Here is a 54752-nt window from a genome sequence, read left to right as displayed (position 1 = left end):
CACCGCGGCGGCGCTCTGGTGGCGACGGCGCTGTCTGCCGTCTTCCAGGACCTGCTGTCCAGAGATCACCCCCTGCCCCCGGCCACCGCCGGTGCCCCGGATTTCGCGGGAAAGGGCACTGCCCTCCCGGATGCGGGCTCACCTGAGTTCCTGTTGGCCGCCACGCGTTCCCTTGTTGCCGAAAGCGGATACGAGGGGGCAACCCTGGCCAGGATCTGCGAGCGCTCGCAGACGCAGCGCAGTTCCATTTACTGGCGTTACCAGAACAAGGAGACCTTGATCCGCGAGGCTGTCTCCGAACCCTTCCTCAGTCTCATGAACGCGCCGGCAGCCGCTCCCCGGTCCGGGCCCGCCTGGTCCTCCGCCCTGGCCGCGTCCCTGGTGAGCAGCGTGGAAGGTGCCATGAGGTGTCCGGACACGGTCAAGGCGGGACTGCTCCTGAAACTTCAGCGCAGAGACCCGCCCTCATTGGGCGGTGAGGCCATCCAGCTGGGCATGGCCCGTGAGTTTGCTGCCCTGGACGCCTGGATTGCTGCGGCCGTCGGGTCCTCTGAAGCAGCAGCCAGCGCTGCCGGGATCGGCTGGGCAGCCAACATCCTCCGGGAAGGGTTGATGCTCGGCGTCGCCTTTGGCCAGAACTATGACACGGCCCTGCTCTTTGCACTTGTCAGCGCAATGATCGAAGGCGTGGCCGGCGAAGCAGACGGGTAATCAGGCTGACGCCGTCCTGAAGACCTCCACCGGGCCGGTCTCCAAGTCCACCTCGAAGGTGTTCATGACCCGTCCCACCATCATGTAGAAACCGATCATGAGGACAAGCTCCACCACTTCGGAGTGGTTGTAAACCGCACCAATCCGGGCGAACAGTTCATCCGGCGCGGTGGTGGTCTCCACCACTGAATCCGTGAACTCAATCAGGTCACGCTCAAAATCCGTCAGGTGCTCCGCGCTTCCGGCGGCCGGATAATCGGCCACGGCGGTGATCTTCTCTTCGGTGAACCCGTGCCGCAGCGCCACAGCATGATGCTCATGTGCCTGATAAGTTGCCTGCGAGAGTTGTGCGACCCGAAGGATGACCACTTCCCGCTGAACCGGCGGCAGCGAGCTTGCCCGGCTCAGCTTGTGGCCCAGTGCCAGAACTTCCGGCGCAGCATTATCCGACTGCGCAACAAGCCGGAAAATGTTGATACTGCGTTTGCCTTCCAAAGCTTGGAGCGTCCGCTCCGGTGCAGTGGCAAGGTCAACATAGGGGATGCGTGCCATGAAGGCTCCTTCTTCCGGGAGGTATAGCAGGAAGCGCTACCCGGCGAGTCTATGGCGGATCCCGCGGGGTCGCCGGGTCCTCTTCCGCTGTGCGGAATACCGGGGGACGGCCACCGGTAACTATCCCGGCATTCGGAACGCCCGTTCCCGGCGCGCCCGGTCCCGGACCATACTTTGGGGCGAGGAGACATGCGCCGTGACGGTCATGCCGGACCAACAAGGAGACCAGGAAATGAGCACCACCTATTCGCCGCAGCCAACCGCCGCCGGCATCATTGAGCGGGGCGATCCCGCGGAGGACCCCCGTGCCTTCCGGCGGGCCCTTGGACAGTTTGCAACTGGCGTCACCATCATCACCACATCGGACGGAACCAGCCACGTGGGCATGGCGGTCAACTCATTTGCCGCCGTCTCCCTGGATCCCCCGCTCATCTCGTGGTCCATCCGCAATGAATCCCGCAACCGCGACACCTTTGCCCGCAACGGACACTTTGGGGTCAGCGTTCTGGCCGAGGACCAGGTGGCTGTCTCCGGCCTCTTCGCCCGCCCGCAGGAAGATCAGTTTGACCACGTTTCCTGGACTGCCGGCCTACACGGCGACCCTCTCCTGGACCAGGCCATTGCGCACTTCGAATGCACTCTGGAAGCAACCCACGACGGCGGGGATCACCAGATCATCATTGGCCGGGTCAGCAGCTGCACACGGTTGGACGGTGCACCCCTGCTCTTCGCACAGGGGCAGTACGGCATCGCCGAGGCACATCCCCAGGTGGAGCTGACCTCAGCGGCACCCTCCGTCAAACCTGCCGAGGCCGGCGGGGACCAGCCTCTGTTCATGTCCCTGCTGAAGGCAACGGAACAGCACATGTCCAGCCTTTTTGACGAGTACCGGAGCCGCCTGGATATCAACGTTGTGGGAAGCCGGGTGATAAACCTGCTGGATAGCGCCCCGGCAACAGCTGCCGAGATCTCCGAACGGGCACTGCTGGGCGAAGCCACTGTGGAGGACACCCTGAGTGAGTTCCGCGCCAGGGGGTGGGTTGCCGCTTCCTCGAACAAGGTGTTTGAGCTGACGGACGCCGGCCGCGCAGTGCGCCGTGACCTCCTGAGCAGCGCCCGGGAATTCACCTCCGCCCAGCTGAACGGCATCGACCCCTCGGACCTGGAAGCTGCACGCCGGGTCCTGCTCCGTCTCCTGGCACCGTAACCGCTTCACCGGAATGCAAAACAGGGACCGGATAACAGCGTCCCCCGATTACCCCTGACCTGCGTCACCCCCGCCCTAATGCGACGACGCGAACCACATCGAAGAAACAAGAGGAGGGAACATGTCGACTTTGTCCGACTCCCTGAACCCAGCCACCATCACCGATTCAAACCCCCGCAACCTTGATTGGTCCGCTTACCGGGAACGCGCTCTGTCCGCCGGCCAGGATTATCTCGCGGCCGTTGACGGGATCCTCGAGGGCGTCCGGTCCCGCCGGGAGCAGTCCGAGGCCGAGGGGCGGGTTCCCGACGCCACTGTCAGGGACATGATTGGGACCGGACTGTTCCGGGCCTTCACTCCCCTGCGCTACGGCGGACTTGAGATGGACCCGGCATCCTTCTTCGAAGGCATCATGAAAATCGCCGAAGCCGACGCCTCCGCCGCCTGGATCGCAGGCCAGCTCAACGTGCACTCTTTCGAGATCGCCCTCATGTCCGAGCGGATGCAGGATGAGTTCTGGGCCACCGGCCCGGACACCCGGGCCTCGAGCTCCTACGCTCCGATCGGCAAGGTAACGGAGACCGGTGACGGCTATGTCCTAAACGGCACCTGGACTTTCTCCAGCGGCGTTGACCATGCCCAGTGGGTGATTCTGGGCGGAGGCGACAAAGCCTTCGTTGTGCCGATTGCCGACGTGGTGGTGGACCATGACAGCTGGGATGTTCAGGGCCTCAAGGGCACCGGCAGCAAATCAGTCTCCCTCACCGACGTCTTGGTGCCGGATTACCGGGTGCACAAATTCATCGACACCTACAATGACGAGAACCCGGGCTGGGCGGTAAACAACGTTCCCCTGTACTGGATGTCCTTCTCCGCCGTCTTCAACGCCACACCCACAAACACCGTCCTTGGCGCAGGACTTGGAGGCATCAACACGTTCATTGAGCAGTCCCGCCTGCGCCTCACCCGTCAGGGCACCGGATCCCCCATCGCCCAGAACCCGTTCCTGCACCTTAAGGTGGCCGAATCGCTGACCAAGATCGGCACGGCACGGGAGCGCCACCTGCAGAACTGGCGGACGCTCTTTGACATTGCCTGCCGCGGAGAGGAAGCAACTCCGCTGGAGCGCATGCGGATCCGTTATGAATCAGCGCAGGCCAATGCCACGTGCTTCGAATCCTTTGCCGACATCTGGCCCATTGCCGGAGCTGCCGCATCCGCCTCCAGCAATCCGCTGCAGCAGACCTTCCGCGACCTGATGGCCGCACGAAACCACGGTTCGGCAGGCCGGGAACTGGCGGCGGGCCAGTACATCAAGACCCTGTTCGGGCTGCCCCCTGCACCGTTCACCGACTTCGGAACCCTGGCCTACTACAAGTAACCGGCAGCACGGGAAAGGGGCGGGATGAAGACATCCCGCCCCTTTTTGTACGCCCTCGCCGGTTCTGTACCTGCACGGGCACATGCGCTTAAATCCCGAAGGGCCGGCCGGACACTGCGGTGTCCGGCCGGCCCTTATGCCGTCAGCGGGCGTCGCTGAGTTCACGGCCCTTTACATGCCTGCCCAAAAACTGGAGCACCGCTTCATGGAACTGCTCCGGCTGCTCAAACTGCGGCCAGTGGTCACACCCGTGCATTTCGCAGAGTTCGGCTCCCGGCACCAGGCGCGTGATCTCATACGCGTTGTCCAGGAACATGTTCGGCGCATCAACGGACGCCACCACCAGCATGGGCTGGCGGATCTCGGACCACTCCGCACGGGTCAGTTTGTTGTTCCCGCGGGTGAAAGCAAGGAGATGACCCATGGCGGCCTTCATGGAATCCTGCCGGTAAATCCCCAGGCGCACGGCCACGAGGTCATCGATAAGATCCTCCCGGTGCAGCATGAGACGGCCCATGGCCGCACTCACCGTCTCCCACGTCGGGTCCGCTGCGGCGGCACCGCGGCGCCGCCGTACGTCAGCCGCGAAGCTCTCCTCGGCAGCGGCGTCGACGACGATGCCGGCCGGTGCGAGGGCAACGAGGGACACAATCCGCTCCGGCAGGTCCCTGGCCAGCCGGGCGGCCACCCAGGATCCCAGGGACACGCCGATGAGAGAGGCTTCCCTGATGCCCAGGGCGTCCATGAAATCGCGCACATGCGCTGCATAGTCGGAAATCTGATAATCGAAGTCTGGCTTGTCCGTGTATCCGCAGCCCAGCAGATCCAGTCCCAGGACGTGGTAATCCCGGGACAGCGCCTCATAATTGGCGCAGAAGTTCTCCAGGCTGCCGGCCGTGCCGTGCAGCAAAATAAGGGCGGGGTTGGAGGGATCGCCCGCTTCCAGATACCTGGTGCGCACCCCGCGCGCCTCCACGGTGCGGAGGGCGTGCGGGGTGCGGTTCAGGTAGGTCCAGACGCTGCGGAACTCCCCGGCGTCGGCGGTCACGAGGCGAGTGCGACTCGGGCAGCCTTGAGTTTTGCTGCCTGCTCAGCCATCCACTCCGACCGCGGCCGGGCCTGCGGGTCCTGGCTGACGAGTGCCTCGGTCTGGCGCAGAATCTCTTCTTCGCTGTCCTCCAGGTTCAGCGGTTCCCCCAGCGGCTGCTGCGTGTACCAGTCGGAGTGGGTGTAGACCTCGATCATGTTGCCGTCCGGATCATCGATGTAGATGCTCCAGGCGTTGCCGTGGTTTTTGACAACCTGAACCGGAATGCCGGTGGTGACGACGTGGCGCCAGAAGGCCCGCAGTTCGCTGAGGTTGGGCACAAGGAAGGAAATCTGTGCCGTGGTGGGCGGGGTTTCCGGTGCGCGGCCTTCGATCAGTGCCAGCTGGTGGTGTTCGCTCGGGTCACCGGTGAGGAAGGCGCCGCGGCGCTTGGTGGCTGCCTTGCCGGACTTTCCGAGCCCGGAGTCACTGATGATCATGCCGAATTCCCGGCAGTAGAACTCAACCATCGCGTCGAGGTCTTTGCAGAAGATGCCGAGGTGGGCCAGGCGAGGGTTGAACTCAGTCTTGACCTGCGCTTCGGTGCTGGTGGTCAGGGTCATGTCGATTCCATCCTTTGGTTGTGCGGAAATGGTGCTGTGCGGCCCCTGCATGGCGGGGTGCGGTGGTGCATTACAGCGACAGCTGCTTTGCAAGTTCTGCGACGTCCGGGACGTCTTCGAGTTTGTGGATCAGTTCCAGGGCGCGCTCGGCCTGGTCCTGCGGGAGTGTGCCGTTGAAACGGACGTTGCGCCGGTACTTGGCGACGACGTCGTCATACCCCACCGGGTCATCGAGCCAGCCAACGGGATTCTCGCGGAAGAACTCAACTTCGCGGCCATCCTTGAGGAGGATGGTGAGCCGGATGGCGTGCGTCTTGCCGCTGGGCAGATTGGGCCGAAGCACCACCCGGGACGCCAGATCCAGGATCCGCGGATCACGGATCGCCGGTTCGCTGTAATGCTCCAGTTCCGGACGCCCCCGGTACAGCGCATTGGCCACACCGTAGGGAATGCTGAACAGAAACTTCGGCTGCAGGTCATCCGGGCCGGGAACCTGGTTGAGGAAATGGTCAATGCGCTGGGGCAGAACGTCCAGATACACCTGCGCAACGTCGTCGCCGGCAAACCCGTGTTCCGCCCTGACCTCCAGGGCACAGTCGATGGGGTTGTGGTTTCCGTAGCAGGACGGATGCATTTTGTGCTGCCCTCGGACGTAGAAAATGTCACCCAGGTCAGCGGTCATTGCCTCGGGGTGCGGATCATCCGTGTACAGGCTGAAGTATCCCAGCCGGCTTTCCAGGGCGTCGCGGACGCCGTCAAAACCTGCCACCGAGAGCTGGCAGCTGAGAATGCCGTTGAAGGCCGCCATGGCGCCGGGGAGCTTGAAGGACGGAACACCGTCCCAAATGCCCTGGTAGGAACCGGCCATCAGGTTGAGCAGGATTCCAAAGGCGTTGCGCAGCTGGTCGCTGGTCAGCCCCATGAGCCGGCCGGCCACCGCCGTTGCGCCAAACGCGTTCGAGGTGCCGCAGACTTCGAAGTCGGCGTCGAAGTTGAAGGTATTCGCCACCGAGACGCGGGCCGCCACGTCCCCGCCGAGGATTACTGCGGCAAGCAGCTCCCGGCCGTTGGAGTGCATAAACTCCCCCACATTCAGGGCAGTGGGTTCGGTCGTGCTGGCCACGTGGCCCACCATTTTGCCGGCGTTCACCCCTTCGGGTTCCGGTCCGCAGACCTCAAAGTCGAAGGTCCTGCTCCGCAGCGAGTTGATCATGGCGGCGTAGGGAAGTGCCAGTTTCTCGCCGCTGGCTACCACCGATGCCTGCGGCGCCCCGCCCAGGGCGCGGACGACCTGGAGCACTGCATCGTTGCCGGCTCCTCCCGCCCCCGAAACGGAGCAGCCCAGGGTGTCGATAAGCCGCATTTTCGCCGCCTCGATCACGTCTTCGCCGAAGGCTTCAAAGGGGGTGTCCAGGATGTGGTCGACCAGCCGGTCGATAATGCGGGGAGTCATGCCGGTCCCGCCTTTCATTGGGGGTCTGGGTTCTGGTGCGACGATATTCTCCAAGAGGTGCACCGGTAAGCCTGAATTCCGGTATCCGGAAATGCGGCGCCGGAGGGGCTTCGCGGGTTTTCGCCGCTCGGATGCCTGTGCTGCTAGTAGCTGGCCCGGACCGCAGAAACGCCGTCCGCGGGTCCGGCTCTGAACGCGGCGGCCAGCGCCTCCGCGCCGCGCGCCAGCACGGAAACGTCGGCGCCGACATTCACGAAATCCGCGCCGGCGTCGATATAGGTCTGGGCCTGCGCGGGGACAAACGCGTTGACGCCTGCAATCTTGCCGGCGTCCTTTACCGCCCGGATAACGCGCACCACGGCTGACACCACGTCGGGGTGCTGCTGCTGCCCGAGCAGTCCCATGGTTGCGGCGAGGTCGGACGGCCCGATGAACACGCCGTCGACCCCGTCCACGCGGGCAATGTCCGCCGCGTTTCCTACGGCCTCCACCGACTCAATCTGCACCAGCACGGTGAGCTGTTCCTCCGCGCGCTGCAGATAGTCCGGCACCCGGTTCCAACGGGCGGAGCGGGCCAGCGCCGCGCCGACGCCGCGATGGCCGCGCGGGGCGTAGCGGACAGAGGAAACCGCGTCCGCCGCCTGTCCGGCGGTGTTGATCATGGGAACAATCAGCGACTGGGCCCCGAGGTCAAGGACCTGCTTGATGATGACCGGGTCATTGACCGGGACCCGCACCACGGCGGCTGTGGGATAGCCCGCGATGGCCCGGAGCTGGGCAAGGATGGATTCAAGCCCCATCGGGCCGTGTTCGGCGTCGATGAGCAGGTAGTCCAGTCCGGATCCTGCGCAGATTTCGGCAACTCCGGCGTCACCGCTGCAGAGGAACATCCCGGTGATGACCCGGTCGTTTCCCTCGAACAGGGCTTTAAAGGAGGCGTCGGGAGCTACTCGAAGCGGCACGTGATGGTTCCCAGCTTTCCGTAGTCGGCGAAGACCGTGTCACCGCGGTGCACGGGCATCGGTCGGGTGAAGGAGCCGGCAAGGATGATCTCCCCGGCTTTCAACCCGTCACCGTGGGGGGCGATTTTGTTGGCCAGCCAATACACGCCGGCGGCCGGGTGGCCCAGGACGCCGGCCGCGACGCCGGTTTCCTCAATGCCTTGATTCCGGTAGAGGACAGCGGAAACCCAGCGCAGGTCGATGTCCCGCGGGCGGACAGGGTTGCCACCCAGGACCATGGCTCCCATCGCGGCATTGTCGGAGATGGTGTCCACGATGGTGCGGCCGGCCATCTCGATGCGCGAGTCCAGGATCTCCAGTGCTGGGACCACATATTCCGTGGCGTTCAGCACGTCAAAGATGGTGGCGCCGGGGCCGGCGATGTCCCGGTTGAGGACAAAGGCCAGCTCCACTTCAACCCGCGGGAAGCTGTACTGGTCCCATTGCACGGCACAGCCGTTCTCCAGGACCATGTCGGCGAAAATGACACCGTAGTCCGGCTCGGTGATGCCCGTTGCCAGCTGCATGGCACGCGAGGTCAGGCCAATTTTCCGGCCTGCCAGCCGGCGGCCTTCGGCCTCGCAGCGCTGACGCCAGAGTGTCTGGACCCGGTAGGCGTCCTCCACCGTCATGTCCGGGTAGCGGGCGGTGAGGCGGGGCACCGGGATCCGGGTCCGGCCCGCCTCGACGAGCTCGTCCGCGATCAGGGCGATGGTTTGTTCATCGAGCATGGCTGCTCCCCCAGCGCCTCGTCGCCGCCGGGCGGGCAATTGGCGTGCTCATACCTGGCCCGGGGCGGGCTGGGTGCGGATTTCCTGGTAGACCTTGGCACGCAGCTCGGCGAACTGGGCGGTGGACTTGGTGCTGATCTGGTCCCGGTCATCCCCGAGATGCGTTTCAATCAGGTCAACAACCTTGGTGGGCCGGCCGCCGAGGACCAGGACACGATCGGACAGGTAGACGGCCTCATCAATGTCATGGGTCACGAGCACGATGGTGATGCCCAGATGCTGCTTGAGCTTCAGGGTCAGGTCCTCCAAATCGGAGCGCGTCTGCGCGTCCACCGAGGCAAACGGCTCGTCCATCAGGACAATGGCCGGCTCGAAGGCGAGCGCCCGGGCAATGGCAACGCGCTGCTGCATGCCACCGGAGAGCTGCCAGGGGTACTTGCCCAGATGTCCGGCCAGGCCCACCTCCTCCAGCGCCGCCGTCGCCTTCTTCTTGATATCCGCCTTGGCCATCTTGGTGGAGCGCAGCGGGAGGGCAACGTTGTCCAGGACGGACAACCAGGGCATCAGCGACCGGGAATAATCCTGAAAGACGATGGCCATCTCGGCGGGTGGTTCATTCACTTCGACGCCGCGCAGCGACACCGATCCGGAGGTCGGAGCGATCAGCCCGGACAGGCACTGCAGCAGGGTTGTCTTTCCCGCTCCTGAAGGGCCCACAATGCACAGGAATTCACCGGTGCGCACGTCCACACTGATGTCTCCAAGGACCTGGTTCGGCCCATAACTCTTCCCGAGGTTGCGCACGGAGAGCAACGTTTCGCCGGCGGACTGCGGCGCAGGGAACTTCTGGGTGGCGGCTGGCTGGTTCATAGTCATTTCCTAAGCGTTCTTGATGTGGTGCCAACGGAGGATGCGGTTCTCGGCCAGGCGGAAGGCAAGGTTCAGGAGATAACCGAGCAGGCCAAGCATGATGATGCCCGTCCACATGCTCAGGATGTCGAAGTTCCGCTGCGCGTTGAGGACGAAGTAGCCCACACCGCCGGGTGAACCGATCATTTCGGTCACGACCATCACCACGGCGGCGATGGCGAGTGACAGCCGTGCGCCGGCAAAAATCTGCGGGGAGGCGTTCGGGACATAAATGAACCGGATGCGCTGCCACAGTGTCAGGCGGTAGCTCTTGGCCACCTGCAGCAGGACGGGCTCCACCGAGCGGACACCGTCAATGGTGTTGAGCAGGATCGGCCAGGTGCAGGCAAGCGCGATCATGAAGAGCTTCATTTCCTGGCCCACGCCAAGGAAGAGGGTGGCGATCGGCAGCAGGGCAACTCCGGGCGTTGAGCGCAGGAGTTCAAGAAGAGGACGCAGGGCCTCTTCCGTGCGGCGCAGCAGCCCCAGCAAAATGCCGCCGCCCACGCCTACGAGGACGGCCAGGAGGAAGCCCAGCAGGATCCGCTGCAGGCTGGGAACGAGGTCGCTGACAATACCGTTGAAGAACCAGATCTGGACGAACTCTTCCATGATCCGGGACAGCGGCGGGAAATAGAAGGACGTGCTTCGGGCGGACAGAACCAGCCACAGGACAACGAGCACGATCGGGAGCCAAAGCTCCCAGGCTACTTTTTTCAGGGTGTTCATCAGGCACGCTCCCCTCGGGTAATCGGATGCCACCACAGGAGGCGGCGTTGGACGAAGAGGATCAGCATGTTGACGCCCAGGCCGATGATTCCGGCGGTTAGGGCGTAGGCAATCACCTCGGGGCGCTGGAAAGCCTGTTCGGAGATCGACAGCTGCTTTCCGAGCCCGGCAGCGCCGCCGATGTACTCGGCACTGACGGTCATGAGCAGCGCAATGGTGGCAGCCAACCGCATCCCCGTGGTCACCAGCAGGGTGACGCTGGGCGCCCAAAGAAAACGGATCCGGTCGCGGCGGGACACCCGGAAGACTTTGGTGACCCACTTCAGGACGGGCTCCACCTGCTTGACCGCGTACATGGACTGGATCATGAGCGGCCACACCGCGGACAGGACAATCAGTGTGATCTCCATCCGAATGCTGGGGCCAAAGAGCAGCAGTACCAGCGGAAGCAGCGCGATCGTTGGGATGGTCCGGAAGAAGTCGATCACCCAACGTGTGCTGCGGGTGGCATTGATGGAGATGCCGATCAGCAGTCCCAGCGGTATGCCAATGACGGTGCAGATGGCCAGGCCGAGTGCCCATACTTTGAGGGTGGTCAGGACGGCAGTCCAGTAGGCGCCAGTCCCCCACAGACCGGCCAGCGCGGCTGCTACCTGCAACGGACCGGGCAGGCTGCCGTCCGAGGTGGCGGCCGCCAGCTGCCAGATCAGGAGAACGGCCAGGACTGCAACCAGCTGCCACCGAAAAGTGCGGAGCCCGCCGCGCAGCCCCGAGGCCGGGGGCGTGCTCGGCCGGGAACTGATCCGGCGCGATTTGGCCCCGGAGGCGGAACCGGCGTCAGAGGCCTGCGTCTGCGGGGGCGCGGCGCTGCGTGGGGTACTCAGCGTCACTGGATGTCCGCCAACAGGGTGGCCGGGTCCGGGAGGCTGCTAAGGATGCCGTACTTCACGGCCATCTCGGCCACTGAGCCGAGCCGCTCCGGATCAATGGCCTGGGTTCCGAAGTCAAGGACGAAGGCGTTGGCGAGTTGCTCGGTCTTGTAGCCCAACTGTTCCACGGCTATCTTCTTGCCCAGCTCCTTGTCCTTATTGACTTCGTCCTGGGCCGTGTAGACCGCGGAAACAAACTTCTTCAGGGTGTCCGGATTCTGCGCGATGAACTCAGTGGTGGCGATGTACACCGAACTGGGATCACCCTTGCCACCGGGAACGTCCGTGCTGTTGATGAGCCTGGCCTTCCCCTCGGCCACGGTCGCTGAGGCCATCGGCTCAGAAGCGGTGGTGGCATCCACGTCGCCCTTGAGGAGCAGGTCAACGGCCTGCGGGCCCGGGATTTCAATGAACTTCACCTGGGAGGAATCGCCGCCGGATTCATCCACAGCCACCCGAATATTCATCCAGATCTGGTTGTTGATGGCCGGCACGCCCAAGTTCTTTCCCTCGAGGTCTGCGGCGGTCTTGATGTCGCTGTCCGGAGTGACTAGCACGCTGCCGGTGGACGGCTCGCCGGGAGCTCCTTCGGTGGACTGAACACCGGCTGCGGCAAGGATCTTGACCGGTATTCCCTTTTCAATCGCCTGCATCGCCGTTGTGGTGTCGACCTGGGCGATCTGCAGGTCCCCGCTCAGCAACTGGGGCACGGCGTCGTTGCCGGACTTAACGCCAGTGGCTGTAACGGAGAGCCCAACATCTTCGAACTTCCCGCTGGCAATGGCATTGCGAACGCCCACTCCTGCAATGCTTGTTGTGCTGCCGACATTCAGTGATTCAACCTGAGCGGATTCAGACGCCGCAGATTCAGCGCAGGCGCTGACAGAAAGAGCCAGTGCGATGACGGCTACGGCAGAGTAACCGCGCCGACGCTGGCGCGTGGAAAGAGCTCGCATGTGTTGTACCAATCTTCCTTCGAAGGGGATGGGCCGTGGGGGGATCGACGGTCAACGCCCGCTCCGATCGAGGTCGAAACAAGGCATTTCTGTAGTGCTTGGTTCAGAAACTGTAATCAGCATCACACAGTGAAGCAACGCAGCTTCCCGGATAGTGAAAAGCGGCGTCAAAAACCCGGGCCCGGCGCGACTTATTGGAGGCGGACCACCGGACCGGCGGAAATGCCGGGGAACAAACTGATGTACCGCATAGCGGAATTCACACGTGCCGGACCGCGGCGCACGGTGTGAAATGGTGCCTATGAACGGATCCCCCGCATGAAGCGGCCCCTCGAAGGCATCCTCGTTGCCGATTTCTCCCGCGTCCTGGCCGGTCCGCTGGCAACAATGATGCTTGCGGACCTGGGCGCCAGAGTGATCAAGGTGGAGCGTCCCGGCACCGGAGACGACACCCGTCATTGGGGTCCGCCCTATTCATCCACCGGCACCACCTATTTCGATTCCGTGAACCGGAACAAGGAATCCATCTGCCTGGATCTGGCCGAACCTGCGGATTTGGCGCTGGGGGTGGAACTGGCGCTTCAGGCCGATGTCCTGGTGGAAAACTTCAAACCCGGCGGCATGAACAAGATCGGGCTCGGTTACGGAGACCTTGCAGACCGCAACCCCGGACTTGTTTATGCCTCCATCTCCGGTTTCGGCGACCGGGGCGGCGCGGACCTGCCCGGCTATGACTTCATTGTCCAGGCGCTCGGCGGCCTCATGAGCATCACTGGGGAGGCGGAAGGGAGCCCGGCCAAGGCCGGGGTTGCCCTTGTTGACGTGCTCACCGCCAAGGATACGGTGATCGGGATCCTCGCCGCTCTGGCAGCCCGTCAGTCCGGCGGCCGGGGGGCACACCTCAAAATGAACCTGCTCTCAAGCCTGCAGGGGGCCCTGGCCAACCAGGCTCAGGCGTTTTTGGGCGCCGGTGAAATTCCGGGCCGGATGGGCAATGAGCACCCGTCGATTGTGCCGTATCAGCTTCTTGAAGCGGCGGACGGCCCGGTGGCGGTCGCCTGCGGCAACGATTCCCAGTTCGACAGACTGTGCCGCGAACTCGATGTCCCTGGTCTGGCCTCCGACCCGCGCTTCGTCACCAACAAGGATCGGGTGGCCCACCGGCGGGACCTCATTCCGCTGCTTGAGCGCGCTCTTTCCCGGGCGCCGGCGGAGGAATGGCAGGCACGCCTTTCCGCTGCGGGCGTGCCTGCCGGGAAGGTTGCCACCATCGATCAGGGCCTGGCCTACGCCGAATCGCTCGGGCTGGAACCCACCATCGATGTCCGTGACGCTTCCGGAAGCATTCTGGGCCGCCAGATCCGGCACCCGATCACGTGGGATCCCCCCTTCGCCCCCCGCACAGACGCGCCGCCCCGGCTGGGCCAGGACACCGGGGACGTCGTTTCCTGGCTGGCGTCCAAGGCCCCGAAGGCAGACGACGGCGCCCCGGCGGCCGGTTCCTAATACCAGACAGTTTTTCGCACCAGATGTTTTTCGAACCAGAATGCAGGAGCACCCCCATGACCGTTACAGACCCGTCCCTGACCACCGACCCGGCTGATCTGATTGACTTCGATTCCCTGCTAAGCCCCGACGAGCTCCAGCTGCGGGCGACCGTCCGCGACTTCGTCAACTCGGAGATCAAACCGAACATTGCCGGGTGGTACGAGGAGGCCCGGTTCCCCTTGGAGATTGTCCCGGAGATGGCAAAGCTCGGGCTGCTGGGCATGCATCTGACAGGCTACGGCTGCGCCGGCCGCTCCGCCGTGGATTACGGCCTCGCAGGCGCCGAGCTCGAAGCCGGGGACTCAGGATTGCGGACGTTCGTCTCGGTGCAGGGTTCCCTGGCCATGTCCGCCATCCACAAGCACGGATCCGAAGACCAGAAACAGGAGTGGCTGCCGAAGATGGCCGCCGGCGAGGCCATTGGCTGCTTCGGCCTCACGGAGCCCAGCGCCGGATCAGATCCCGCAGGCATGTCCACCTTTGCACGAAGGGACGGAAGTGACTGGGTGCTCAACGGCACCAAACGATGGATCGGGTTGGCAAATGTTGCCGCTGTGGCAGTGATCTGGGCGCAGACGGACGAAGGGGTGCGCGGCTTTGTGGTTCCCACCGGAACGCCGGGTTTCGAGGCAACACCCATCGAACCCAAGCTCTCCATGCGGGCGTCCATCCAGTGCGAAATCGAGCTGACGGATGTCCGGTTGCCGGCTGAGGCTGTGCTCCCCGGCGTAGTGGGGCTCAAAGGTCCGTTCTCCTGCCTGAACGAAGCACGCTACGGCATTATCTGGGGAGCCATGGGCGCGGCACGGGATGCGTTCGAGGCGGCGCTGGCGTATTCGCAGCAGCGGCTGCAGTTCGGCAAGCCGCTCGCCGGCTATCAGATGACCCAGCAGAAGCTGGTGGACATGGCTCTGGAAATCAACAAGGGCTTCCTGCTCGCTTTGCACCTGGGCCGGCAAAAGGATGCCGGGCTGCTGGCTCCGCACCAGATCAGTGTGGGCAAGCTGAACAACTGCCGGGAGGCCATCGACATTTGCCGCCAGGCACGGACCATCCTGGGCGGCAACGGCATCACGTTGGAATACTCGCCGATGCGCCACGCCAACAACTTGGAATCCGTGCGCACCTATGAGGGCACCGATGAAGTTCACACCTTGATCCTGGGCAACAAGCTCACCGGCATTCCGGCCTTCCGCTGAGGCTGGAAAGGACACCGACCATGGACATGACACAAGCGCCCGCTGCTGCACCTGCCCGCACCGTTGCTCTTCGCCAGTTTATTGGCGGGCACTGGGAAGAGGGCACAGGCCCCCTGCTGTCCTCCACCAATCCGGTCCGCGACGGCGAAGTGGTGGCGGCCGGTGCCCAGGCCACCGCCGACGACGTCGACCGCGCGATGGCGGCAGCACGCGGTGCTGCCCGCGCCTGGGCGCAGACGCCCATGCATGAGCGCGGAGCCGTGCTGCTGCGCGCCGCGGCCTGCATCGATGCCAATGCCAGGGACTGGGGTCTCGAGCTGGCCCGCGAGGAAGGAAAGACCCTCGCTGAAGGCATTGGCGAAGTGTCGCGCGCAGCCCAGATCCTGCGATATTTCGGCAATGAAGGGGACCGGCCCGCCGGGGAAGTCTTTTCCTCGCCCCGCCGTGGAGAGCGGATCCTGGTCACCCGAAAACCGCTCGGGGTCATTGGCGTTGTCACACCCTTCAACTTTCCCATCGCCATTCCGGCCTGGAAGATCGCGCCGGCCCTCGTTTTCGGCAACACCGTGGTGTGGAAGCCCGCGTCCACCGTGCCGCTGCTGGCCACGCGTTTGGCCGAGGCGCTGCAGGGCGCAGGCCTGCCGGACGGAGTACTGAATTTGCTGATCGGTCCCGGCGCCCTGGGCAGCTGCCTCGTGGAGCACCCGGACCTGGACGGGCTGACCTTCACCGGGTCCACCGGCGTCGGACGTGAGCTGTCCAGCAAAGCCGCAGCCCGCGGAGTTCCGGTCCAGGCCGAGATGGGCGGCAAGAACGCAGCGATCGTACTGGCCGACGCCGATCTTGACCTGGCCGTGGAGCAGGTGCTCTTTGGCGCGTTCCGCTCCACCGGACAGAAGTGCACTGCAACGTCCCGGCTGATTCTGGCTGAACCGATTGCCGACGAGTTTCTCAGACGGCTCCTCGCCCGGCTCAAGGACTGGCGGGTGGGAGACCCCGCCGACCCGGCCGTCCAAATGGGTCCGCTGGTTTCCGGCTCTGCCGCGGAGGGCATCCGCACCGGCATCCGCGCAGCGCTAAGCCAGGGCGCCCAACTCGTGTACGGCGGTGCGGAGGCCGGTCGGGATGACGGCGCGGCGATGCCTGCCGGGGACAGCTTCCTGGCCCCGACTGTGCTGGAAGTGCCCGAAGGACCGGCTTCCGCGGCCAACACCGCGTGGCGGGACGAGTTCTTCGGCCCGGTGCTCACGGTCCGCCGGGCAGCTGACGCCCAAGAGGCCTTCCGCCTTGCCAATGAGAGCGATTTCGGCCTGTCTTGTGCTTTGTTCACCCAGGACATCACCCGGGTCCTCTCCGCCGTGGATGATTTGGATGTCGGCATCCTGCACGTGAATTCCGAGTCGGCCGGCGCCGATCCCCATGTGCCCTTTGGCGGCGCCAAGAAGTCCGGCTTCGGCCCCAAGGAGCAGGGCGGCGCCGCCAAAGAGTTTTTCACCCACACCACCACCGTTTATCTGACGGGCGGAATCCCCGGATGAAACAGCAAATACCCGGATCAATCCGGAACATTCTCGTGATCGGCGCCGGGACCATGGGACGCCAGATCGCCATGAGCGCCGCGCTTGCCGGATATACGGCAACGCTGCATGACATCAGCCCTGCCATGCTTGAAGCAGCCGAGGCGGACCTCAGCGGCTGGGCGGCCGGACGGGTGGCCAAGGGCAAGCTCGACCGCGAGGACGCCGGGAAGGCACTTGGCCGGCTGTCCTTCAGCACCGATCTGGAGACCTGCGCTGCCGGGGCGGATTTTGTGATTGAAGCGGCAACCGAACGATTGGACCTCAAGCTCGGAATCTTCGAACGCCTTGGCCGTGCTGCACCGGCGCATGCGGTGCTGGCCACCAATTCCTCAACGCTGGGCTCCTCGAAGGTTGCCGAGGTCTCGCGCCGGCCGGAGCAGGTGTGCAACATGCATTTCTTCAACCCCGCGCTCGTCATGAAATGCGTGGAAATTGTCCGGCACGCGAAAACGTCCGATGCCACCGTCGAGACGACGCTGGAAGTGGCCCGCCGGCTCGGAAAAGAACCGGTGCTCATCCACCGCGAAATTCCCGGGTTTATCGCCAATCGCCTGATGGTGGCGCTGCAGCGTGAGGCGCTGGCCCTCGCAGAGGCCGGGATCGCCAGCATCGAGGACATCGACACCACAGCCCGCTCAGCCCTCGGGCATCCCATGGGCCCCTTCCAGCTGATGGACATGGTGGGTCTGGACGTCATCGACTTCATGGCCCGGGCCGTTTACGCCGAGACCGGGGACCCGGCGGACGCACCCAACGCAGCGGTGGCCGGACTTGTGGCAGAACGGAAGCTCGGCCGCAAGTCCGGCGCCGGGTTCTACGAGTACTGAACCCCGGCCGCCGCCGTCGTTCTGAAGCTGCGGCGCCTAGCGCGCACTCTTCCGCCGGCTGAACCCGAACGCCACCGCCAGCAGCAGCACCAGGCCCTTGATGATCTGCTGCCACGCGGCGTCCACGGACAGGATGGACAGGCCCTGGTTCAGCACGCCCATGACCAGGCCGCCGATCACCGCGCCGATCACGGTGCCCACGCCGCCCTGCACAGAGGCACCGCCGATGAACACGGCGGCAATGGCGTCCAGCTCGTAGCCGCCGCCGGCCGAGGCCACCGCTCCCCCGGCCCGCGCGGTGCTCACCACGCCGGCCAGCCCGGCCAGGAAACCCATGTTCACGAAGATGAAGAAGTTCACCCACTGTGTCTTCACGCCGGACATCATGGCCGCATTCAGGTTCCCGCCCATGGCGTAGATGTGCCGGCCAAACACGGTGCGGGTCAGCAGGAAGGAGTACGCCAGCACCAGCACGGCCAGGATGATCAGGATGATCGGTGTGCCGCGGTTGTAGGCCAGCAGATAGCACAGGTACATGATGGCCACCACGGCCACGCCGATCTTGAACCAAAAGGACGCGGCCTGCTCGCGGGGCAGTCCGAGCCGCTGCAGATCCCGGCGGCTCTTGAGCTGCTGCGCAATCACCGCAATGGACGCCACCGCGCCGATGCCCAGCGTGATCAGGTCCGGGGTTCCGGTGGTGGGAAGGGTGCCGGAGCCGATCGCGATATACGGGCGCGGCAGGCCGCTGACGGTTCCGCCGGACAGCAGCACCAGGGCCACGCCGCGGAAGATCAGCATTCCGGCCAGGGTCACAATAAAAGCCGGTATCCCCACAAACGCCACCCAGAAACCCTGCCAGGCTCCGATCAGGGCGCCGACGGCGAGGGCCAGGACAACCGCGCCCCACCAGGGCAGGCCCCAGTCGTTCATGGACAGCGCCGCCACGCCGCCAACCACGGCCACCACAGATCCGACGGAAAGATCGATGTGCCCGGCAATGATCACCATGACCATGCCGATGGCCAGGATCAGCACATACGCGTTCTGCTGGATCAGATTGGACACGTTGCCGGGATAGAGCAGCCGTCCCTCGGTGAGGATCTGGAACAGCACAATGATGACGACGAGCGCGGCGAGGATCCCGTACTGCCGCAGGTCCACCCGGATCCGCCGCTTCGAGGTCTTGGGGTTCGGCGGGAGCGGGGCCTTCGCCTGTTCTGGAGTAGTGGTGGTCACGAGGCTTGTGCTCCTTGGTTCCGGGCGGCGGTCATGTGGCGCATCAGTTCTTCCTGGGTGGCTTCGGCGCGGGGCACCTCGGCGGTGAGCCTGCCTTCGGCGATCGTGTAGATGCGGTCGGCAAGCCCGATCAGCTCGGGCAGCTCGCTGGAAATCACAATGACGGCTTTGCCCTGTGCCGCCATCTCGTTGATGATTCCGTAGATTTCAAACTTGGCGCCGACGTCGATCCCACGTGTCGGCTCGTCGAGGATCAGCACGTCGGGACCGGAATAGATCCACTTGCTGAGCACGACTTTCTGCTGGTTTCCGCCGGACAGGTTCCCCACCAGGGAGGAAACATTCGGTGTCTTGATGTTCATCCGCTGGCGGTAATCATCGGCCACCCCGTACTCGCGGTTGCGGTCGATGATCCCCAGCTTTGCCAGCTTGCGCAGCGCCGCGGCGGACACGTTGACGGTGACGCTGCCGATGAGGTTCAGCCCGTACCGTTTGCGGTCCTCGCTGACGTACGCCAGGCCGTTGCGGATGGCCTCCCCCACCGTGCGGGTCTGTATTTCGGTTCCGTCCTTATACACGCGGCCGGAAATTCCGGAACCCCAGGAACGGCCGAAAATGCTCATCACCAGTTCGGTGCGGCCGGCGCCCATCAGCCCGGCAAAGCCCACAATTTCTCCGGCGTGGACGTTGAAGGAGGCGGATTCGACGACGACGCGGTCCGTGTCCACGGGGTGGTGCACCGTCCAGTCCTCGACCCGGAATTTCTCCGCGCCGATGTCCGGCTCCCGGTCCGGAAACTGGCTGTCCAGCGGACGGCCCACCATGGCCCGGATGATGCGGGTTTCAATCTCGTCGGTGTCCTCGACCGGAAACGTGTCGATGGTTTGTCCGTCGCGGATGACCGTGACGATGTCCGCAATGGCCCGGATCTCGTTGAGCTTGTGGGAAATGATGATCGAGGTGATGCCCTGTTCGCGGAGCTGGTTAATGAGTCCCAGCAGGTGCGCGGAGTCGCCGTCGTTCAGCGCCGCCGTCGGCTCATCCAGGATCAGGATTTTCACTTCCTTGGACAGGGCCTTGGCGATTTCCACCAGCTGCTGCTTGCCCACGCCGAGCTCGAGGATTTTGGTGGCGGGGCTTTCGTCCAGCCCCACGCGCTCCAGCAGAGCCGCGGCCTGCAGGTTGGTTTGGTTCCAGTCGATCACGCCGCCGCGGGAGACTTCGTTGCCCAGGAAGATGTTTTCCGCAATGGACAGGAACGGGCTGAGCGCCAGCTCCTGGTGGATGATCACGATCCCGTCCCGCTCGCTGTCATTGATCGTTGAATAGGACACCGGCGAGTCCTCCAGCGTGATGGTGCCCTCGAAACTGCCGTGCGGATACACGCCGCTGAGCACCTTCATGAGGGTGGACTTGCCGGCGCCGTTTTCGCCGCAGATGGCGTGCACCCCGCCGCGCTCAATGTCCACCGAAACGCCGTCGAGCGCTTTGATGCCGTTGAACTCCTTCACAATGCCGTCCATGGAGAGGATGACGTCATTCATGCCGTTCTCATTTCGCTGCAGAAGTGGAGAACCGGGAGCGGGACGCGGACCGGCCGCGCCCGCTCCCGGTCAATGACCGGGGCTGTTTAGAGCCCAACCTCATCCGCAGAGACAAAGCCGGAGTCCACCAGCGTTCCCTGCACGTCATCCTTGACCACTACCTGCGGCTCCAGGATGTAGGTGGGAACCACCTTCACCTCGTTGTCGTAGGTCTCGGTGTCGTTCACTTCCGGATCCTCTCCGGCCACGAGGGAGGCGATCATGGTGTCCACCTGGGCTCCCAGTTCACGGGTGTCCTTCCAGACGGTCATGGCCTGCTGGTCGTTGAGCAGCGCCTTGATGTTGGCGGCGTCGGCGTCCTGTCCCGTGATCAGCGGCCAGTCGGTGCCGGGCGTGTAGCCGGCGGCCAGGAGCGAGGATTCGATGCCCAGCGCCAGGCTGTCATTGGGCGAGAGCACGACGTCGACCTTGTCACCGCCGGTGTAGAAGGACTGCAGGCGGTTGTCCATTTCCGACTGGGCGTCCGCTGACTTCCAGCCCAGGATGCCGATGGAGGTCCAGCCGGCGTTGTCCGCCGGCGACTTGCCCGAGGGCACCACCAGCTGGCCGCTTTCCACGTAGGGCAGCAGCACGTCCCAGGCGCCGGAGAAGAAGAAGGAGGCGTTGTTGTCATCCGGGCTGCCGGCGAAGGGCTCCAGGTTGTACGGGCCCTCGCCGTTGGCCAGGCCCAGTTCTTCCTCGATGAACTCGCCCTGCAGCTGGCCCACCTGGTAATTGTCGAAGGTGGCGTAGTAGTCCACGGCGTCGGTGCCGTTGATCAGGCGGTCATAGGCGATGACGGTGACGTCCTGGTCCTTGGCACTTTCCAGGGTCGGGCCGAGGGTCTTGCCGTCGATGGCCGCCACCACGAGGATCTTGGCGCCGCCGGCCACCTGGTTCTGGATCTGGCTGATCTGCTGATCGGTCTTGTCTTCTGCGTACTGCAGGTCAACGGTGCAGCCCCTGGCTTTGAGTTTTTCCTCCAGCCCCTCGCCGTCGTTGATCCAGCGTTCCAGGCTGCGCGTGGGCATGGAGATCCCCACGTTGCATTCGGTGGCATCCCCGTCTTCCGAGGCATTGTTGGATCCGGCCGGAGCGCAGGCAGACATGCCGGCTGCCAGTCCGATGGCTAGAAAGAGGGTCGAAAGGTGCTTCATTCGAGTCATTGTTGAGCCTTTGAAAAAGGATCCGGTCCCGCGGGGTTGGCATGGCGCCGCGGGAAACGGCGGAAGGCCCCCTCATGTGCCGCAGGACTGGATCGGACGGATACAACGCTGTAGCGCCCCGTGACCAAAGCAACCGTCACCTGTTTGCGGGCTGAGCCAACAATTCCACTCCGACCGCATCTGGACAAGGGATTTTGGAATGTTTATGCGAACGCAACATCCTGCTTGCCGCGGCTGGAGTAGTAAACCGCAGCCGCCCCACCGCTTGTCCGATGATGGTCGTCGAAACCCGGTGCAGCACATGCTTTTCGGCGGTTGCTCTGCAGAATGTGGGACCTCATCGACGAGCGCCTCGCCACGCTCGAGGGCACTCCCCGCGGCAGCGCTCTGGAGCGCCAGATGGACAGCATCCTTGCCGGGCGGGTCTCCGTCCCGGAGGACGTTGCCAAGCTGGTGTCGTTCCTTTCCGGCCCTGATTCGGATCACATGACCGGAGTACTGATGGACGGCGGAATCAATTTCGCTTAGCCGGCGTCCGTAACCCGAGTTTCCGGGGAAGCGAGCCTCAGGGCACGCTTCCCCGGAAAGGGCGTGATTTAGTCCCCGTTTTGGGTCACCTACTTCGCCGTGGGCTGCCCTCGCACTGCGGACCACTGCTCGCCCACTGCGGCATCAGCCAGCGGTTCCCAGCCGTTGTCCGCCAGCAGGGAAGCTACGGTGTCCCGGTTGAGGTCGCGCTCCCCATTTTCCGCCGCGGCCGAGGGATAGCAGACCCACAGCACGCCGCCGGGTTCCACGGCAGCCGCGGCACCGGACAGGTCATGCGCCAGATCAGCTGCGGTGCCCGCAAACAGCACGACGACGTCGGCAGGGTTCCGCGAACCGGATTCGGCCAAGTACGCCTGGGCGGGCAAGAACGGGGCGACCTCCGGACGGTCCTGCGCGCCGTAGACCGTGACACGGCTCTCCGGTGAAACACCGAAGATCTGGGCGGTAGTTGAATCGGATGACATGTGGTGAAGCTCCATTCCAGGGCGTGAGACTGTGTTGGTACCTGATGTCCGGCTAGCACGCCGCCTGCCGGATTCTCCATTCTTTCAGGTCCGCAGCCACGGTCTGCACCCCTGCGCAAAGCAGCCAGAATGTGCTGTTTCGCCATTGTCACCGCTGACCAGTAATCTCAAAGAGACAATTCAATAGTTGGGGAAAACCTTGCAACACGCCATCCGCGGAGACCACTCCTCCGCGTTTCCAAGTCCGGGTCTTCCGGCAGCCAGGAAACCGTCCGTTTGGGACCGTTTCCCTTCTCTCGAAAAGTACCTTCGATGATCGGCCGTACGAAGGTTCTCGCAGGCGCCGCGGCCGTGCTGGTCGCCGGTACCACCATCGCCGTCGCGTCCACGGGCAATGCCGACGAAGGCACTGTCATCCGGGTTATCGACGGGGACACCCTCGTAGTGGACTTCGACGATCAGGAACTGACCGTCCGTCTGCTGAACGTGGACACCCCGGAAACCAAAGACCCCAACAAGCCGGTGGAATGCCTGGGTCCCGAGGCGACCGATTTCCTGACCGAGGCTCTGCCGCAAGGCAGCACGGTGACACTCGCGTTCGACGTCGAGCGCGAGGACCGTTACGGTCGCACCCTGGCCGCCGTGTACGACGACGAGGGTCTCCTCATCAACGCCGAAGTTGCCCGCCGCGGGCTGGGCGTACCGGTGACGTACGACCCGAATGCCAAGTTCCGTCCGCCGGTGGACGAGGCGTATCAGGAAGCGCAGGAGCAGCAGGCCGGGCTCTTCGCCGAGGATGTTGAGTGCACCATTCCGGCAATGGTCGCGGCTCTTGAAGGCACCGCGGCTCAGGCCGCCGAGGAGGGAGCGGGTTCGACGGCGGCATCCGCTGCCGCTGCTGCCGCCGCCGTGTACGCACTGGTCAAAACCGTTGACGAGGGTTTCGATGCCTTCGAGTCCGGCGCCAAGGCCGGAAAATCGATCATCTGGACCGCGCTCTCATCAGCACAGCGGACCGAATTACAGGCACGGGTCTCCGCCGCACGGAGCACGGTGTACGAACGCCACGGCGAACTGACAACCCTGCAGTCGGAACGTCAGGCAGCCGAGGACGAAGTGATCCGCAAGGCTGCCGAGGCGAAGGCAGAAGCCGAGCGGGTGGCCGCCCAAGCGGAGGCTGAGCGTGTTGCTGCCGCCCAGGCCGAAACGGACCGGATCGCAGCTGAGGCCGAAGCCAGCCGCGCGGCCGCCGCCCAGGCCGATGCGGACCGGCGGGCAGCAGCTGTTCCTCCCGCGCCGGCTTATGACCCGCCGCCGGCCTACAACCCGCCTCCGGCGCAGAGCAATCCGCCCGGATACACCGGCCCCCGCTGCTACGCGCCCGGTGGCAAATCCTGGCGTCCCTGCTAAACCAGAAGCGCCGCTTTAAAGCACACCAACGCCTTGCAGATGAAGCCCGGGACCAACGTCCCGGGCTTCATCCGTGTTGGCGCTGTCGTCGACTTCAGCCCGCCAACGGCGAAAGCACTTCCACCCGGTTGGTGAACGGATCCCGGCAGTGGAACCGTTCGTAGCCCTCGAAGGTGTGCCGTTCTTCCCACGACACCTCGAACCCCGCCGACTCAATCCGGGCACCGAGGACTTCGAGTTCCTCGGGTGAAGCCATCACCAGTGCCGGGTGGGCCTTCTTGGCGGGAACAAACGGCGCATCAACTCCCAGATGGATTTCGGCGACCACGGTTTCGCCTTCGAAGGCCCGGAACCAGCACCCGCCGCGTCCGGCCAGGGACGCAGGCTTCGGCACTTCGGTCAGCCCCAGGGCGTCGCCGTAAAACCTGCGGGCCTGGTCTTCCCCGCCTTCTGGTATCGAGACCTGTACATGGTGTAGCCGCATTCGTTCCCCCGAGTGATGTGTTGTAAGCCGCGGAACTGGTCGCGCCGGGCAACGACATCGTCGCACAACGAACACGGGTGCGGCGGCCAACAGCTCAGCCGAGTTCGAGTCCGTGCTCGGCAAGGGCCCGCTCAATAAGGTCCAGCGCCTTTGGCCCCAGACCATGCAGAGCTGCCAGCTCCTTGCGCGGAACCCCGGCCAGGCCCCGGAGCGATGAATATCCTGCAGCATCGAGCGCCCTGGTTGCAGGGGCCCCGACCTGGGGAAGGGCATTTAGTGGTGTTGTCATCGCCGCCCACGCCTCCTGGATTTCTCGCGGCCGTGTCCATTCCAAAGTCTGGGTCGACGAACCGGAGCGGTCAATCCACGGAGGCTTCGCAGAGAACTGGACTGAGCTGGACCTGGGCCCGGCTAAGGGGTTGACTGTTTCCCATGCCTCTTACCGGTGAATATGCCCCCAGTGCCAGCAAGCGAGCCCGCGAACAGGCGGAGCTGATCGAAAGTTCCGGCGGAACCGAGGGCACCACCCTCGGCGGCCGGCCAGTGGTCCTCCTGACCACCGTCGGCGCCAAGTCGGGGAAGCTGCGGAAAACGCCGCTGATGCGGGTGGAGCACGACGGCGACTACGCCGTCGTCGCTTCCCAGGGCGGCGCACCCAAACATCCCGTTTGGTACTTCAACCTCCTGGCCAATCCGCACGTGGAACTGCAGGACGGCCCGCAGAAGTGGGACATGCGGGCCCGAGAAATTACGGGAGAGGAAAAGGCGCTGTGGTGGGAACGGGCCGTGGCGGCCTATCCCCCGTATGCGGATTACCAGGCGAAAACGGACCGTGAAATCCCGGTGTTCGTCCTGGAGCGGATGGACTAGCTTTCACGGTTGCCGAGGGAACTGACTACTTATCGCACCGCCTCAAATCATGTGATGCATTACACCGATTCAGCTCGCTCGCACATAACGAAAGCATAACATTACAATCACAGAAGCATAACGTTATCGAAAAGTTGCCATTCCCCTTTCGAATGATGCCAATGTCTGTAAGACTTCAAAAGTCCCACCGGGCAATGATTCATTCAACGCCAATGAAGGGAACGACATGAATACGCTGAAGAAGTTTTCTACTTCTACTTTCATTGCTGCTGGCGCAGTAGCAATCGGCAGCCTCGGAATGGCTGCACCCGCCTCGGCTGAAACCAGCCAGATTACCTCAGTGGATGAACAACAGATGCGCGCAACATTTGATAAGTACCTCGTCCCCGAGGGGACTCAGGATGTCCTGATCCAGGACTTGGAAAGTGGCGACTCCTGGGACAACAGCAACCCCGACAGTGCCCCCGTGAGCGTGGAAGACTGGTCAAACACCAGCGAAAGCGTCTCGGTTGAGCGTTATGAGGACGGCTCCATCACCATCCGTTCGGCCGAAATGCCTGAAGCTCTGCCAGATGGACTGGCAACGCCGCTCGCCACCATCAGTGGCTGCACCACCACAACGGGCAGCGGCTATGCTGTCGCAAGCAATTGCACGATCAGCCATAACTGGGTCAACGTTAACATCGGCTTTGTAGCGAGCTACCAAATTGTGAACGGCGCACCGGACTCGATTACGCATATTGGCAATACGACCCAGCAGTGTGCCGCTGGCACCTGCACCCGTCCGAACTACACAGTGTCTAAACTCGCTGAGGATGGGAACGGCCCTGCCGTCGCACAGATTCAGTCGACGTACCAAATGTTCCAGGGTGCCGGCAGCTCCGAATACTGGGTCCAGCTGCAGGTAGGCAATGACACCATATCCGTCCATAATTCCTAAATCAAAGCCCATGCAAAGCAATTCATACAATAAGTCCGGAAGAATTACGTTTCGAATTTCTTTGCAGTATTCGCTTACCGGATCCTGACGCGAAGTGCCGTCCCGCGTGTAACGGGGACGGCACTTCGCCGTTCCGGGAGAGCAGCCATCCCGGGAAGTATGACTCACAATTGTTGAACAATCTGAGGTGATCGCGCACACTGTAGGGACATCAACTCCCAGCAGAAGCACGGAGGCCAGCATGCCGGTCATTGATTTGAACAGCGACGTCGGAGAGTCCTTCGGCAATTGGAAGATGGGCGACGACGCCGCCATCTTCGAATCCGTCTCCAGCGCCAACGTGGCCTGCGGCTTCCACGCCGGAGACCCGTCCACCATTGCGCAGACCTGCCGCGACGCCGTCGCCGCCGGAGTCACCATCGGCGCGCACGTGGCCTACCGGGACCTGGCCGGGTTCGGACGCCGGTTCCTGGACTGCTCCTACACCGAACTGTTCAACGACGTCCTCTACCAGCTCGGCGCCCTGCAGGCCATGGCCCGGGCCGCCGGGGGAGAGATCAAATACGTGAAGCCGCACGGCGCGCTCTACAACACGATCGTCCACCACGAGGTCCACGCGCAGGCAGTCATTGACGCCGTCCGCGCCTTCGACAAGGACCTGCCCGTGCTCCTGCTGCCCGGCGCCGTTGCCCTGGACAAGGCTGCCGGCGCCGGACTGCGCGGCGTTGCCGAAGCCTTTGCCGACCGCAACTACAACCCGGACGGAACCCTGGTGTCGCGGCGCGAGGACAACGCCGTCATCCACGACACGGACCGGGTTGCCGCCAACATGGTCCGCCTCGCCACCGAAGGCACCATCACCGCGGTGGACGGGACCGACATCCCGATGGCTGCCGCCTCCATCTGCGTCCACGGCGACACTCCCGGCGCCGTCGCCATGGCGAAGGCGGTCCGGACCGCACTGGAAAACGCCGGCGTCACCATCCAGAGCTTCGTATGACATCCTCGCCCGTCATCGGCATCCGGCCGGCGGGCACCCGCGCCCTGCTGGTGGAACTGGGCTCGCTCGCTGATGTCACCGCCCTGCATGCCCAGCTCAAGGCGGATCCGCTGCCCGGGCAGGTCGACGTCCTCGCGGCCGCAACCACCGTGCTGGTCCGGTTCGCCGGGCGCCGTGAGACCGCGGCTGCCGCGGCCCGCCTTCAGTCTCTGGATCTCGCCCACGCTGAAATTCCGGAAGCCCGCACGGTCACCATAGACACGGTGTACGACGGCGCCGACCTCGCCGAGGTGGCCCGGCTCACCGGCCTCTCCGAAGAGGCAGTGGTCAAGGCCCACACCGGCAGTCCCTGGCTCGGCGGCTTCGGCGGCTTCGCGCCCGGATTCACCTATCTCACCGGCGGCGACCCGGTCCTGAACGTGCCGCGGCGCAACAGCCCGCGCACCGCGGTGCCTGCCGGCTCGGTGGCACTGGCCGGCGAGTACTCGGCCGTCTATCCGCGCGAATCCCCCGGCGGCTGGCAGCTGGTCGGCCGCACCAACGCTGACATGTGGGTCCTCAACCGCAGGGATCCCGCCCTGATCCGTCCCGGCGACAAGGTCATCTTCCAGGCCGTCCGTGAACTGATCACGACGACGGCGCCCGCTGCGACGCCCGACACAGCCGACAATGACAGCACGGAGCATCACGGCGGCTCCGCCCTGGAAGTCCGCTCCCCCGGCCTGCAGTCCCTCATCCAGGATTTGGGCCGCCCCGGCTACGCGGACCTCGGCGTTTCAGCCGCAGGCGCCGCCGACGTCCGGTCCGCCCGGCAGGCCAACCGGCTCGTCGGCAACCCGGCGGAAGCCGCGGTGATCGAGAACCTCTTCGGCGGCCTCGAACTCACCGCCGACGGTGACGCAGTCCTGGCCCTGGCGGGCGCCGACATTCCCGCCGCCGTCGTCTCCCCGGACGGCTCCCGCAACCGGCCCGCTCCCCTGAACAAGCCGTTCGCACTGCTCGACGGCGAAACCCTGACTCTGGGCACCCCGTTCCGCGGGGTCCGCTCCTACCTGGCGGTCCGGGGCGGTGTCGCGGTGGAACCCGTCCTGGGCAGCCGCAGCACCGATTCCATGAGCGGCATCGGTCCGGCGGCGCTGACCGCAGGTGTCCGCCTCCCGGTGGGAGCGGTGCCTGCCGCCTCCCCTGCTGTCCCCGTGGGGGTTGTCCCCGTGGGCGCACCCGAACCGCCGTCCCTGCCGGACGGCACCGGCCCCGGTCTGCTCGGCAGCGGCAACGCGCCCGCAGAGCTGCGCATCACCGCCGGCCCCCGGCAGGACTGGTTCGGCCCCGACGCCGCCGAAGCCCTGACCGCCCACACCTGGTACACCACCAATGAGTCCAACCGGATCGGCGTACGCCTGGAAACCGATCCGGAGGACCCGGACGCCCGGCCGCTGGAACGGGTCCGGGACGGCGAACTGCCCAGCGAAGGCGTAGTGGCCGGCTCGCTGCAGGTCCCGCCGTCGGGCCTTCCCGTCCTCTTCCTCGCCGACCACCCGGTAACTGGCGGCTACCCGGTGATCGCCGCCGTCGTACCCCAGGACGTCCCCGTAGCCGCGCAGCTGCCGCCGGGGCACCCCGTCCGTTTTGTCTTTGTTAACGCCGACACCTTGGCTCCGCTCTCCGCAGAGGAAACCGCCGGGCTGTTTACGGAAGGAACCCCATGAAGAAGGTCCTGATCGCCAACCGCGGCGAGATTGCCGTGCGCGTGGCCCGCGCCTGCGCAGACGCAGGCATTGCATCCGCTGCCGTGTACTCGGACCCCGACGCCGATGCCCTCCACGTCCGGCTCGCCGATGAAGCGTTTCCGCTCCACGGTTCAGCCGGCGCAGATACCTACCTGTTCATTCCCAAACTCATCCAGGCCGCGCAGCTGGCCGGCGCCGACGCCGTCCACCCCGGCTATGGCTTCCTCTCCGAGAACGCCGACTTTGCCCAGGCCGTGCTGGACGCCGGACTGACCTGGATCGGCCCCTCACCTCAGGCCATCCGGGATCTGGGCAACAAGGTCACTGCCCGCGAAATCGCCGTCCGCGCCGGAGCCCCGCTGGTGCCGGGTACCGAGGGACCGGCGGAAAGCGCCGAACAGGTCCGCGCCTTCGCCGAAGAGCACGGCCTGCCGGTGGCGATCAAGGCGGCTTTCGGCGGCGGCGGACGCGGTATGAAGATCGCCCGCCGGATGGAGGATGTGGAGGACGCCTTCGAATCCGCCGTCCGTGAGGCCGTCTCGGCGTTTGGCCGCGGCGAGTGCTTCGCGGAACGGTTCCTGGACCGCCCCCGGCATGTGGAGGCGCAGGTGCTGGCGGACACCCACGGCAACGTCGTCGTTGTTGGAACCCGCGACTGCTCGCTGCAGCGCCGCAACCAAAAACTCGTGGAAGAAGCCCCCGCCCCGTTCCTCACCGATGAACAGCGCGCCACCATTCATGCCTCGGCCAAGGCCATTTGCCGCGAGGCCGGTTACACCGGCGCCGGAACCGTGGAGTACCTGGTCTCCCCGGACGGCCTGATCAGTTTCCTGGAGGTCAACACCCGGCTGCAGGTGGAGCATCCGGTCACCGAGGAAACCACCGGTGTGGACCTGGTCCGGGAGCAGTTCCGCATTGCCGACGGACTGCCGCTGTCCATCACCGAGGACCCGGTGCCGCACGGGCATGCCTTTGAGTTCCGGCTCAACGCCGAGGACCCGGCCCGCGGCTTCCTGCCCGGCCCGGGCCCGGTGGAGGCCTTCGAACCGCCCACCGGCCCCGGCATTCGGATGGATTCGGGCGTCCGGTCCGGGTCCGTGGTCCCGGCCGAGTACGACTCCCTGATGGCCAAGCTGATTGTCTGGGGCGAGGACCGGCCGCAGGCGCTGCGCCGTGCCCGGGCGGCCCTCGATGAACTGGTGATCCGCGGGCTGCCCACGGTGATTCCGTTCCACCGGGCCGTGGTCCGTTCCGAGGCGTTCACCCGCGACGATCAGCTGGGCGTTTACACCACCTGGATCGAGTCCGAGTTCGCCGAACCGCTGGCGGCATCCCCCGAAATCGCAGCCTCACTCCCCGGAGCCGAACGGGAGACGATCACCGTCGACGTCGATGGCCGTGCCGTGGCTGTCGGGCTGCCGGCGGCGCTGCTGAACGCGCTGCGCTCCGGCGGCGGCACCAGTGAAGGTACGGATCCTGCGGCAGCGGCCGACGACGGGTCCCTGGCCTCGCCAATGGCCGGCAATCTGGTCAAATGGCTTGCGGACGACGGCGCCGAGCTGGCCGAGGGCGATCCGGTTGCCGTGCTGGAGGCGATGAAAATGGAAACCACCGTCCGTGCCCACCGTGCCGGCACCTTCGCCCGCGCCACCCTGGAACCCGGTACCGCCGTCGGCCGGGGAGACTCCCTGGGCCGGATAGGCTCCTAAATACTCCCGGAGTGCCGGCCGTCCCCCTGCGGGCGGTGCTCCGGGTCCTTTTATTGCCGCTAGATTAGGGGAATGCTAGCGAACCTGGAGGACGTCATCGCCGACCGCGCCGACCACGCCAATACCACCGTGTGGGTGGCCGATGTCCTGCGCAGCCGGATCGCCGCCGGGGAGCTGCTGCCCGGAACCAAGCTTTCTGAGCAGCAGCTTGCAACCTCCCTGCAGGTCTCCCGCAACACCCTGCGCGAAGCGTTCACCATGCTCAGCAGCGAATCCGTGGTGAGCCGGTACCCCAACCGCGGGGTATTTGTGGCTTCGCCCGACGCCGACGCAGTGCGTGAAATCTACCGGGTGCGCCGGATGCTGGAACCGTCCGCTGTCCTGTGGGGACCCGAAGCGGATCTGCAGCGTCTGGATGATGTGATTACCAAAGCCCGCGACGCCAAGGCCCGGGGAAGCGTGGCGGATATGGCAGCGGCCAACCAGGACTTCCACCAGGGCCTCGTCGCCATGTCCGGTAGCATCCAACTGCAGCAAATGATGAGCCGGGTCCTTGCCGAGATGCGGCTGGTCTTCCATGCCATGCGCAGCCAACCGGATTTCCACACCCGTTATGTTGAGGAGAACGCCTCGCTGGTTGAACTGCTTCGGGAAGGGCGCCGCGCGGAAGCCGCCGACGCCCTTCGCGGCTATCTGGATGCCGCAGAGGCGGAGCTGCTGGCCCATCTGGGGTCTTAGCAGGGCCCACCTGGCATCACGGGTCAGACCAGGTAGGAGCTGTCCCGTGCGTCCGTAATGAGCATGTGTCCGGGGGCGTGGCCGATCGCCAGTGACGGCTTCGACTCCATCACGGCTGCCTGCGGAGTGACGCCGCAGGCCCAGAACACCGGCACATGGCCTGCCGGGATCTGCACGGGATCGCCAAAATCGGGCTGGGAGAGGTCATAGATTCCCAGCTCCGCCGGACTGCCCACGTGTACCGGCGCGCCGTGCACGGCCGGATAGCGGGAGGTGATGCGGACGGCGTCGGCTACTTGGGAGGCCGGAATGGGGCGCATGGAAACCACCAGGGGTCCGCTGATGCTCCCGGCGGGCTTGCAGCGGATCGAGGTGCGGTACATGGGGACGTTGGTGCCCTGATCGATGTGGGCAACCGCAATGCCGCCTTCCTGCAGGGCGGCCTCAAAGGTGAAGCTGCAGCCCACAATGAACGTCACCAGATCATCACGCCAGTAATCCAGCAGGTCCGTCGGCTCGGCAACCTTTTCCCCGTCCACGTACACCGTGTACTGCGGCAGGTCAGTCCTAATGTCACCGTCCCCCAGCAGCGGCCCGGTGGTTTCGCCGGCGTCGAGCACTCCGAGGATGGGACAGGATTTGGGGTTCCGCTGGGCGAAGAGCAGGATGTCGAAGGCCTGCTCGCGCGGCACTATGATCAGGTTGGCCTGCGCGTAGCCGGCGGACCATCCGGCAGTGGGCGAAACGAGCCCGCTGCGGAACAGGGTGCGGGCCTCCGCCGGGGAGAGATCCGCCGTTGAGACCGCCTCGGACAGCGAATGCCGGGGCTCAGAATCGGACTTCATGAGGGGATCCCTTCCGCGGTGCCAATGATGCCGCTGCGCATAATGCCGGTGCCGAGAATGACCATGCGGCTACTGCCACAGAGCGGCGAGGCCGGACAGGGAATTCCAGCCCAGGAACAGGGTGAGCAGCCAGGCCAGCACGCCAATGCCCAGCAGCCACTTCGGGTAGTGGTACCCCTGCAGGAGATCCCGGCGGCGCCATGCGGCGTAGAGCAGGATGCCGAAGCCCAGCGGCAGGATCAGTCCGTTGAACGCACCGGCGAACACCAGCAGGGTTTGCGGCGCCTGGCCTGCCAGCAGGTAGACGGCCAGGCAGAACAGAATAAAGATCACGGTAATCAGGCTGCGGGTGCGGTCCTTCGTGGCCGGAGTGGTGACGAAGGAGACCGACGTGTAGGCGGCACCGATGACGGAGGTCAGAGCCGCCGCCCAGAAGACGATGCCGAACATGCGCAGGCCGATTTCGCCGGCTGCTGCCAGGAAGGCATCGGCGGCCATGTTGCTGCCCGTGAGCGCAACTCCGCTGGACACCACGCCCAGGATGGCCAGGAACAGCAGCACGCGCATGATGCCGGTGACGATGATGCCCAGCAGCGAAACCTGGGTGATTTCTTTGACGTGTCCCGTGCCGGTGGTTCCGGAGTCGAGCAGGCGGTGTGCACCGGCGTACGTAATGTAGCCGCCCACGGTGCCGCCGATCAGGGTGGTGATGGTTAGGAAGTCCACCTCGGCCGGCAATACCGTGTTCTTGAGCGCTTCACCCACGGGAGGGGCGGCCACAATGGCTACATAAAGCATCAGCAGGATCATGAGGGCGCCGAGCATCACCACAATCCGGTCCAGCGCCAATCCGGCCCGCTTGGACAGGAACACCAGGACGGCGACGACGGCGGAGATGGTGCCGCCAATCTTGGGATCAAGCCCGAACATGGCGTTCATACCCAGGCCGGTTCCGGCAATGTTGCCGATGTTGAAGACCAGCCCGCCGATGAACACCAGTCCGGCAAGCAGCCAGCCCGCGCCGGGCAGCACCTTGTTGCCCAGCACCTGTGCCCGCAGGCCGGAGACGCCGATGATCCGCCACACGTTCAGCTGCACTGCAGTGTCCACGAGGATGGACACCAGGATGGCGAAGGCAAAGGCTGCACCCAGCTGGACCGTGAAGACCGTTGTCTGGGTGATGAATCCCGGCCCGATGGCGCTGGTGGCCATCAGGAACATGGCGCCGAGCAGCGCCGTCCGTTTGGCGTTGGGCTTGATCTTTGCTTTGCCGGGCGGGGTCTCGTTCGGGGACACGGTGTCCATGCTGACTTCCAATCACTGGAGGATGTGGCCGCTGCCACATGACGTTCCAGCAGTCTATGGGTTGTTGAACAATCCTGCGCTAATTGTGTTCAACAATCCGTTGTTTTTTACCTGCATTTAACACGCCGGCCAACATTTGCCCGGCGCACAGAGCACGGTGTTACCGCTCTGTGCCCGCCGCAGCACTCCGCCCGTAGGTGGGTTCAGCAAACCCGCCTACCGGCCCCGGCACCACAAACTTCCGTTTCGGCACTGCGGCGCGGGACCGTACGGTTCCCACGGCCCGGCTCATTGCCGTCCGGGCGGCGGGTCCATGACCGGGCAGCAGCAGCGAAGCATCCAGCTTCCCCAACTGTGACAGCGAGCGGCGCGCACCGGTTTCGTCGGAATGGAACATCGGATCAAGCATCTGCGGGCCCCGGCGCCGGCTGATGGCGTGGCCGGTGATCAGAGCATCACCCGTGACGGCAGCATGCGCCGCCGGCAGGTAAAAGGCCGTGTGTCCGGGTGTGTGGCCCGGGGTGGGGACTGCTGCGGGAGATCCCGGCAGCGCTGCCAGTTCGCCGTCGTCGGCCCACGCCGCTGCCGTCAGCACCGCCACCCGGGAGGCGCCGCCGGACGCCAGGACGTGCCAGGACCAGTGCAGCACCGAGGGCTGCCAGACCCGGCTGAGAATACGCCGCACCGAGACCTGGTCCCGGTCCTCCCCCAGCAGATACGGGAGCTCGGGCACGCTGCACAGAACGGGAATGCCGAATGCCGCGGCGAAGTGGCCGGCCGTGCCCGCGTGGTCGATGTGCGCGTGCGTGATGAGGACGGCGGATGCATCGGCCGGGTCCAGGCCGGCCTCAGAAATCGAAGCCAGCACCAGCGGCAGGTCACCGGGATAGCCGCCGTCGATCAGGGTGAACTTCGGCCCGCGGCGCAGGATGACCCAGTTGGACGCCGGTCCCTCCACAAAAAAGACGTCAGGGGCCGGTTCGCTCAGTGAATACCCCGGGCGTCTCTGTCCACCGTGCATGCCGACACCTCCTGTATAGAGGTATAGCCCGGCTTCCGGCGGGCTGCAACAGCTTAGCTCCTAGTCGGCCGAGGATTCGTAGAAGTCCCAGGCGCTGATCATCTCGGGCACCGCCAGCGTATGCTCGGCGCGCGGGATGACCGACTGCAGCGAGCTGAGCTTCGTTCCGGGCCGTCCGCGGCGTGCCAGAATCATCGAGCCGAGCATGAACATGTCGGCAACGGGAGCGTAAACCGCCACTCCCTGAACCACGAACGGGCCGCCCAGGGCGTCAAACACTGCGGTCACCACGTCCCCGTGCCGGACGCGGCCCAGCAGCAGGTCAGTGGACCCGTCCTCGGAAAGGCCTGCGGTGAGGACGGCAACAAAGGCAGCATCCTCGTCCTGCAGAACCGTCAGGGAATGGATGTCCCGCTCGGGTTTGCCGTTGTTTTCGATGCTGCGGTGGCCGAGCATCCGCACTCCGAGCACCGGGGATTTGAAGGCGGTGCCGGAGACCCGGAATACCCCGTAATGCTCACTCTTGAAAGTGGCAGCGGCGAGCTCGGCCGGCCCCATCCGGGCCAGGACGGCACCCATGCCCTTTACATCGCGGCGTTTGGGCAGCGCCGGCGGGGCATCGGCCAGGGACAGCGGCTCGTAGGCGGAGGGCAGCAGTGCGGCGGCAGCGGCAGCCTCCGCCGCAGCCGTCGGATCAGCGTCCAGCAGCTGCCAGAGCGCCGCTTCACTGATGATCTCCAGGGCTTGGCCCTTGGCGCGCAGGTCCCGGGCTTTTTGAACGGAGCGGCTGACGACGGCGCCGGGCCGCAGCATCTCTGCGTCCCAGTTCCCCACCACCAGCAGCGTAGTGGTGCGCGTTGGGGCATGGTTGTTCAGCGCCCCGCCGTGTGCCAGGACCAGCTGCTGCAGGACCGGGCGTTCCACGGAAAAGTCACCGGTGAAGGACACCATGTGTCCGTTCATTTTGGCGGAGAGCTCGGTCACCGGTTCGGCGAGGGCCAGGGCGGTGCGCGGCGCGAACCGCTGTGCCCGGCCTGCCCCCGAAGTTGCGGCGGCAACCTGGTTTGAACCGGCTGAGGCCCCTCTGGATCCCGCCGGGGTCCTGGACCCGCACAGCGCCAGCACGGCATCGATGTCCGCCAGTTCTTCCCTGCCCGCCAGGGCGATGGTGATATTGGCGCAGGCCTCGGCATCGGCCAGCCCGTCGTGGTGCTGGAAAGCTCCGAAACCCAGTGCCGCATGAACGGTGGGCAGCTTGTGATTCTCCAGTGCCAGCAGGCTCTGCGCCAGCTTCACCGAGCAGCCGGAGCGATACGGTGTTGATACGATTCCGGCCGTCTCGCTGGTTTTGCGGAAAACGTCAAGGTCAAAGGCTGCGTTGTGGGCGATCACTGCGTCGTCGGCGATGAACGCGGCAATCTCGGAATGGACCTGGGCCCAGGTGGGTGCACCGGCCACCATGGCTTCAGTAATGCCGTGGACGTCGATATTGCGCTGCTGGAATCCTCCGCCGTCGGTGGGCCGCAGGAGCCAATGCCCCCGCTCCACAATCTGTCCGCTGCGAACCTTCACCATGCCCAGGGCACAGGCCGAGGCCCGCGATCCGTTGGCTGTTTCAAAGTCGATCGCGGTGAAGTTCAGTGTCATGTTGTGGAGGTCCTTGGGGTTTCCGGCCGAACTCAGCCGGGGCATCGAAACCGCGGGCGGCGGCCCTCTACTTTACCTTTCCTCCGGGAATTCAAACGCCCCGCAGACGGTTGTGCCGGCATGACCTCAACAGACCCCGCTCCGTCGTCTCCGGCTCTTCCCGTCCGCCAGCTGCGCCTCGTGATCGCCGCTGAGGACTATGCAGCGGCCCTGGCCTTTTACCGTGACACGCTGGGCATGCCGCAGCAGGAGGCCTACTCGGGCGGTGACGGCGCCGAGGTCACCATCCTCGACGCCGGCCGGGCCACCATGGAGATCGCCAATGCCTCCCAGGTCCGCATGATCGACCGGGTGGAAGCCAACGGCAAGCCAAGCCTGAAGCTGCGGGTGGCCTTCGAGGTCGGCGACGCACGGAGCGCCACCGCGGCGGCGGTCGACGGCGGTGCCCAGCTGGTGGCCGAACCGCGGGAAACCCCGTGGCGGTCGCTGAACTCCCGGCTCAACGCACCGGAGGGGCTTCAACTGACTCTCTTCGAGGAACTGGCGTAAGGCGCCGATGGCACTGGATTTACAACCAGTTTTGTAAGGTGGACAAGTGACCGCCTCCCCCGCCGCCGCCATGACAGCAGGAGCCGGCCGCTTCGCTCCCAGCCCCTCCGGGGATCTCCACGTCGGCAACCTCCGCACCGCCGTGCTGGCCTGGCTGTTTGCGCGCTCTTCCGGACGCGGGTTCCTGCTGCGAGTGGAAGACCTGGATCCCGAGCGTTCGCGGACGGAAGCTGCGCAGCTGCGGGATCTCACCGCCCTCGGGCTCTCCTGGGATGCCGTTCCGGTGCGGCAGTCCGAGCGCACCGGGTATTACCTGGCGGCCATCGACCGGCTGTCCGAAGCCGGAAGGGTTTATGAGTGCTTCTGCACCCGCAGCGAAATCGCCGACGCGCCGCGGGCCCCGCATGCACCGCCCGGTGCCTACCCCGGAACCTGCCGGAATCTCACGGAAGAAGAACGGGCACGACGACGCCGGGACCGTCCCGCCGCTCTCCGCCTGCGTGCCGACGCAGAGCAGTACACGGTGCATGATCTGTTGCACGGCACGTTTACGGGGCCGGTGGATGACATGGTGCTGCTGCGCAACGACGGTGTACCGCCGTACAACCTGGCCGTGGTCATCGACGACGCCGCCCAGGGCATTGACCAGGTGGTCCGCGGCGGCGATTTGCTCACTTCCGCTCCCCGGCAGGCCTACCTCGCCTCGCTGCTTGGCCTGCCCGAAGTGGTGTATGCGCATGTGCCGCTGGTCCTGAACGGAGCCGGCCAGCGGCTGGCGAAGCGCGACGGCGCCATCACCCTGACGGCGCTGGCCGGCATCGGCATGGATTCGGATGACGTGCGGAACCTGATTCTGGCGTCCCTGAACCTGCCGCGGGGAACGCTGGAGAATGCACTGGATGCGTTTTCTCCGGCCTTGCTGCCGCGCGGACCGTGGGTATTCGACTCGCCGGGGTCTGTCCTGCCGGGCCTCTAGGCCCTGCCGAGATGAATGCCCAGTGCCAGGATGAACGCCGCCAGGCCGATGACCGCCACAATGGCCGCGTCCCGCCGATGGTGCAGCCACAGCCAGGAGGGCCGGTGGGTGAAGAAGGCATACAGGCCGGTCAGCAGCAGGATCAGCCCGGCCATGCCCACGTAGCCCGGCAGGCCGGAGGCCACCCCCTGCGCAATCACCAGCAGCAGCATGATCAGTCCGAAGACAAAGCTGCCCCAGTGGAAAGCGGGCTCGCCGCGGGGATGAGAACGCGATACCGAACTAGTCATGCTCCATTGTCCGGCGGGGGCCGGTGCCTGTGAATACCGGCGGGCACGGGCGGACTCGAAAAGTCTCCGACAAAAGTTTGCAGACCCGTTGACGTCGTCGGACCGCGGGCGTAGCTTCGTAATCAACCAACAGGTTGAACAACCAGTACCTTGATTACACAGAAGCTGACCAACGCCATGAACACTGACGAGGCAGATCTGGACCGGGCGTTTCTGGCCTTGGCCGATCCCGCCCGCCGCCGCATCATCGCCCGGTTGTCCCGGGGCCCGGCCACGGTCAACGAACTTGCGGAACCCTTCGAGATTTCCAAGCAGGCAGTCTCGAAGCATATTCAGGTCCTCGAGCAGGCACAGCTCGTCACGCGCAGCCGTGACGCCCAGCGCCGCCCCGTCCACCTGAATCCCGCGCGGTTGGAGGCGCTCACCGCCTGGATCGGCCAGTACCGGCTGGTCCGCGAGGAGCAGTTCCGCAGCCTTGATGCCGTGCTCAGCACAGAGACCGCTGTGAAAGGCGGCCAGCAGGCAAAGGAATTGCCATGACGAACGCACTGAAACTCAACGTCCCGGACGGGCTTCCGTTTATTGATTTCACCCGCGAGGTGGATTATCCCGTGGAGCAGGTCTTCCGGGCCTACGCCGAGCCGGACCTGGTGGTCCAGTGGCTTGGTCCGCGCGGCATGAAGATGGACATCAATCACTACGACTTCCGTACCGGCGGCTCCTACAGCTACATCCACACCGGGCCGGAGGGGGTTCCCTATGAATTCCGGGGCATCTTCCACACCGTGCGGGAGAACGAGTCCGCCATCCAGACCTTCGAGTTCTCCGGCTATCCGGACGTCACCAGCCTGGAGTTCATGACCCTTGAGCCGCTCGACGGCGGCCGCACCCGGATCAGCGCCCACGCCGTCTACCCCTCCATGGAGGCGCGGGACGGCATGGCGGCTTCCGGCATGGAATCCGGCGTCGCCGAGGGCTTTGACCGGATGGAGGAGCTGCTCGCCCAGCTCCAGCCGGAAGCGCTGCAGGGACGGGGCGCGTGATGAGCAACCCTCTGAACCTCAGCGCGCCGGCGGGCGAGCCCTCTATGGATTACTCCCGTGAATTCGATTTCCCGGTCAGCGACGTCTTCCGCGCCCATACCGACCCGGAGTTGTTCGCCCGGTGGATCGGACCGCAGGACCTCACCACCCGGATTGATGTCTTCGAACCGCGTACCGGCGGCGCCTACCGGTTTGTGCAGTGCCGGGGCGAGGACGAATACGCCTTCCGGGGTGCCTTCCACACTCTGCGCCAGGACGACTTCGTGCTGCAGACCTTCGAATTCGAGGGTTACCCGGACGTGGTGACGCTGGAATACAGCACGTTCACCGAGATGCCCGGCGGCAGGACGCTGCTGACCGGCCGCTCCCTGTACCCGTCGGTTGAATCCCGGGACGAGTTCCTAGGCAACGGCATGGAAGAGGGCATGTCCTCCGGCTACAACCAGCTGGATGACCTTCTCGCGTCCCTCCCCACCGAAGCCCCGGAAGGGAGGGGGTAACCGTGGAGTGGACCCTCGAAGTAGTGCAGGTTCCGGTCACCGATCTGGACCGTGCCATTGCCTTCTACCGTGACCAGATGGGCTTCACCCTGGACCACCGCACAACTGCCGGCGACATGGATTTTGCCCAGCTGACGCCGACGGGGTCGGGGTGTTCCATCGTGATCGGGAATCCGGCCCAGCAGCAGATGGAGCCCGGGTCGTTGCACGGAATGCAGCTCGTGGTCTCCGATGCGCGGGCGGCCCGCGAGGAGCTGCTGGGCCGCGGCGTGGAAGCGGGCGAGATTACCGTTTTCGACGAGCGCGACGGCGGCACCTTCTTCGGTTTCAGCGACCCGGACGGCAACAGCTGGATGGTCCAGGAAATGAAGGTCCGTGCCGAGCATCCGCTGATACCGCGCAAGGAGGTCACGCGAGAACAATAAACGTGAGAGCAGCCCAGACCGAGACAGCCGCAACGGTTGTCCACAGGATGATGGCTACTGCCTGCCAGAGCAGGACCCAACCGCGCGGAGTGCCGGCGGCAACGAGCATTGCAGAGGTGAACTGGGTCGGAATCGCCAGCGGGCCGAGGATGCTGGCCCCCGGGACACCGAACCGCACAAGCCACCTCTTGAACCGCTGCTGGCCCTTGGACTCAGGCTTCACGGAAACGGCCGGGAGCGTTTCCACCGATCCTCCGGCTGCCGCTGCCCCCGCCGCCACGGCGTGCACGGCTCGGCGTTCCACCACTGCGTGACGCGCCCGGGAACCGAGAAGGACCACCACAAGAACGCTGAGAAAGTTGCCGGCCGCGGCGGCGATCGCGGCGATGACCACGTGCATTCCACCGACCACGCCGATAATGGCACCTCCCTCCCCCTCGACAAAAGGGACTGCCCCGGCCAGCGCCACGACAAGCGGCTGAATAATCTCGGGCACCTGGGCTGCCAGCTCCTGAAAATTGCTGGCGAGACTCTCTATCGGGTTCATGACGGTTCCTGACTGCTGGTTGGCGTACCGGATATCTCCGGACGTTCCATCAGTAGAAACCGTGTTCCCGGAACAGGGTCAACCCCGGCGCAGGGGGCACTCTGCCTCCCGTGTACACGCGGGGACGCTGATCCATCGACACCTCGGCGTTAACGCACTTGACTGGTTTCTACGAACAACCTTCTTCCGCAGGCGTGGACCAACTGGCACAGGGGTGATGCGTGGAAAACCTGCAGGTGGTCCTGGATCCGATGTGGGCGACGTATGTGGTGCTCGTGCTGGCCGTACTGGGCTTCATGACCAACCGGGTTCCGCTCGTGATCGTCGCCCTGTTTGTCCCGCTGGCGCTCTGGGCCACCGGAGTGCTTCCGCTGACCGAAGCACTGCAGGGATTCAGCGATCCGGTGGTCCTGTTCATCGCCTTCCTGTTTGTCCTCAGTGACGCGCTCGATGCCACGGGCATCACTGCGTGGATCGGACAGCAGCTCGAGCGGCGCTCGTCGCTCCGCGGCGCCGGGCTGCTCCTGGCGGTCATGGCTGCCGCCGCCGCACTCTCCGCCGTGATCAGCATCAACGGTGCCGTTGCGGCGCTGCTGCCCGTCGCCGTCGTCGCCGCCGGACGGTCCGGCATCGTTCCCTCACGCATGCTGATTCCACTGGCCTTTGCCGCCGGCGCGGGATCGCTGCTGACCCTGACGGGAACGCCGGTGAACATCATCGTCTCCGAAATGGCTGCCGAATCAGGCGGACGGGAGTTCGGCTACTTTGAGTTTGCGCTGGTGGGCCTGCCCCTCGTGGTGGTGACCGCGCTCGTGGTGGTGGCCTTCGGGGGACGGCTCCTGCCTCAGCGCTCCCCCGAGCGGCTCACGGCAAACACAGCCGACCCGCGCGAACGGGTGCGGTCCTGGCAGGAGAGATACCCGGCCGACCTCGAGGCCGGACGGCTTTTCACCGGAGGTGAGGGTGTGGCCGAGGTTATCGTCGCACCGCACTCGCGGCTGATCGGACGCACGGTTTTCCCCGGAGAGACCCTCGGGGACGGGGACCTCGTGGTCATCGCCCTGCACCGCGGCGGCGCTCCGCCGACCGGCCCCGAGGCCCCTGCGCCAACGGGTGAACTCACCCTCCACACGGGCGACGGCGTGCTGATCCACGGGCCCTGGGATGCGCTGCACCGCTATACCGACTCATCCGATGTGATCGCCGTCGAGCCGTCCCAAAGTCTCCAGCGGAGCGTGCCGCTCGGCCGCGGCTGGCGCCGCTGCCTCGCCGTGCTCATCGGAACCATCGTCCTGCTGGCAACCGGTGTTGTTCCTCCCGTGATCGCGGGACTGCTCGCGGCAGGTGCCTTCGTGGTCCTGGGAGTGGTCTCCGTGCCCCAGGGATTCCGTGCCGTCTCGTGGGACACCGTCATCCTGATCGCGGGGCTCATACCGCTCTCGAATGCGTTCGTCTCATCGGGTGCGGCGGATGAAATCGCTTCGCTCGTCGACCGGCTCACAGGCGGAGGATCCCCTCACTTCGCCCTCCTCGTCATCTGCGTGCTCACCCTCATCCTCAGCCAGTTCATCTCAAACGTGGCAACGGTGCTGGTGATGGCGCCCGTGGCGGTGTCCTTTGCCCAGTCGCTGGAGGTCAGCGTGCAGCCGTTCATGATGGCGCTGACCGTGGTGGGCGCCGCTGCCTTCCTCACCCCCATCGCCACGCCGGCGAACCTCATGGTGATGCAGCCGGGCGGCTACCGTTTTGGAGACTATTGGCGGCTGGGCCTGCCGCTGGCCCTCGTTTTCCTCGCGGCCGGCGTGTTCTACGTGCCGCTTATTTGGCCGTTCTGACTTGCTTGGCCGTCCTGACTTGACTGGCCCTGCTGACTTGTCTGGCCCTTCTGTGCCTGCACCCGTTCGGCGGCCAGGACGCCCGCCCTCATCATCACATCCAGCTGGGCCGGGTTGTACAACTCGGCCAGGATGTCCCCCACTGTCGTTGTGGTGAAGTGGGCGTCATCGGATTGCAGTAATGCCGGGTTGCCCAACCACGGGTAATCGGTCATGTTCCGCGCCAGAACCTCAGCCATCCTTCCGGCCAGCTCCTGCCGGGTCTCCTCGTCAGCATCGGCCGGCAGCCGGTCAATCTCAGGGCCGGTGTCATCGGTTTCATCCGCCGTCATCTCCAGTACATCGGTCAACGTCTCCCCGTCGTACAGGTGGCTCATCAGGTGGATCACCGCGTTGTCGGTTTCCGACAAACGGGAGGCGACGGCTTCAAATCCCGCGGGAACGTCCGCTGGCGCCCGGTGCGCGATGATCGCTGCAATATGGGCCCGTGCCTCCTGCAGGCGTTCGATGCTTTTCTTCAGCTCAGCGTCAATGTCATGCAGGACATCCGGTGTGCTGCCGGATCTGGTGCCCACCTCGTGCATCTGCGACAACGGCACACCGAGCTCCGCAAGACGCCGGATGCGCAGAAGACTTACCAGGTGACGGCCTTCGTACTGCTTGTAGCCGTTATACCGCCGGTCGGGCTCCTCGAGCAGACCCAGCCGATGGTAGTGACGGATGGTGTTCACTGTTGTCTTCGCCAGCTCAGCCAGTTCGCGGGTGCTCCACGCCATCCGATCCCCTTCCCGAGCCACGACAGTCAAAGAATACCCGCCCGAGACAGCTCAGCCGAGTGTGAGGCTAGGCCAGGGCGTCCGCAAACCAGCCGGTAATGGTGGTGGGGTGCGTGATGGCGGTGCCCACGACGACGGCGAACGCGCCGGCGTCCAGGCATGCCCGGGCCTGCGCCGGGGTATGGATCCGGCCCTCGGCAATCAGCGGCCGACCCAGGTCCAGAGCGGCGATCTCGGCGATCAGGTCCAGGTCCGGGCCGTCGGTTTTGGGCCGCTCCCCCGTGTACCCGGCCAGGGTGGTGCCGATCAGGTCGGCCCCGGCCTCGGCGGCGGCTTTGGCGTCCAGGGCGGAACCGCAGTCAGCCATCACCAGCGCCCCGGTCTGCTCATGCAGCGCTGAGACGGTTTCGGCCAGCGTGAGGCCGTCCGGGCGCGGCCGGCGGGTGCCGTCAATCGCGACGATGTCCGACCCGGCAGCCACACAGGCCAGGGCGTGCTCCAGCGTGGGGGTGATGAACACGCCGTCCTTACCGTCCTTCCAAAGGCCGATCATCGGAACGTCCACCGCGGCACGGGTCTGTTCCAGGTCGGAGATGCCCTGAATCCGGACCGCGGCGGCTCCGCCGATCACCGCGGCCTGCGCCATCTGCGCCATCGTCCGCGGATCGCGCATCGGCTCTCCGGGATAGGCCTGGCAGGAAACGATCAGCCGGGAGGCCAGGACGGAAAGGTCAAACATGGTGATGCTCCTGTGGTGCGTTGAGTTCGGCGGAAAGACGGTTGTAGGCGAACCGGGCGGCTCCCACAATGGCGGCGCCGGAGCCGAGGGCGGCCGGAACCACTGGAAGGTCCGCCAGCGGGTCCATCAGCTCGGCGTGCAGCGCGGCCCGGAACGGCGTCCACCACAGGTCACCGGCTCCGGCCACCCCGCCGCCGACCACGACGACGGACGGATCCAGCATGTTGGCGAGCCCGCCCACGGCCTGTCCGGCGGCTGTTGCTCCCGTGGTCAGGGCACGAAGGGCCAGCGGCTCCCCGGCGGCAGCCCGCACGGCAACATCCACGGCAGAAACGGGATCCGCGGCGCCGTCCCCGCCGGCGAGCCGCCGGTAGAGCAAGGCGATGGACGGTCCGGAGGCAATGGCCTCCACATGCCCGGCCCGTCCGCAGCTGCATGGCAGCGGACGGCCGCCGTCGTCGTACGCCAAGGGCGATGCCAGATGCCCCGCGTGCCCGGCCACGGCACGTGCGCCCAGGTGCGGGGCACCGGCCAGGATCAGGGAGCCGCCCACGCCGGTGCCCACAGCCACCAGCAGGCTGGAGTCCGCGCCGGCCGAGGCACCCACCCAGTGTTCGCCCAGGTTGTGGGCATGCACATCATTGACTGCGAAGGCCGGCAGCCCCGATTGCTCGGCGACATGCGCCGCCAGCGGAGTGCCCGCCCAGCCGGTGAGCGAATCGGTCGCTGAAACCACCGACCCGTCCAAGGTGTTGATCACACCGGCCGAGCCGATGCCCACCGCCACCGGGTCCAGCCCCGCAGCGCGGGCCTGTTCCAGCAGAATGGTGACAAGCCCGACGGCGGTGCCCAGGATCGCCGCCGCTCCGGCAGTGGCCGGGGTGGGCCGTGACTCGGCGGCGTGCACCGTGCCGTCTTCGTCAACCACGCCGGCGGCCGTCTTGGTGCCGCCCAGGTCCACCCCGATGACGCAGCGCCGGGCCGGGGAAAGCAGTGTGCCGGAAGGCATGGCTAGATCAGGCCGTTGCGCTCAAGGATGGTGCGGATGGCTGCTGTTTCCGCGTCGTTGAGGCTCAGCATCGGCGCGGACATGATGTTGGTGTCGATGACGCCCATCAGCATGAGCGCGGTCTTGAAGGCGCCCAGGCCGGCTGCGCCGCCCGAAACCCGGCCCGGTGTGGGCGTGTAGACAATGTTGAAGACGTCGGCCAGACGGTCCTGTTCGGCGGCCGCCTTGACGAAATCTCCGTCCGCGGCGGCGTCGAACAGCCGGCGGTAGCCCGCCGGGTCCACGTTGCCCAGACCGGGCACCACGCCGTCGGCCCCGCCGAGCAGGGCGCCGTCCACCACCACTTCGTGGCCCGTGAAGATGGAGAAGTTGTCGATGCCGCGGGCGGCGAGGACAAGCTGGCGGAAGGACACATCGTCGCCGGAGGAATCCTTGACGCCGGCGATGACTTGGTCCCGGCCCAGCTGGATCAGCAGGTTCAGCGGCAGCTTGAAGTGGGTGCGGACCGGCACGTCATAGGCGAAGAGCGGCACGTCCAGGGCGGCGTGGATGCTGCGGAAGTGGGTGTCGGTTTCCTGCACGTTGGGGATGGCGTAGAACGGGGACGTCACCACCAGGGCGTCGGCGCCCAGGCCCACCATTTTCCGGCCCTCCTCGATGACGCGGTTGGTGGTCTGCTCGCACGCCCCGACGATCAGCGGGACCTGGCCGGCATTGACTCCGGCAATGGTGGTGACCACCAGTTCCCGCTCGTCGTTGGTCATGTACGGCACCTCGGCGGAGGAGCCGAGGACGAACAGGCCGTGCACGCCGCCCTCCAGCAGGTGCTTGGTGACCCGGGTCAGGGAGTGGGTGTCGATGCTGCCGTCCGCGGAACGCGGGGTGACGACGGGGGGAATGACGCCGGTGAACTGGCGGATGGGCTGAGAGGCCACAGATATCTCCAAGGTGCTGGTAATGGGTTGGTGCAGTGGAACAAGGTGGTGCAGTGAAACAGAGTGAAAATCAGGGGTGAAGCAGGCTGGGCGCGGCGCCGAGCAGCTTGCGGGTGTAGTCGTCCTTCGGGTTGGCGAAGATGCCTTCGGCCGGTCCTTCTTCGACGATCCGGCCGTAGTACATGACGCAGATGCGGTCGGAAACATAGCGGACGGTCTGGATGTCATGGGAAATGAAGACCATGCCCAGGTTCAGTTCGCGCTTCAGGTCAGCCAGCAGGTTCAGCACCTGGGCCCGGACGGAAACGTCCAGCGCCGAGGTGGGCTCATCCGCCACGATCACCGCGGGATCCAGGGCCAGGGCCCGGGCGATGGCCACGCGCTGCCGCTGTCCGCCGGAGACCTGGTGCGGGGTCACCTCGGCCGCGGTGTAGGGCAGGCCCACCAGCGCTAGCAGGTCCTTGACCTTGGCCGCACGGGAGCGGGCGTCTCCGATGCCGTGGACCTGCAGCGGGTCCGTGAGGATGTCCTGGATGGTCATCCGCGGATTCAACGCGGTGGACGGATCCTGGAAAACGACGGCGACGTCCTGGCCGAAGCGCTTCCGTTCCGCGGCGCGGCGGATGCTGATCGGTTGCCCGTGGAACAGGACCTCCCCCGCCGTGGGCTGCTGCAGCCCCACCAGGACCGAGGCCAGGGTGGACTTGCCGCAGCCGGACTCCCCCACCACGCCCACGGTTTCCCCGCGGCGTACGGTGAAGTCCACGCCGTCCACGGCCTTGACGATGTTGGGGCGGAAGATGGATCCGGTGCGGGTGCGGTGGTGGACCTTGAGGCCGCGCAGTTCCAGGACCGGTGTGGTCCGGGCGGGCGCCCCGGTGCTCATGGAAACGGTGCTCATGTTTGTCCTTCGGCACTGGTGCCGGCGGCGGCCAGGGTGGCGCCGTCGTCGTTGTGGCAATCTGTCAGGTGGCTGGCCCAGTAGTGCTCGCCCTCGCCCACGCGGACAAAGGACAGGACCTGGTCCGGATCGGCGTCCGGACGCTGGGAGCGTTCGGCAAACCGGTCTCCGGCCGCGAATTCGCGCTGCGACGGAACCGTTCCCTGGATCTGGTGCAGCCGGTCGGCGTCGGATTCGATGGACAGCACGGCGCCGAGCAGGCCGCGGGTGTACTCGTGGTGCGGATTGCGCATCAGCTCGGAGGCGCCGGCGGATTCCACCACCTGGCCGGCGTACATGACCGTGATCCGGTGTGCCAGGGATGCCACCAGGGCCAGATCGTGGCTGACGAAGACCATGGCGAAACCGAGTTCCTCGCGCAGTTCGTTGAGCAGGTCCACCACCTGTTTCTGGACGGTGACGTCCAGGGCGGTGGTCGGCTCATCCGCGACGATGATCTTCGGCGAGCGGGACAGTGCCATGGCCACGAGCACGCGCTGGCGCTGTCCGCCGGACAGCTCATGCGGATAGCTCTTGAGCGTCCGCTCCGGATCCAGTTTCACCAGTTCCAGGAGTTCGCGCGGGGACTTGCGGCCGTTGCGGCGGGTGAGCTGCAGCAGCTGGTCCTTGATCAGCATGGAAGGGTTGAGCGAGCTCAGCGCGTCCTGGTAGACCATGGCGATCTGCTCGCCGCGCAGGCCGCGGTAGCGCTGGTCGCGTTCGCGCTTGTCGTTGGTCAGCAGTTCCTTGCCGTTGAACGTAATGGATCCGCTGAGCACCGCGGTGGGCGGCAGCAGTCCCATGATGGCCAGGGACGTGATGGACTTTCCGCAGCCGGACTCTCCCACCAGGCCCATGGTTTCGCCCTCGCGGACGGTGAAGCTGACCCGGTCCACAATGGCGGTGTCGCCGTAGCGGCCCGGGAAGCGGATGGACAGATCCTTCACCTCGAGGATCACCGGCGCGTCGGTGCCGACGGCGGGCAGCCGGTCGGTTCGGCGGTTCTCCACGGCGGCGAGCAGCTGCAGCTCCTCGGCCAGGGCGGCCAGCGAACCGGGCTGGTTGATGAGGGTTCCGGCTGTGGTTTCCTCCACCACGGTTCCTTCGGTATCCGCGGGCGGGGTTACGACGGCGGCGGCAGGCGCGGGAACGACTGCTGCTGGAAGGGCAGCTGCGGCTGCCGCCTCCTTCACTGTGCTGTCCTTCACTGTGCTGTCCTTCAACAGGACTTCCTTCACCGGTGCGGCCCGGCGCGGACGCGGGTTGACCATGGCGTCCGTGAGGCCTTCGGCCAGGATGTTCAGGGCCAGGACGGTGAGCAGGATGGCGATGCCGCCAAACGTCGTCGGCCACCAGGCGCCGCTGAAGACCACGTTGCGGCCGTCGGCCATCACGTTGCCCCAGGAAGCGGACGGCGGTTGGACGCCGGCGCCGAGGAAGGACAGCGATGCCTCGAGGATGATGGCGTCAGCCACCATCACCGTGGCAAAGACGAGCACGGGAGCCGCGGTGTTGCGCACCACGTGCCTGGTCAGGATGAACAGCCGGCCGGCGCCGATCACGCGTTCGGCGCGGACATAGTCCTCGCCGTACTGGGCCAGGACGTTGGCGCGGACCACCCGGGCCAGCTGCGGCGTGTAGACAATGGCGATGGCGAAGATGATCACCGGAACGGTGGACCCGAAGAGGGCCACTGAATAGTCCTTGAGCGCGAAGAGCAGTGCGGCGGCCAGGGCGATGCCGGGGAAGGCCATCATGATGTCCAGGACCCGCATGATGCCTTCGTTGACCGACTTGCGGGAGGTCGCGGCCAGGGCTCCGAGGACGGCGCCCAGGACCACGGCCACAATGACCGACCCGAGGCCGATCGCGGCCGACACCCGGGCACCGTACAGCAACCGGGAAAACACGTCGTAGCTGTTTCCGTCGGTGCCCATCAGGTGTTCTCCGCCGGGAGGAAGCACCGGGGCACTGGATTCGTTCTCGCCGAAGGGGGCAAGCATAGGCCCGGTGACGGCGATGAACGCCACCAGGACCAGGAACCCCAGGGCGAGCTTGGAGCTGAGTTTCAGGGAGGTGAAGCGGGCGCCGGAAGTGGCGAGCCGTTCAGCGAGTCCGTTGCGCATGGTTATACCGTCCGGATCCGGGGATTGATGAGTACGTAGAGGACATCCACCAGGATGTTGACGACGACGAAGGCCACGGCGATCGTCAGCACCGCACCTTGGACGAGGTTGGTGTCCGAGGTGTTGAGCCCGACAATAATCAGGTCTCCCATGCCGTTGAGGTTGAAGATTTTCTCGATCACCACCGCGCCGCCGAGCAGGTATCCGATGCGCAGGCCCAGCACGGTAACCGGGGTCACCAGGGCGTTGCGCAGCACGTTCCGGGCCACGACGGTCCGGTACGGAACTCCGTTGCCGATGGCCGTGCGGACGTAGTCGCGGTCCAGCTCCTCGACCATGGAGGTCCGCACCACCCGGATGAGGGATGCGGAAACCGGCAGGCCCAGGGCCAGCGCAGGCAGGGCCATGGAGTACATCCAGCCGACAAAGCCGTACTGATCGGCCCAGTCCAGGCCGCCGGTGGGAAAGATCGAGCCGGCCGGCAGCGCAAACCACTGGATGAGCAGGATCGCGAGCCAGAACGAGGGCGTCGCGATGGCCGCAATCGAGAAGACGCGGATGGCCTGGTCGGGCCAGCGGTCACGGTACAGGGCGCTGGTCACGCCCAGCACCAGGGCCAGGAACACGGCCAGCAGGATGCCCAGCAGGGTCAGCTGCAGGGTGACCGGGAATGCCGAGGCAATCTTGGAGGCCACCGATTCCTCGGGCGGGTTGGTGAAGCCAAAGTCCAGCCGCACCACGCCGCCCAGATAGCGCAGGAACTGCACCAGCAGGGAGTCGTTCAGGCCGCGGTCTTCGCGGAAGGCGTCTTTGGCCTCTTCACTGGCGTTTTCGCCCAGGACGGCCGTGGCGCGGTCCGCCGGGATCACGGACAGAACGATAAAGACCATGATGGTCACGCCGAGCAGCATGAACGGCAGAGCTGCCAGCCTGCGGCCCAGCAGGCGCAAAAGTGTTGCCATGTTTTATTTCTCCAAGTGGTGCGGGGCCGCCCTGCCGGAGGAGGGCGTCTGGGGGATGTCCCTCATCCGGCAGGGCGGGTCTTACTTCCGTCCGACGCCGACGAAGGAGAGACCGGTGGTCGGAAGCGGCGCGAAGCCGTCCAGCGTGCTGCTGTCCCACGCGGTGGGAAGCTGCCGGTGGAACAGCGGGTACAGCGGAACCTCTTCGGCAACAATGTCGACGACGGCGGCGTGCAGCTTTTTCGCTTCGGCCGGGTCCACTTGGACTGCTTCGTCCAGCTTTGCCTGGACCTCCGCGTACTCCGGGGTGCCGGACCAGGCCATGCGGTTCTTCGCCCAGGTGTCGCCTCGGTAGAACCAGCTCAGCAGCAGGTCGCCGTCGTTGCCGAAAACGGAGGGATCGCCCGGAGCAACCAGGACGTCAAAGTTCTGGCCGCCCACCTTCTCCGGAGCGTAGACCGCCGCCGACTGCAGGGGTTCCAGCGTGGTGGTGATACCGATCGCGTCCCAGCTTTCCTTGATCAGCGGGGTCACCTTGGTGACCCAGCCGGCGTCGGTGGAAGTCAGCGTCACGGTCATGTTTTCCATCCCGGCTTCCTTGAGCAGGGCCTTGGCCTTCTCCGGGTCATAGCCGTAGACGGTGCCGGCCTCCGTGTAGGACGGGTGGCCCTTCTGGAAGTAGGAGGTTGCTGCGGCGGCGTTGCCCAGCAGTGCCTTGGAAATGATGTCCTCGGTGTTCGTGGCGTAATGCAGTGCCTGCCGTACCCGCTTGTCTGCAAACTTCTCCGAGGCGCAGTTGAACATCATGAACAGCAGGCCGAAGGACTGCACGGACTCCACATCCAGCTTGGCCTTGAGCTGGTCCACGTCCAGGTACGGAATGTCCTCAATGGCCTGGGTCCGGGACGGAACCGCTGCCACCCGTGCCGCAGGGTCAGCCAGCAGCAGCCAGGTCATATCGGTGACCTTGGCCGGGTAGGAACCGTTGTATTCCTCGAACTTCTTGAAGACAATCCGGTCTTCCTTGACCGCCGAGACAAACTTGTACGGTCCGCTGCCCACAGGGGCCAGATCAAAGGCCGCCTGGTTCGAGGCCAGGGCCTTGGGAACGATCTTGACCACGGAAATGCGCGGACCGAATTCGGCGAAGGGGTACTTCAGGGCGAACTTCACCGCGTCGCCGTCGGCGGTGACGGACGCGATAAAGGGGATGAAACCGGCAAACAGGGAGGCGTTGGCCGGGTCGAGCACGCGCTCAAAGGAGTAGACGACGTCGTCGACGGTGACGGGCTCGCCGTTGTGGAAGGTGGCCCCGTCACGGAGCGTGACGCGGTACGTGGTGTCGTCCACCTTTTCGGGTTCGGCTCCGGCCAGGGCCAGGTACGGCTTCCGGGTGGCCGGGTGCAGTTCCGTCAAGCCTTCGAAAATGTGGAGGTTGGCGGCCACCGGGGTGGCGCCGGTTGCGGTCATCGGGTCGAAGCCGGTGGAGAGGGAATAGGAAATGCCTGCCTCAATGGAGTCTGCTGCAGCGGCGCCGGTGCCGGTTGCAGCAGGAGCGCCGCCGGGGCTGCATGCAGCCAGGGAGCCGGCAAAGGCCGAAGCGGTGCCCAGGACACCGGCAATGCGCAGAAAATCGCGCCGGCTGGCGTTCCGGAGGAAGCCGGTGCTCTCGGAAGTTGTACTCATGAAGGTGCCTCACCATTCTGGTGTGATGCGGATATCGGACGTAGGACATCCCATGCGGGTTGAGTAGACTGTAGGCTGAATCACAAGATGCGGTCAAGCACACTGCCTCTGTGACTAAGTGGAGCTCCGGCCCGCCACACCCGGGTCAGCACTGTGACCAGGAATGGTGTGCTGCCTGCCTGCTCGAACAGGTGCCCCATCTGTTGCCTGAACTGTGAAGATTTGCTCGATGACCCTGCCAAGGAGTGCCGATTTTGGTGAATGACACCACGCAGCCGCTTTCCACCGAAGACGCTCCCCTGCCGGCGCTCCCGGCCCGCGCGCCGGCCCGGCCGCCGCGCTTCAGCGCCCAGGCACGGCTTGCTGCCCTGCAGAGCGACATCATGGACCTGATTCTGGACAGCAAGCTGCAGGCCGGAAGTCCGCTGCCCACTGAGGCTGAACTCTGCTCGGCACTGGGCGTTGGACGGAACACGCTGCGCGAATCCCTGAAAGTCCTCCAGGCCCTGGGCGTTGTGGAGATTAGGCACGGTTACGGCATGTTTGTCGCGCCCACCAACTTCGATGCCCTGACCGCCGGACTGAGCTTCCGGGGGCGGTTATCGCTGCGGCAGCAGGGCAAGGAGGCACTGGAACTGGTGGACGTCCGGCAGACACTGGAATCAGGATTGATCGGTCAGGCAATGACACTCATGACCCCTGAGCATCTGGCCGCCATCGAGGCCACCGTCGAGGAGATGGAATCCCTGGCTGATCAAGGCCAGGCCCTGGCTGCAGTGGACTCGGAATTTCACCGGCAGCTCTTTGAGCCGCTGGGCAACGAGTTGCTGACCCACCTCATGTCGGTATTTTGGGATGTTTACAGCCGGATCCATGCCGAAGCGGGAATGAAGGCCGCCAGCCTGCACGCCACCGCGCACATGCACCGCGAGATCTTCGAAGCGGTCCGCGCCGGAGACAAGGCGCTGGCGTCCGAACGGATCAACAGCCACTTTGACGGCATCCGCGAGGCTATTGCCGAACTGGTCAGCCGATGACCGCCTCGTATGCCGGAGCTGCTGCAAAGGACCACGCCATGAAGGTTTTGACCAGAGAAAACCGGGGCGACGCCGGTGCCGCGGGAGCCGTCGTCGTTCGGGAGTGTGTGCAGGCCAAACCTGATGCGGTGCTGGGGTTTGCCACCGGGTCCTCCCCGCTGCCGCTCTACGACGCCCTGGCGGACTTCGGTCTGGACTTCTCCCGTGTGCGCGGATTTGCCCTGGACGAGTACATCGGGCTGCCGCCGGGAGATCCCCGCAGCTACGGTGCCGTGATCGACAGTGAAGTGGTGCAGCGGCTGGGCATGCGGCCGGGATCCGTGCTCCTGCCCGATGTCGCAGCCGCGGACCTGGAAGCCGCCGCACAGGAGTATGAGCAGGCCATCCGCGATGCCGGCGGCGTGGATCTTCAGATTCTGGGCATCGGCCACAACGGCCACCTGGCGTTCAACGAGCCCGGTGCCGCCCTGGATTCCCGCACCCGGGTGGAGCAGCTCGCCGAACGGACCCGCCGTGCGAATGCCCGCTTCTTCGACTCCCCCGACCAGGTGCCCACCCGCTGCATGACCCAGGGAATCGGCACCATTTTGGATGCCCGGCAGCTGCTCCTGATCGCGCACGGCGCTGATAAAGCCGACATTATTGCGCGGGCGCTGCAGGGCCCCGTCACCCCGGATTGTCCGGCATCCGCGCTGCAGCTGCACCCGCGGGTCACGGTAATCCTTGACCAGGCTGCCGCCGCCGGGCTCCGCTGATGAAGCCGGTAAACCACACCCAGCCGGTCACGGTTATTCAGGGCCGGGTGCTGCTGGAAAACGGCCTGGCGGAGGACAGTGCGGTTGCCGTGGCCGGGACCGAGATCCTTTACGCTGGTTCGGAAAACGGGCTGGACGCGGCACTGGCCGCAGCGGACCTTTCGTCTGAGCACGCCGTCAATGACATCCGGCTTGCCCCGGGCCAGCTGGCCGTTCCCGGGCTGGTGGACCTGCACTGCCACGGCGGCTACGGCGTCGACTTCCCGTCTGCGGATGCCCCGGCCGCCCGTACGGCACTCCATCGTATGCATGCCGCCGGAACCACCACCGTGTTGGCCAGCCTGGTCACCGCTGCGCCTGCGGATTTGCTGTCGGGCCTGGAGATGCTCTCCGGGCTGGCTGCGGCCGGCGATATTGCCGGCATCCATTTGGAAGGGCCGTTCCTCGCGGCCGCCCGCTGCGGCGCCCAGGATCCGCGCTGGCTGCGCTCCCCCGACCGCGAGCTTTCCGCCGCGTTGATCGCCGCCGGCAAAGGATATCTGCACACCATGACGTATGCGCCGGAGCTTCCCGGCGCGGATGAACTGGTGGACCTGCTGACCGGACATTCGGTGGTCCCGTCGCTGGGGCATACTGCCGCATCCGCGGACGACGCCGGTGCATCACTGGCGCGCGCGGCAGCCGGGCTCTCGACCCAGGCGGGCCGTGTCCCGACGGTCACGCATCTGTTCAACGGTATGGACCCCATCCACCACCGCGCTCCCGGTGCGGTGACGGCGGCGCTGCGGGCGGCGCGGGCCGGGTCCGCCGTTGTGGAGCTGATCGCGGACAACACCCACCTGGATCCGTTTGTGGTGGCCGCAATGTTTGAACTTCTCGGTGCCGAGAACATTGTCCTCGTGACGGATGCGATGGCCGCTGCCGGGCTCGCCGATGGATCGTACCGCCTGGGCCCGGCCGAGGTACAGGTCCGGAACGGCGTGGCCCGGCTGGAGTCCGGTTCCATCGCCGGCGGCACTGCCGGCATGCTGGACCTGGTCCGCAACTCCGTTGCTGCCGGCGTCCCCCTGGAATCCGCCCTGCGCTCGGCGTCCGAGGTTCCCGCCCGGGTGCTGGGCAAGGCTGGACAGATCGGGTCCCTCAGCGTCGGCGCGGCCGCCGACATCCTGTTGCTGGACGCCGATTTGCGCCTGCTCCGAGTGTTGCGCCGCGGCGTATGGATCTCTGAGGCGTAAACAGGGCTAAACGAGTGAGGCCCCGCCAACCAGGGCGGGGTCTTAAACAGTTGAGGCCCGTACCAAAAGATACGGGCCTCAACCTCTCAACCGAAATATTGTCCGGCGGTGACCTACTCTCCCACACCCTCCCGGATGCAGTACCATCGGCGCAGTGGGTCTTAGCTTCCGGGTTCGGAATGGGACCGGGCGTTTCCCCCACGCTATGACCGCCGTAACCCTACCACCCACACCACCAGCCAAAATACTCCTGGTGGAGGGGAAAACAATGGGTCACAACCAAACACGTTCAACCGTGCCTGTCATGAAAAAGTATCCACGCGT

Annotated in this window: 55 protein-coding genes and 1 rRNA gene (1 of these 56 running past the window's edge); 25 read left to right on the top strand and 31 right to left on the bottom strand. The window is 65.4% G+C overall.

Going from position 1 to position 54752, the window contains the following annotated elements:
* Positions 1-711, top strand: the 3' portion of a protein-coding gene (locus CXR00_RS12695; RefSeq protein ID WP_104054939.1) for a TetR/AcrR family transcriptional regulator. 561 nt of this gene lie to the left of the window's left edge; the window shows 711 of its 1272 coding nt (coding positions 562-1272); its start codon lies off the left edge, out of view; its stop codon occupies positions 709-711.
* Here the strand turns inward: CXR00_RS12695 and CXR00_RS12690 are convergent, their stop codons facing one another.
* Positions 712-1263, bottom strand: a complete 552-nt coding sequence (locus CXR00_RS12690) for a carboxymuconolactone decarboxylase family protein (RefSeq protein WP_104054938.1) — start codon at positions 1261-1263, stop codon at positions 712-714. It lies immediately after the preceding gene.
* 232 nt (positions 1264-1495) lie between these two features.
* Between CXR00_RS12690 and CXR00_RS12685 the strand changes: the two genes are divergently transcribed.
* Complete coding sequence (locus tag CXR00_RS12685) at positions 1496-2470, top strand: flavin reductase (RefSeq protein WP_181032555.1); 975 nt, start codon at positions 1496-1498, stop codon at positions 2468-2470.
* A gap of 121 nt (positions 2471-2591) precedes the next feature.
* Positions 2592-3851, top strand: a complete 1260-nt coding sequence (locus tag CXR00_RS12680; protein WP_104054936.1) for an acyl-CoA dehydrogenase — start codon at positions 2592-2594, stop codon at positions 3849-3851.
* A 142-nt stretch (positions 3852-3993) separates the two neighbouring features.
* Here the strand turns inward: CXR00_RS12680 and CXR00_RS12675 are convergent, their stop codons facing one another.
* From CXR00_RS12675 to CXR00_RS12635, 9 genes are all read right to left on the bottom strand, one after another.
* Positions 3994-4899, bottom strand: coding sequence for an alpha/beta fold hydrolase (locus CXR00_RS12675; RefSeq protein WP_104054935.1), 906 nt, complete (start codon positions 4897-4899; stop codon positions 3994-3996).
* A complete protein-coding gene (locus CXR00_RS12670) occupies positions 4896-5501 on the bottom strand; it encodes a VOC family protein (RefSeq protein WP_181032554.1) in 606 nt (201 codons plus the stop codon). Before CXR00_RS12670 ends, CXR00_RS12675 begins: the two co-directional genes overlap by 4 nt.
* Before the next feature lie 70 nt (positions 5502-5571).
* On the bottom strand, positions 5572-6954 hold the full coding sequence (locus tag CXR00_RS12665) for an MmgE/PrpD family protein (RefSeq protein ID WP_181032553.1): 1383 nt from the start codon (positions 6952-6954) through the stop codon (positions 5572-5574).
* Positions 6955-7097: 143 nt separating this feature from the next.
* Positions 7098-7916, bottom strand: coding sequence for an HpcH/HpaI aldolase/citrate lyase family protein (locus tag CXR00_RS12660; protein ID WP_258060440.1), 819 nt, complete (start codon positions 7914-7916; stop codon positions 7098-7100).
* Complete coding sequence (hpaH, locus tag CXR00_RS12655) at positions 7901-8686, bottom strand: 2-oxo-hept-4-ene-1,7-dioate hydratase (protein WP_104054932.1); 786 nt, start codon at positions 8684-8686, stop codon at positions 7901-7903. Before hpaH ends, CXR00_RS12660 begins: the two co-directional genes overlap by 16 nt.
* A 48-nt stretch (positions 8687-8734) precedes the next feature.
* Positions 8735-9556 carry an ABC transporter ATP-binding protein gene (locus tag CXR00_RS12650; protein WP_104054931.1) on the bottom strand — a complete coding sequence of 274 codons (822 nt, stop codon included), beginning with the start codon at positions 9554-9556 and terminating at the stop codon, positions 8735-8737.
* A 9-nt stretch (positions 9557-9565) separates the two neighbouring features.
* A complete protein-coding gene (locus CXR00_RS12645) occupies positions 9566-10324 on the bottom strand; it encodes an ABC transporter permease (RefSeq protein ID WP_104054930.1) in 759 nt (252 codons plus the stop codon).
* Positions 10324-11214: an ABC transporter permease gene (locus tag CXR00_RS12640; protein ID WP_104054929.1), complete on the bottom strand. Its 891-nt coding sequence runs from the start codon at positions 11212-11214 to the stop codon at positions 10324-10326. The genes CXR00_RS12645 and CXR00_RS12640 overlap by 1 nt, the downstream gene beginning before the upstream one ends.
* Positions 11211-12209 carry an ABC transporter substrate-binding protein gene (locus CXR00_RS12635; protein ID WP_104054928.1) on the bottom strand — a complete coding sequence of 333 codons (999 nt, stop codon included), beginning with the start codon at positions 12207-12209 and terminating at the stop codon, positions 11211-11213. Before CXR00_RS12635 ends, CXR00_RS12640 begins: the two co-directional genes overlap by 4 nt.
* Before the next feature lie 318 nt (positions 12210-12527).
* Between CXR00_RS12635 and CXR00_RS12630 the strand changes: the two genes are divergently transcribed.
* From CXR00_RS12630 to CXR00_RS12615, 4 genes are read left to right on the top strand one after another with little or no spacing between them, the layout of a single operon-like run.
* Positions 12528-13715, top strand: a complete 1188-nt coding sequence (locus CXR00_RS12630; RefSeq protein ID WP_104054927.1) for a CaiB/BaiF CoA-transferase family protein — start codon at positions 12528-12530, stop codon at positions 13713-13715.
* Between the two features lie 56 nt (positions 13716-13771).
* Positions 13772-14956, top strand: a complete 1185-nt coding sequence (locus CXR00_RS12625) for an acyl-CoA dehydrogenase family protein (RefSeq protein WP_104054926.1) — start codon at positions 13772-13774, stop codon at positions 14954-14956.
* 20 nt (positions 14957-14976) lie between these two features.
* Positions 14977-16494, top strand: coding sequence for an aldehyde dehydrogenase family protein (locus CXR00_RS12620; protein ID WP_258060439.1), 1518 nt, complete (start codon positions 14977-14979; stop codon positions 16492-16494).
* Positions 16491-17363, top strand: a complete 873-nt coding sequence (locus CXR00_RS12615) for a 3-hydroxyacyl-CoA dehydrogenase family protein (protein WP_104054925.1) — start codon at positions 16491-16493, stop codon at positions 17361-17363. The genes CXR00_RS12620 and CXR00_RS12615 overlap by 4 nt, the downstream gene beginning before the upstream one ends.
* A gap of 36 nt (positions 17364-17399) precedes the next feature.
* On the opposite strand, the gene mmsB is transcribed toward CXR00_RS12615, so the two are convergent.
* The 3 genes from mmsB to chvE all read right to left on the bottom strand — a co-directional run bounded on the left by mmsB (position 17400) and on the right by chvE (position 21342).
* A complete protein-coding gene (mmsB, locus tag CXR00_RS12610; RefSeq protein WP_258060531.1) occupies positions 17400-18533 on the bottom strand; it encodes a multiple monosaccharide ABC transporter permease in 1134 nt (377 codons plus the stop codon).
* A gap of 65 nt (positions 18534-18598) precedes the next feature.
* Positions 18599-20146, bottom strand: a complete 1548-nt coding sequence (mmsA, locus tag CXR00_RS12605) for a multiple monosaccharide ABC transporter ATP-binding protein (protein ID WP_104054923.1) — start codon at positions 20144-20146, stop codon at positions 18599-18601.
* 86 nt (positions 20147-20232) lie between these two features.
* On the bottom strand, positions 20233-21342 hold the full coding sequence (chvE, locus tag CXR00_RS12600; protein ID WP_181032552.1) for a multiple monosaccharide ABC transporter substrate-binding protein: 1110 nt from the start codon (positions 21340-21342) through the stop codon (positions 20233-20235).
* 336 nt (positions 21343-21678) lie between these two features.
* Here chvE and CXR00_RS12595 point away from each other — a divergent pair, with 336 nt between their 5' ends.
* A complete protein-coding gene (locus tag CXR00_RS12595; RefSeq protein ID WP_104054921.1) occupies positions 21679-21879 on the top strand; it encodes a hypothetical protein in 201 nt (66 codons plus the stop codon).
* Positions 21880-21968: 89 nt separating this feature from the next.
* Here CXR00_RS12595 and CXR00_RS12590 read toward each other — a convergent pair whose 3' ends face one another.
* Positions 21969-22364, bottom strand: coding sequence for a hypothetical protein (locus tag CXR00_RS12590; RefSeq protein WP_104054920.1), 396 nt, complete (start codon positions 22362-22364; stop codon positions 21969-21971).
* A 312-nt stretch (positions 22365-22676) separates the two neighbouring features.
* Between CXR00_RS12590 and CXR00_RS12585 the strand changes: the two genes are divergently transcribed.
* Complete coding sequence (locus CXR00_RS12585; protein WP_104054919.1) at positions 22677-23774, top strand: thermonuclease family protein; 1098 nt, start codon at positions 22677-22679, stop codon at positions 23772-23774.
* Between the two features lie 94 nt (positions 23775-23868).
* Here the strand turns inward: CXR00_RS12585 and CXR00_RS12580 are convergent, their stop codons facing one another.
* On the bottom strand, positions 23869-24258 hold the full coding sequence (locus tag CXR00_RS12580) for a VOC family protein (protein ID WP_104054918.1): 390 nt from the start codon (positions 24256-24258) through the stop codon (positions 23869-23871).
* A gap of 94 nt (positions 24259-24352) precedes the next feature.
* The gene (locus CXR00_RS12575) at positions 24353-24547 is read right to left on the bottom strand and encodes a DNA-binding protein (protein ID WP_104054917.1); all 195 of its coding nucleotides are present in this window, start codon (positions 24545-24547) and stop codon (positions 24353-24355) included.
* Positions 24548-24690: 143 nt separating this feature from the next.
* On the opposite strand from CXR00_RS12575, the gene CXR00_RS12570 reads away from it, so the two are divergent.
* The 6 genes from CXR00_RS12570 (at position 24691) to CXR00_RS12545 (ending at position 31245) form a co-directional block, all read left to right on the top strand.
* On the top strand, positions 24691-25128 hold the full coding sequence (locus tag CXR00_RS12570; protein WP_104054916.1) for a nitroreductase family deazaflavin-dependent oxidoreductase: 438 nt from the start codon (positions 24691-24693) through the stop codon (positions 25126-25128).
* Between the two features lie 226 nt (positions 25129-25354).
* Positions 25355-26068: a hypothetical protein gene (locus tag CXR00_RS12565; protein ID WP_104054915.1), complete on the top strand. Its 714-nt coding sequence runs from the start codon at positions 25355-25357 to the stop codon at positions 26066-26068.
* Positions 26069-26309: 241 nt separating this feature from the next.
* Positions 26310-27068 (top strand): LamB/YcsF family protein, encoded by a 759-nt coding sequence (locus tag CXR00_RS12560; RefSeq protein ID WP_104054914.1) that lies wholly within the window; start codon positions 26310-26312, stop codon positions 27066-27068.
* Positions 27065-28777, top strand: a complete 1713-nt coding sequence (locus CXR00_RS12555; protein ID WP_104054913.1) for a carboxyltransferase domain-containing protein — start codon at positions 27065-27067, stop codon at positions 28775-28777. Before CXR00_RS12560 ends, CXR00_RS12555 begins: the two co-directional genes overlap by 4 nt.
* Positions 28774-30507: a biotin carboxylase N-terminal domain-containing protein gene (locus CXR00_RS12550; protein ID WP_104054912.1), complete on the top strand. Its 1734-nt coding sequence runs from the start codon at positions 28774-28776 to the stop codon at positions 30505-30507. The genes CXR00_RS12555 and CXR00_RS12550 overlap by 4 nt, the downstream gene beginning before the upstream one ends.
* A 72-nt stretch (positions 30508-30579) precedes the next feature.
* Entirely contained in the window at positions 30580-31245 is a 666-nt protein-coding gene (locus tag CXR00_RS12545; RefSeq protein ID WP_104054911.1) for a GntR family transcriptional regulator, read from the top strand.
* Positions 31246-31268: 23 nt separating this feature from the next.
* On the opposite strand, the gene CXR00_RS12540 is transcribed toward CXR00_RS12545, so the two are convergent.
* The 4 genes from CXR00_RS12540 to CXR00_RS12525 form a co-directional block, all read right to left on the bottom strand.
* Positions 31269-32090 (bottom strand): putative hydro-lyase, encoded by an 822-nt coding sequence (locus tag CXR00_RS12540; RefSeq protein WP_104054910.1) that lies wholly within the window; start codon positions 32088-32090, stop codon positions 31269-31271.
* 69 nt (positions 32091-32159) lie between these two features.
* The gene (locus CXR00_RS12535) at positions 32160-33395 is read right to left on the bottom strand and encodes an NRAMP family divalent metal transporter (RefSeq protein WP_258060436.1); all 1236 of its coding nucleotides are present in this window, start codon (positions 33393-33395) and stop codon (positions 32160-32162) included.
* A gap of 160 nt (positions 33396-33555) precedes the next feature.
* Positions 33556-34416: an MBL fold metallo-hydrolase gene (locus CXR00_RS12530; RefSeq protein ID WP_104054909.1), complete on the bottom strand. Its 861-nt coding sequence runs from the start codon at positions 34414-34416 to the stop codon at positions 33556-33558.
* A 60-nt stretch (positions 34417-34476) separates the two neighbouring features.
* Positions 34477-36063: an exonuclease domain-containing protein gene (locus CXR00_RS12525; protein WP_181032551.1), complete on the bottom strand. Its 1587-nt coding sequence runs from the start codon at positions 36061-36063 to the stop codon at positions 34477-34479.
* A gap of 120 nt (positions 36064-36183) precedes the next feature.
* Between CXR00_RS12525 and CXR00_RS12520 the strand changes: the two genes are divergently transcribed.
* Together CXR00_RS12520 and gluQRS are read left to right on the top strand one after the other, a co-directional pair.
* Positions 36184-36612 (top strand): VOC family protein, encoded by a 429-nt coding sequence (locus CXR00_RS12520; RefSeq protein ID WP_104054907.1) that lies wholly within the window; start codon positions 36184-36186, stop codon positions 36610-36612.
* A 70-nt stretch (positions 36613-36682) separates the two neighbouring features.
* On the top strand, positions 36683-37588 hold the full coding sequence (gene gluQRS / locus CXR00_RS12515; RefSeq protein WP_104055460.1) for a tRNA glutamyl-Q(34) synthetase GluQRS: 906 nt from the start codon (positions 36683-36685) through the stop codon (positions 37586-37588).
* Here gluQRS and CXR00_RS12510 read toward each other — a convergent pair.
* Positions 37585-37878, bottom strand: a complete 294-nt coding sequence (locus CXR00_RS12510; protein WP_104054906.1) for a hypothetical protein — start codon at positions 37876-37878, stop codon at positions 37585-37587. The genes gluQRS and CXR00_RS12510 overlap by 4 nt on opposite strands.
* 177 nt (positions 37879-38055) lie before the next feature.
* On the opposite strand from CXR00_RS12510, the gene CXR00_RS12505 reads away from it, so the two are divergent.
* Genes CXR00_RS12505 through CXR00_RS12490 form a run of 4 tightly spaced genes read left to right on the top strand, consistent with a single transcriptional unit; the run spans position 38056 to position 39846 of the window.
* Complete coding sequence (locus tag CXR00_RS12505; RefSeq protein WP_104055459.1) at positions 38056-38418, top strand: helix-turn-helix transcriptional regulator; 363 nt, start codon at positions 38056-38058, stop codon at positions 38416-38418.
* The gene (locus CXR00_RS12500; protein WP_104054905.1) at positions 38415-38921 is read left to right on the top strand and encodes an SRPBCC family protein; all 507 of its coding nucleotides are present in this window, start codon (positions 38415-38417) and stop codon (positions 38919-38921) included. Before CXR00_RS12505 ends, CXR00_RS12500 begins: the two co-directional genes overlap by 4 nt.
* Positions 38921-39421 (top strand): SRPBCC family protein, encoded by a 501-nt coding sequence (locus tag CXR00_RS12495; protein ID WP_104054904.1) that lies wholly within the window; start codon positions 38921-38923, stop codon positions 39419-39421. Before CXR00_RS12500 ends, CXR00_RS12495 begins: the two co-directional genes overlap by 1 nt.
* A 2-nt stretch (positions 39422-39423) precedes the next feature.
* Positions 39424-39846, top strand: a complete 423-nt coding sequence (locus tag CXR00_RS12490) for a VOC family protein (RefSeq protein ID WP_104054903.1) — start codon at positions 39424-39426, stop codon at positions 39844-39846.
* Here the strand turns inward: CXR00_RS12490 and CXR00_RS12485 are convergent.
* Positions 39830-40393 (bottom strand): small multidrug efflux protein, encoded by a 564-nt coding sequence (locus CXR00_RS12485; RefSeq protein ID WP_104054902.1) that lies wholly within the window; start codon positions 40391-40393, stop codon positions 39830-39832. The genes CXR00_RS12490 and CXR00_RS12485 overlap by 17 nt on opposite strands.
* A gap of 221 nt (positions 40394-40614) precedes the next feature.
* Here CXR00_RS12485 and CXR00_RS12480 point away from each other — a divergent pair, with 221 nt between their 5' ends.
* Positions 40615-42228: an SLC13 family permease gene (locus tag CXR00_RS12480; RefSeq protein ID WP_258060435.1), complete on the top strand. Its 1614-nt coding sequence runs from the start codon at positions 40615-40617 to the stop codon at positions 42226-42228.
* On the opposite strand, the gene CXR00_RS12475 is transcribed toward CXR00_RS12480, so the two are convergent.
* The 8 genes from CXR00_RS12475 to CXR00_RS12440 form a co-directional block, all read right to left on the bottom strand.
* On the bottom strand, positions 42201-43004 hold the full coding sequence (locus CXR00_RS12475) for a MerR family transcriptional regulator (RefSeq protein ID WP_104054901.1): 804 nt from the start codon (positions 43002-43004) through the stop codon (positions 42201-42203). The two genes, CXR00_RS12480 and CXR00_RS12475, sit on opposite strands and share 28 nt — an antisense overlap.
* Positions 43005-43071: 67 nt before the next feature.
* Positions 43072-43743: an N-acetylmannosamine-6-phosphate 2-epimerase gene (locus CXR00_RS12470; RefSeq protein WP_104054900.1), complete on the bottom strand. Its 672-nt coding sequence runs from the start codon at positions 43741-43743 to the stop codon at positions 43072-43074.
* Entirely contained in the window at positions 43736-44752 is a 1017-nt protein-coding gene (locus tag CXR00_RS12465; protein WP_104054899.1) for an ROK family protein, read from the bottom strand. The genes CXR00_RS12470 and CXR00_RS12465 overlap by 8 nt, the downstream gene beginning before the upstream one ends.
* A gap of 2 nt (positions 44753-44754) precedes the next feature.
* Positions 44755-45687, bottom strand: coding sequence for a dihydrodipicolinate synthase family protein (locus CXR00_RS12460; protein ID WP_237688653.1), 933 nt, complete (start codon positions 45685-45687; stop codon positions 44755-44757).
* A gap of 70 nt (positions 45688-45757) precedes the next feature.
* Positions 45758-46588, bottom strand: coding sequence for an ATP-binding cassette domain-containing protein (locus tag CXR00_RS12455; RefSeq protein WP_258060434.1), 831 nt, complete (start codon positions 46586-46588; stop codon positions 45758-45760).
* Positions 46585-48753 carry a dipeptide/oligopeptide/nickel ABC transporter permease/ATP-binding protein gene (locus tag CXR00_RS12450; protein WP_104054898.1) on the bottom strand — a complete coding sequence of 723 codons (2169 nt, stop codon included), beginning with the start codon at positions 48751-48753 and terminating at the stop codon, positions 46585-46587. Before CXR00_RS12450 ends, CXR00_RS12455 begins: the two co-directional genes overlap by 4 nt.
* 2 nt (positions 48754-48755) lie before the next feature.
* Positions 48756-49715 (bottom strand): ABC transporter permease, encoded by a 960-nt coding sequence (locus CXR00_RS12445; protein ID WP_104054897.1) that lies wholly within the window; start codon positions 49713-49715, stop codon positions 48756-48758.
* Positions 49716-49796: 81 nt separating this feature from the next.
* Positions 49797-51401: an ABC transporter substrate-binding protein gene (locus tag CXR00_RS12440; protein WP_104054896.1), complete on the bottom strand. Its 1605-nt coding sequence runs from the start codon at positions 51399-51401 to the stop codon at positions 49797-49799.
* 299 nt (positions 51402-51700) lie between these two features.
* Here CXR00_RS12440 and CXR00_RS12435 point away from each other — a divergent pair, with 299 nt between their 5' ends.
* The 3 genes from CXR00_RS12435 to CXR00_RS12425 are packed head-to-tail and all read left to right on the top strand — an operon-like array spanning position 51701 to position 54428.
* The gene (locus CXR00_RS12435; protein ID WP_258060530.1) at positions 51701-52438 is read left to right on the top strand and encodes a FadR/GntR family transcriptional regulator; all 738 of its coding nucleotides are present in this window, start codon (positions 51701-51703) and stop codon (positions 52436-52438) included.
* Positions 52439-52476: 38 nt separating this feature from the next.
* On the top strand, positions 52477-53193 hold the full coding sequence (locus tag CXR00_RS12430; RefSeq protein WP_104055454.1) for a glucosamine-6-phosphate deaminase: 717 nt from the start codon (positions 52477-52479) through the stop codon (positions 53191-53193).
* Positions 53193-54428 carry an N-acetylglucosamine-6-phosphate deacetylase gene (locus CXR00_RS12425; protein ID WP_104054895.1) on the top strand — a complete coding sequence of 412 codons (1236 nt, stop codon included), beginning with the start codon at positions 53193-53195 and terminating at the stop codon, positions 54426-54428. The genes CXR00_RS12430 and CXR00_RS12425 overlap by 1 nt, the downstream gene beginning before the upstream one ends.
* 100 nt (positions 54429-54528) lie before the next feature.
* Here CXR00_RS12425 and rrf read toward each other — a convergent pair.
* Positions 54529-54645 (bottom strand): 5S ribosomal RNA (gene rrf, locus CXR00_RS12420).
* Positions 54646-54752 lie beyond the last annotated feature (107 nt).

The organism is Arthrobacter sp. 9E16 (assembly GCF_002929435.1).
GTDB classification, from domain to species: domain Bacteria; phylum Actinomycetota; class Actinomycetes; order Actinomycetales; family Micrococcaceae; genus Arthrobacter_B; species Arthrobacter_B sunyaminii.
The sequence above is the reverse complement of the archived record's forward strand: the minus strand, read 5'-3'. Positions and strand labels throughout refer to the sequence as shown.

Excerpts from the sequence above, each read along its gene's own strand:
- CXR00_RS12690 (WP_104054938.1), bottom strand. The coding sequence starts at position 1,263 with ATGGCACGCATCCCCTATGTTGACCTTGCCACTGCACCGGAGCGGACG.
- CXR00_RS12685 (WP_181032555.1), top strand. The coding sequence starts at position 1,496 with ATGAGCACCACCTATTCGCCGCAGCCAACCGCCGCCGGCATCATTGAG.
- CXR00_RS12680 (WP_104054936.1), top strand. The coding sequence starts at position 2,592 with ATGTCGACTTTGTCCGACTCCCTGAACCCAGCCACCATCACCGATTCA.
- CXR00_RS12670 (WP_181032554.1), bottom strand. The coding sequence starts at position 5,501 with ATGACCCTGACCACCAGCACCGAAGCGCAGGTCAAGACTGAGTTCAAC.
- CXR00_RS12665 (WP_181032553.1), bottom strand. The coding sequence starts at position 6,954 with ATGACTCCCCGCATTATCGACCGGCTGGTCGACCACATCCTGGACACC.
- hpaH (WP_104054932.1), bottom strand. The coding sequence starts at position 8,686 with ATGCTCGATGAACAAACCATCGCCCTGATCGCGGACGAGCTCGTCGAG.
- CXR00_RS12650 (WP_104054931.1), bottom strand. The coding sequence starts at position 9,556 with ATGAACCAGCCAGCCGCCACCCAGAAGTTCCCTGCGCCGCAGTCCGCC.
- CXR00_RS12645 (WP_104054930.1), bottom strand. The coding sequence starts at position 10,324 with ATGAACACCCTGAAAAAAGTAGCCTGGGAGCTTTGGCTCCCGATCGTG.
- CXR00_RS12635 (WP_104054928.1), bottom strand. The coding sequence starts at position 12,209 with ATGCGAGCTCTTTCCACGCGCCAGCGTCGGCGCGGTTACTCTGCCGTA.
- CXR00_RS12630 (WP_104054927.1), top strand. The coding sequence starts at position 12,528 with ATGAAGCGGCCCCTCGAAGGCATCCTCGTTGCCGATTTCTCCCGCGTC.
- CXR00_RS12625 (WP_104054926.1), top strand. The coding sequence starts at position 13,772 with ATGACCGTTACAGACCCGTCCCTGACCACCGACCCGGCTGATCTGATT.
- CXR00_RS12620 (WP_258060439.1), top strand. The coding sequence starts at position 14,977 with ATGGACATGACACAAGCGCCCGCTGCTGCACCTGCCCGCACCGTTGCT.
- CXR00_RS12615 (WP_104054925.1), top strand. The coding sequence starts at position 16,491 with ATGAAACAGCAAATACCCGGATCAATCCGGAACATTCTCGTGATCGGC.
- mmsA (WP_104054923.1), bottom strand. The coding sequence starts at position 20,146 with ATGAATGACGTCATCCTCTCCATGGACGGCATTGTGAAGGAGTTCAAC.
- chvE (WP_181032552.1), bottom strand. The coding sequence starts at position 21,342 with ATGAAGCACCTTTCGACCCTCTTTCTAGCCATCGGACTGGCAGCCGGC.
- CXR00_RS12595 (WP_104054921.1), top strand. The coding sequence starts at position 21,679 with ATGTGGGACCTCATCGACGAGCGCCTCGCCACGCTCGAGGGCACTCCC.
- CXR00_RS12590 (WP_104054920.1), bottom strand. The coding sequence starts at position 22,364 with ATGTCATCCGATTCAACTACCGCCCAGATCTTCGGTGTTTCACCGGAG.
- CXR00_RS12585 (WP_104054919.1), top strand. The coding sequence starts at position 22,677 with ATGATCGGCCGTACGAAGGTTCTCGCAGGCGCCGCGGCCGTGCTGGTC.
- CXR00_RS12580 (WP_104054918.1), bottom strand. The coding sequence starts at position 24,258 with ATGCGGCTACACCATGTACAGGTCTCGATACCAGAAGGCGGGGAAGAC.
- CXR00_RS12575 (WP_104054917.1), bottom strand. The coding sequence starts at position 24,547 with ATGACAACACCACTAAATGCCCTTCCCCAGGTCGGGGCCCCTGCAACC.
- CXR00_RS12570 (WP_104054916.1), top strand. The coding sequence starts at position 24,691 with ATGCCTCTTACCGGTGAATATGCCCCCAGTGCCAGCAAGCGAGCCCGC.
- CXR00_RS12565 (WP_104054915.1), top strand. The coding sequence starts at position 25,355 with ATGAATACGCTGAAGAAGTTTTCTACTTCTACTTTCATTGCTGCTGGC.
- CXR00_RS12560 (WP_104054914.1), top strand. The coding sequence starts at position 26,310 with ATGCCGGTCATTGATTTGAACAGCGACGTCGGAGAGTCCTTCGGCAAT.
- CXR00_RS12555 (WP_104054913.1), top strand. The coding sequence starts at position 27,065 with ATGACATCCTCGCCCGTCATCGGCATCCGGCCGGCGGGCACCCGCGCC.
- CXR00_RS12550 (WP_104054912.1), top strand. The coding sequence starts at position 28,774 with ATGAAGAAGGTCCTGATCGCCAACCGCGGCGAGATTGCCGTGCGCGTG.
- CXR00_RS12545 (WP_104054911.1), top strand. The coding sequence starts at position 30,580 with ATGCTAGCGAACCTGGAGGACGTCATCGCCGACCGCGCCGACCACGCC.
- CXR00_RS12540 (WP_104054910.1), bottom strand. The coding sequence starts at position 32,090 with ATGAAGTCCGATTCTGAGCCCCGGCATTCGCTGTCCGAGGCGGTCTCA.
- CXR00_RS12535 (WP_258060436.1), bottom strand. The coding sequence starts at position 33,395 with ATGGACACCGTGTCCCCGAACGAGACCCCGCCCGGCAAAGCAAAGATC.
- CXR00_RS12530 (WP_104054909.1), bottom strand. The coding sequence starts at position 34,416 with ATGCACGGTGGACAGAGACGCCCGGGGTATTCACTGAGCGAACCGGCC.
- CXR00_RS12525 (WP_181032551.1), bottom strand. The coding sequence starts at position 36,063 with ATGACACTGAACTTCACCGCGATCGACTTTGAAACAGCCAACGGATCG.
- CXR00_RS12520 (WP_104054907.1), top strand. The coding sequence starts at position 36,184 with ATGACCTCAACAGACCCCGCTCCGTCGTCTCCGGCTCTTCCCGTCCGC.
- gluQRS (WP_104055460.1), top strand. The coding sequence starts at position 36,683 with ATGACAGCAGGAGCCGGCCGCTTCGCTCCCAGCCCCTCCGGGGATCTC.
- CXR00_RS12510 (WP_104054906.1), bottom strand. The coding sequence starts at position 37,878 with ATGACTAGTTCGGTATCGCGTTCTCATCCCCGCGGCGAGCCCGCTTTC.
- CXR00_RS12505 (WP_104055459.1), top strand. The coding sequence starts at position 38,056 with ATGAACACTGACGAGGCAGATCTGGACCGGGCGTTTCTGGCCTTGGCC.
- CXR00_RS12500 (WP_104054905.1), top strand. The coding sequence starts at position 38,415 with ATGACGAACGCACTGAAACTCAACGTCCCGGACGGGCTTCCGTTTATT.
- CXR00_RS12495 (WP_104054904.1), top strand. The coding sequence starts at position 38,921 with ATGAGCAACCCTCTGAACCTCAGCGCGCCGGCGGGCGAGCCCTCTATG.
- CXR00_RS12485 (WP_104054902.1), bottom strand. The coding sequence starts at position 40,393 with ATGAACCCGATAGAGAGTCTCGCCAGCAATTTTCAGGAGCTGGCAGCC.
- CXR00_RS12475 (WP_104054901.1), bottom strand. The coding sequence starts at position 43,004 with ATGGCGTGGAGCACCCGCGAACTGGCTGAGCTGGCGAAGACAACAGTG.
- CXR00_RS12470 (WP_104054900.1), bottom strand. The coding sequence starts at position 43,743 with ATGTTTGACCTTTCCGTCCTGGCCTCCCGGCTGATCGTTTCCTGCCAG.
- CXR00_RS12465 (WP_104054899.1), bottom strand. The coding sequence starts at position 44,752 with ATGCCTTCCGGCACACTGCTTTCCCCGGCCCGGCGCTGCGTCATCGGG.
- CXR00_RS12455 (WP_258060434.1), bottom strand. The coding sequence starts at position 46,588 with ATGAGCACCGTTTCCATGAGCACCGGGGCGCCCGCCCGGACCACACCG.
- CXR00_RS12450 (WP_104054898.1), bottom strand. The coding sequence starts at position 48,753 with ATGCGCAACGGACTCGCTGAACGGCTCGCCACTTCCGGCGCCCGCTTC.
- CXR00_RS12445 (WP_104054897.1), bottom strand. The coding sequence starts at position 49,715 with ATGGCAACACTTTTGCGCCTGCTGGGCCGCAGGCTGGCAGCTCTGCCG.
- CXR00_RS12440 (WP_104054896.1), bottom strand. The coding sequence starts at position 51,401 with ATGAGTACAACTTCCGAGAGCACCGGCTTCCTCCGGAACGCCAGCCGG.
- CXR00_RS12430 (WP_104055454.1), top strand. The coding sequence starts at position 52,477 with ATGAAGGTTTTGACCAGAGAAAACCGGGGCGACGCCGGTGCCGCGGGA.
- CXR00_RS12425 (WP_104054895.1), top strand. The coding sequence starts at position 53,193 with ATGAAGCCGGTAAACCACACCCAGCCGGTCACGGTTATTCAGGGCCGG.